The organism is Romboutsia sp. LXY-2, assembly GCF_056171995.1.
In genome coordinates this window covers 1-41,516 of record NZ_JBKFGI010000020.1, presented here as the reverse complement: position 1 = coordinate 41,516, position 41,516 = coordinate 1, and the positions used below count along the sequence as shown (strand labels likewise).

Annotated in this window: 49 protein-coding genes and 2 pseudogenes; 14 read left to right on the top strand and 37 right to left on the bottom strand. The window is 27.7% G+C overall.

What is annotated here, in order from left to right; translation table 11 throughout:
• The 10 genes from ACI48P_RS21090 to ACI48P_RS21045 all read right to left on the bottom strand — a co-directional run.
• Positions 1-284 (bottom strand): recombinase family protein (locus ACI48P_RS21090; protein ID WP_475219324.1); only part of this gene is annotated, 284 nt, incomplete at its 3' end.
• Positions 285-329: 45 nt separating this feature from the next.
• A complete protein-coding gene (locus ACI48P_RS21085; protein WP_475219322.1) occupies positions 330-1,421 on the bottom strand; it encodes a hypothetical protein in 1,092 nt (363 codons plus the stop codon).
• A gap of 264 nt (positions 1,422-1,685) precedes the next feature.
• Positions 1,686-2,387 carry a hypothetical protein gene (locus tag ACI48P_RS21080; protein WP_475219320.1) on the bottom strand — a complete coding sequence of 234 codons (702 nt, stop codon included), beginning with the start codon at positions 2,385-2,387 and terminating at the stop codon, positions 1,686-1,688.
• A gap of 3 nt (positions 2,388-2,390) precedes the next feature.
• Positions 2,391-3,797: an AAA family ATPase gene (locus tag ACI48P_RS21075; protein ID WP_475219318.1), complete on the bottom strand. Its 1,407-nt coding sequence runs from the start codon at positions 3,795-3,797 to the stop codon at positions 2,391-2,393.
• 383 nt (positions 3,798-4,180) lie between these two features.
• Positions 4,181-5,515, bottom strand: a complete 1,335-nt coding sequence (locus tag ACI48P_RS21070) for a hypothetical protein (protein ID WP_475219316.1) — start codon at positions 5,513-5,515, stop codon at positions 4,181-4,183.
• 112 nt (positions 5,516-5,627) lie between these two features.
• Positions 5,628-6,836: a restriction endonuclease subunit S gene (locus ACI48P_RS21065; protein ID WP_475219314.1), complete on the bottom strand. Its 1,209-nt coding sequence runs from the start codon at positions 6,834-6,836 to the stop codon at positions 5,628-5,630.
• Positions 6,837-6,851: 15 nt separating this feature from the next.
• Positions 6,852-8,396 (bottom strand): type I restriction-modification system subunit M, encoded by a 1,545-nt coding sequence (locus tag ACI48P_RS21060; RefSeq protein ID WP_475219312.1) that lies wholly within the window; start codon positions 8,394-8,396, stop codon positions 6,852-6,854.
• Between the two features lie 29 nt (positions 8,397-8,425).
• A complete protein-coding gene (locus ACI48P_RS21055) occupies positions 8,426-11,188 on the bottom strand; it encodes a type I restriction endonuclease subunit R (protein WP_475219310.1) in 2,763 nt (920 codons plus the stop codon).
• 150 nt (positions 11,189-11,338) lie between these two features.
• On the bottom strand, positions 11,339-11,974 hold the full coding sequence (locus ACI48P_RS21050; protein ID WP_475219308.1) for a hypothetical protein: 636 nt from the start codon (positions 11,972-11,974) through the stop codon (positions 11,339-11,341).
• Positions 11,975-12,149: 175 nt separating this feature from the next.
• Positions 12,150-12,509, bottom strand: coding sequence for a hypothetical protein (locus ACI48P_RS21045; protein WP_475219306.1), 360 nt, complete (start codon positions 12,507-12,509; stop codon positions 12,150-12,152).
• Positions 12,510-13,623: 1,114 nt separating this feature from the next.
• Here ACI48P_RS21045 and ACI48P_RS21040 point away from each other — a divergent pair.
• Positions 13,624-13,908, top strand: a complete 285-nt coding sequence (locus ACI48P_RS21040) for a hypothetical protein (protein WP_475219304.1) — start codon at positions 13,624-13,626, stop codon at positions 13,906-13,908.
• A 164-nt stretch (positions 13,909-14,072) separates the two neighbouring features.
• On the opposite strand, the gene ACI48P_RS21035 is transcribed toward ACI48P_RS21040, so the two are convergent.
• A complete protein-coding gene (locus ACI48P_RS21035; RefSeq protein WP_475219303.1) occupies positions 14,073-14,372 on the bottom strand; it encodes a hypothetical protein in 300 nt (99 codons plus the stop codon).
• A gap of 310 nt (positions 14,373-14,682) precedes the next feature.
• Here ACI48P_RS21035 and ACI48P_RS21030 point away from each other — a divergent pair, with 310 nt between their 5' ends.
• Positions 14,683-15,096 carry a hypothetical protein gene (locus ACI48P_RS21030; RefSeq protein ID WP_475219301.1) on the top strand — a complete coding sequence of 138 codons (414 nt, stop codon included), beginning with the start codon at positions 14,683-14,685 and terminating at the stop codon, positions 15,094-15,096.
• Positions 15,097-15,098: 2 nt separating this feature from the next.
• Here ACI48P_RS21030 and ACI48P_RS21025 read toward each other — a convergent pair whose 3' ends face one another.
• From ACI48P_RS21025 to ACI48P_RS21010, 4 genes are all read right to left on the bottom strand, one after another.
• The gene (locus tag ACI48P_RS21025) at positions 15,099-15,227 is read right to left on the bottom strand and encodes a hypothetical protein (protein ID WP_475219299.1); all 129 of its coding nucleotides are present in this window, start codon (positions 15,225-15,227) and stop codon (positions 15,099-15,101) included.
• Positions 15,228-15,247: 20 nt separating this feature from the next.
• Positions 15,248-15,898, bottom strand: coding sequence for a hypothetical protein (locus ACI48P_RS21020; RefSeq protein WP_475219298.1), 651 nt, complete (start codon positions 15,896-15,898; stop codon positions 15,248-15,250).
• Positions 15,899-16,031: 133 nt separating this feature from the next.
• Positions 16,032-16,760 carry a GIY-YIG nuclease family protein gene (locus tag ACI48P_RS21015; RefSeq protein WP_475219296.1) on the bottom strand — a complete coding sequence of 243 codons (729 nt, stop codon included), beginning with the start codon at positions 16,758-16,760 and terminating at the stop codon, positions 16,032-16,034.
• A 137-nt stretch (positions 16,761-16,897) separates the two neighbouring features.
• Complete coding sequence (locus tag ACI48P_RS21010; protein WP_475219295.1) at positions 16,898-17,146, bottom strand: hypothetical protein; 249 nt, start codon at positions 17,144-17,146, stop codon at positions 16,898-16,900.
• Positions 17,147-17,345: 199 nt separating this feature from the next.
• Between ACI48P_RS21010 and ACI48P_RS21005 the strand changes: the two genes are divergently transcribed.
• Positions 17,346-17,645, top strand: a complete 300-nt coding sequence (locus ACI48P_RS21005) for a hypothetical protein (protein WP_475219293.1) — start codon at positions 17,346-17,348, stop codon at positions 17,643-17,645.
• Positions 17,646-18,944: 1,299 nt separating this feature from the next.
• Here ACI48P_RS21005 and ACI48P_RS21000 read toward each other — a convergent pair.
• Positions 18,945-19,658, bottom strand: a complete 714-nt coding sequence (locus ACI48P_RS21000; RefSeq protein ID WP_475219292.1) for a hypothetical protein — start codon at positions 19,656-19,658, stop codon at positions 18,945-18,947.
• Between the two features lie 828 nt (positions 19,659-20,486).
• The gene (locus ACI48P_RS20995; RefSeq protein WP_475219290.1) at positions 20,487-21,659 is read right to left on the bottom strand and encodes a replication initiation protein; all 1,173 of its coding nucleotides are present in this window, start codon (positions 21,657-21,659) and stop codon (positions 20,487-20,489) included.
• 517 nt (positions 21,660-22,176) lie between these two features.
• Between ACI48P_RS20995 and ACI48P_RS20990 the strand changes: the two genes are divergently transcribed.
• The 3 genes from ACI48P_RS20990 (at position 22,177) to ACI48P_RS20980 (ending at position 23,017) form a co-directional block, all read left to right on the top strand.
• Complete coding sequence (locus ACI48P_RS20990; protein ID WP_475219288.1) at positions 22,177-22,401, top strand: DUF1659 domain-containing protein; 225 nt, start codon at positions 22,177-22,179, stop codon at positions 22,399-22,401.
• A gap of 33 nt (positions 22,402-22,434) precedes the next feature.
• Positions 22,435-22,665 carry a DUF2922 domain-containing protein gene (locus ACI48P_RS20985; RefSeq protein ID WP_475219286.1) on the top strand — a complete coding sequence of 77 codons (231 nt, stop codon included), beginning with the start codon at positions 22,435-22,437 and terminating at the stop codon, positions 22,663-22,665.
• Between the two features lie 205 nt (positions 22,666-22,870).
• A complete protein-coding gene (locus ACI48P_RS20980) occupies positions 22,871-23,017 on the top strand; it encodes a YvrJ family protein (RefSeq protein ID WP_475219285.1) in 147 nt (48 codons plus the stop codon).
• A gap of 16 nt (positions 23,018-23,033) precedes the next feature.
• Here the strand turns inward: ACI48P_RS20980 and ACI48P_RS20975 are convergent, their stop codons facing one another.
• Entirely contained in the window at positions 23,034-23,291 is a 258-nt protein-coding gene (locus tag ACI48P_RS20975; protein WP_475219283.1) for a Mor transcription activator family protein, read from the bottom strand.
• Positions 23,292-23,303: 12 nt separating this feature from the next.
• Positions 23,304-24,071 carry an N-acetylmuramoyl-L-alanine amidase gene (locus tag ACI48P_RS20970; RefSeq protein WP_475219281.1) on the bottom strand — a complete coding sequence of 256 codons (768 nt, stop codon included), beginning with the start codon at positions 24,069-24,071 and terminating at the stop codon, positions 23,304-23,306.
• Positions 24,072-24,399: 328 nt separating this feature from the next.
• On the opposite strand from ACI48P_RS20970, the gene ACI48P_RS20965 reads away from it, so the two are divergent.
• A complete protein-coding gene (locus tag ACI48P_RS20965) occupies positions 24,400-24,471 on the top strand; it encodes a YvrJ family protein (RefSeq protein ID WP_475219328.1) in 72 nt (23 codons plus the stop codon).
• Positions 24,472-24,659: 188 nt separating this feature from the next.
• Here ACI48P_RS20965 and ACI48P_RS20960 read toward each other — a convergent pair whose 3' ends face one another.
• The 9 genes from ACI48P_RS20960 to ACI48P_RS20920 all read right to left on the bottom strand — a co-directional run bounded on the left by ACI48P_RS20960 (position 24,660) and on the right by ACI48P_RS20920 (position 30,006).
• On the bottom strand, positions 24,660-24,908 hold the full coding sequence (locus ACI48P_RS20960; RefSeq protein ID WP_475219279.1) for a Mor transcription activator family protein: 249 nt from the start codon (positions 24,906-24,908) through the stop codon (positions 24,660-24,662).
• Positions 24,909-24,990: 82 nt separating this feature from the next.
• Positions 24,991-25,533, bottom strand: a complete 543-nt coding sequence (locus ACI48P_RS20955) for a super-infection exclusion protein B (protein ID WP_475219277.1) — start codon at positions 25,531-25,533, stop codon at positions 24,991-24,993.
• A 62-nt stretch (positions 25,534-25,595) separates the two neighbouring features.
• Positions 25,596-25,994, bottom strand: a complete 399-nt coding sequence (locus tag ACI48P_RS20950) for a hypothetical protein (RefSeq protein ID WP_475219276.1) — start codon at positions 25,992-25,994, stop codon at positions 25,596-25,598.
• Positions 25,995-26,006: 12 nt separating this feature from the next.
• On the bottom strand, positions 26,007-26,330 hold the full coding sequence (locus tag ACI48P_RS20945) for a hypothetical protein (RefSeq protein ID WP_475219274.1): 324 nt from the start codon (positions 26,328-26,330) through the stop codon (positions 26,007-26,009).
• Between the two features lie 90 nt (positions 26,331-26,420).
• Positions 26,421-27,656, bottom strand: a complete 1,236-nt coding sequence (locus tag ACI48P_RS20940) for a hypothetical protein (protein ID WP_475219272.1) — start codon at positions 27,654-27,656, stop codon at positions 26,421-26,423.
• Positions 27,657-28,113: 457 nt separating this feature from the next.
• Positions 28,114-28,389: a sigma factor-like helix-turn-helix DNA-binding protein gene (locus ACI48P_RS20935; protein ID WP_475219270.1), complete on the bottom strand. Its 276-nt coding sequence runs from the start codon at positions 28,387-28,389 to the stop codon at positions 28,114-28,116.
• A gap of 13 nt (positions 28,390-28,402) precedes the next feature.
• Positions 28,403-28,642 carry a hypothetical protein gene (locus tag ACI48P_RS20930; protein ID WP_475219269.1) on the bottom strand — a complete coding sequence of 80 codons (240 nt, stop codon included), beginning with the start codon at positions 28,640-28,642 and terminating at the stop codon, positions 28,403-28,405.
• Positions 28,643-28,759: 117 nt separating this feature from the next.
• Positions 28,760-28,957 carry a BhlA/UviB family holin-like peptide gene (locus ACI48P_RS20925; protein ID WP_475219267.1) on the bottom strand — a complete coding sequence of 66 codons (198 nt, stop codon included), beginning with the start codon at positions 28,955-28,957 and terminating at the stop codon, positions 28,760-28,762.
• A gap of 827 nt (positions 28,958-29,784) precedes the next feature.
• Positions 29,785-30,006 carry a hypothetical protein gene (locus ACI48P_RS20920; protein WP_475219265.1) on the bottom strand — a complete coding sequence of 74 codons (222 nt, stop codon included), beginning with the start codon at positions 30,004-30,006 and terminating at the stop codon, positions 29,785-29,787.
• Between the two features lie 126 nt (positions 30,007-30,132).
• Between ACI48P_RS20920 and ACI48P_RS20915 the strand changes: the two genes are divergently transcribed.
• A complete protein-coding gene (locus ACI48P_RS20915; RefSeq protein ID WP_475219263.1) occupies positions 30,133-30,447 on the top strand; it encodes a hypothetical protein in 315 nt (104 codons plus the stop codon).
• A 175-nt stretch (positions 30,448-30,622) separates the two neighbouring features.
• On the opposite strand, the gene ACI48P_RS20910 is transcribed toward ACI48P_RS20915, so the two are convergent.
• Together ACI48P_RS20910 and ACI48P_RS20905 are read right to left on the bottom strand one after the other, a co-directional pair.
• On the bottom strand, positions 30,623-30,829 hold the full coding sequence (locus tag ACI48P_RS20910; protein ID WP_475219326.1) for a recombinase family protein: 207 nt from the start codon (positions 30,827-30,829) through the stop codon (positions 30,623-30,625).
• Positions 30,830-30,931: 102 nt separating this feature from the next.
• A pseudogene (locus tag ACI48P_RS20905) lies at positions 30,932-31,348 on the bottom strand (recombinase family protein); the annotation flags it as partial.
• 253 nt (positions 31,349-31,601) lie between these two features.
• Between ACI48P_RS20905 and ACI48P_RS20900 the strand changes: the two are divergent.
• Positions 31,602-31,865: pseudogene (locus ACI48P_RS20900) on the top strand (ParA family protein); the annotation flags it as partial.
• A 128-nt stretch (positions 31,866-31,993) separates the two neighbouring features.
• Here the strand turns inward: ACI48P_RS20900 and ACI48P_RS20895 are convergent.
• The gene (locus ACI48P_RS20895; RefSeq protein WP_475219261.1) at positions 31,994-32,365 is read right to left on the bottom strand and encodes a hypothetical protein; all 372 of its coding nucleotides are present in this window, start codon (positions 32,363-32,365) and stop codon (positions 31,994-31,996) included.
• A gap of 157 nt (positions 32,366-32,522) precedes the next feature.
• On the opposite strand from ACI48P_RS20895, the gene ACI48P_RS20890 reads away from it, so the two are divergent.
• Together ACI48P_RS20890 and ACI48P_RS20885 are read left to right on the top strand one after the other, a co-directional pair.
• On the top strand, positions 32,523-32,762 hold the full coding sequence (locus tag ACI48P_RS20890; protein WP_475219259.1) for a hypothetical protein: 240 nt from the start codon (positions 32,523-32,525) through the stop codon (positions 32,760-32,762).
• A gap of 275 nt (positions 32,763-33,037) precedes the next feature.
• The gene (locus ACI48P_RS20885) at positions 33,038-33,493 is read left to right on the top strand and encodes a hypothetical protein (RefSeq protein WP_475219258.1); all 456 of its coding nucleotides are present in this window, start codon (positions 33,038-33,040) and stop codon (positions 33,491-33,493) included.
• 34 nt (positions 33,494-33,527) lie between these two features.
• On the opposite strand, the gene ACI48P_RS20880 is transcribed toward ACI48P_RS20885, so the two are convergent.
• Together ACI48P_RS20880 and ACI48P_RS20875 are read right to left on the bottom strand one after the other, a co-directional pair.
• A complete protein-coding gene (locus tag ACI48P_RS20880; RefSeq protein WP_475219256.1) occupies positions 33,528-34,022 on the bottom strand; it encodes a hypothetical protein in 495 nt (164 codons plus the stop codon).
• A 786-nt stretch (positions 34,023-34,808) separates the two neighbouring features.
• Positions 34,809-35,096, bottom strand: coding sequence for a hypothetical protein (locus tag ACI48P_RS20875; RefSeq protein WP_475219254.1), 288 nt, complete (start codon positions 35,094-35,096; stop codon positions 34,809-34,811).
• 130 nt (positions 35,097-35,226) lie between these two features.
• Between ACI48P_RS20875 and ACI48P_RS20870 the strand changes: the two genes are divergently transcribed.
• The 3 genes from ACI48P_RS20870 (at position 35,227) to ACI48P_RS20860 (ending at position 37,202) form a co-directional block, all read left to right on the top strand.
• On the top strand, positions 35,227-35,547 hold the full coding sequence (locus ACI48P_RS20870; RefSeq protein WP_475219252.1) for a hypothetical protein: 321 nt from the start codon (positions 35,227-35,229) through the stop codon (positions 35,545-35,547).
• A gap of 461 nt (positions 35,548-36,008) precedes the next feature.
• Entirely contained in the window at positions 36,009-36,824 is an 816-nt protein-coding gene (locus ACI48P_RS20865; RefSeq protein WP_475219250.1) for a ParA family protein, read from the top strand.
• Positions 36,825-37,202 carry a hypothetical protein gene (locus ACI48P_RS20860; protein ID WP_475219248.1) on the top strand — a complete coding sequence of 126 codons (378 nt, stop codon included), beginning with the start codon at positions 36,825-36,827 and terminating at the stop codon, positions 37,200-37,202.
• Positions 37,203-37,432: 230 nt separating this feature from the next.
• Here the strand turns inward: ACI48P_RS20860 and ACI48P_RS20855 are convergent, their stop codons facing one another.
• The 4 genes from ACI48P_RS20855 to ACI48P_RS20840 form a co-directional block, all read right to left on the bottom strand.
• Positions 37,433-38,581: a replication initiation protein gene (locus tag ACI48P_RS20855; RefSeq protein ID WP_475219246.1), complete on the bottom strand. Its 1,149-nt coding sequence runs from the start codon at positions 38,579-38,581 to the stop codon at positions 37,433-37,435.
• 646 nt (positions 38,582-39,227) lie between these two features.
• Positions 39,228-40,304, bottom strand: coding sequence for a hypothetical protein (locus ACI48P_RS20850; RefSeq protein ID WP_475219244.1), 1,077 nt, complete (start codon positions 40,302-40,304; stop codon positions 39,228-39,230).
• 497 nt (positions 40,305-40,801) lie between these two features.
• Positions 40,802-41,038, bottom strand: a complete 237-nt coding sequence (locus ACI48P_RS20845; protein WP_475219242.1) for a hypothetical protein — start codon at positions 41,036-41,038, stop codon at positions 40,802-40,804.
• Between the two features lie 7 nt (positions 41,039-41,045).
• On the bottom strand, positions 41,046-41,516 hold a 471-nt coding region (locus ACI48P_RS20840; RefSeq protein WP_475219240.1), incomplete at its 5' end, for a recombinase family protein.

Sequence of the window (41,516 nt, the reverse complement as noted above, 5' to 3'; positions counted from 1 at the left end):
TCATATATCATGGCCAACAAATTATATAAGCTCCTGTGAATTCTATCATTTTTATAAACTATAATCATGTCTATATCAGTTGACTTTACATGATTCATCATCTTATCATACTCTGGTCTATCAGTTGATTTACCTGATACAGCTTTATCTATAAATATTTCATCTATCACGATATCGTGAAGTTTAGCATACATTTTAATTTTCTCTTCCTGGTCCTTAAGTGATGTATTATCAACTTGCATTAAGGTCGATATTCTACAATAACCTACAGCTTTTTTCTTCATTTCATCCTCCAAGTGTTGTCTAATCTAAATTAAAGTATTTGTGCTTTATATTGCTTCAATCCTATACCCAAAGGTTTCTATATGCTTAATATATATTTCTGGACACTCTCTATAGAAACATATATCATTTTTTGTTATTTTAATTTTTCTTAATTTATAATAATCACCATTAGAAGTTATCCATAAATTTTCATCAACCTTCTTTAGCCCAACTCTATGCTCTAGTAGTACCTTTACTCTATTTAATTCATGGTCTACTGCTCGTTCTAATAACCTTATTGTATTATCAATTTCTATACTGAAATCTTCTGTAATATTTTTTATTATTTCTTGTTTTGAACTTACTTTGTTATTTATATATTTCCTATGCTCAATTATATATGCTTCATAAGCTTCTTGTTGCACTCTTGAATATAAACATGTTGTATAAAACTTACTATGTTTATTAAGCTTTGATTCAATTTCTGAGTTTATATATGGCTTATTTTCATTAAATGTAACTACTGTAACATCATGTTTTCCCCAAACATCTTTATAATTATTTCTTATATTTATTTCATTCTCACCCAACATACAAAATAAAGTTTCATACCTATCAGTTTTTAATCTGCATATAAATTCATCTCTGCTGCTTGGGTATATCCCTGTTATTCTATGCTTCTTATATTTGAATTTAATAGACACATCTTCTTCAGTTATTATCTTGTAGTCATATGGTATTGATATTTCAAAGTTGTTAGTTATCTCATTTTTTAACATCAATATTACACTACGAGTTATAAACTCTTTACTTTTATAGAATCCGTCTATCTCTGAGTTATATCCTCCAACTGCTTTATTCTTAAATATACACTCCTCACTCATTTTATTTTTAGATTTATGTTTTACAAAGAATTGTACTATTGTCCCATTTTGCTTTTTATAGGTCCTATTTATAGTTAGCTTTTGCAAACAATATGGGCAAATTAAATTATTTTTTATTGTTACTAAATCTGATCTTGCATCAATAAAATAAAATTTATCGTTTATCTCAGTTAATATGTAATTTAGATGATGTGAGTTGTTGTTTAATATCCTATGCTCTATTAGTAAGTCTAATTTATTATTTATATCAGACTTAATTTCTATTAATTTCATCTACGGTTCCCCCTATTATAGATACCCTTTTTAATATAAATAGTCAAGTTTGTCGGCTCAAACTTGACTGTTTTAATATAATAAATACCGTTAACTTAAGTATTTTAAATGTATTATCCATAAATATAATTAGTTATTTTTTTAATTTTAATATCTAATATTCTAATTTATTTATCAAAGTTTGTCGAATCGATAGAAAATTATATTTTATGTTTTTTATCAAAATAAAAATGGATAACATCAGTCATCCATTTTTACTACATCCTATATATTAAAATATAGATGAAAATTACAATATCTACTCAGTGAATTGTTACCTTCTTTTATAAATGACCATGTTGCTTTGTGGTCTCCTGGTGCCGCAATTTCATCTTTATTCAAAAATTTTATAAAATCTTCTTCATTTCCATCAAACAACTCTACAAAGTCAAAAGCGTAATCTGATTTTAAGTCTTTATCTAAATTTCGTTCATTGTGAAGTACATGATCTAAGTTACAAGAAAAATAATATGCACGATAACTTGTTCCACCAACTTCTGGTAATGATGATATTCTATCCATAATACTAGATTTCTTTTCATTTCTATTTAAAATATTATTTTTACTATTGCCCTCAATGGTTGTATCATTGTAAATAAAGCCTGATTCAATACTTTTATTTTCTATAAAAGCCTCTTGATTTTTTATGTATGCTCCATCTATATCTATTAAGTGTATTATTTTAGAAATATCTTCTCTTTCTATTCCGTTTAGTCTTTTGATAAATTTTTTAACTTCGTTATTTATTCTATTTACAATATTTTGTTGTGTTGAATATCTATCGGCAGTTATATCTCCATGAAATACTTGGAACTCTACTTCTTCTTTATTTATAAGTCTAGAGAGAATTAAACTCAATGCATCTCTATCTGATGTTCCTTCAACGATAAATAAAATTATCTTTTTGGTCTTATTTTTAGAACTCATGTATTACCTCTTCCATGCTTTTCTAAAAGCATATGAAATTTCGAATTTATTACTTGATTCATAAACAGTTTCTTTTTGTCCACCTAGTAATATACTTTTTAAATATACATCCCTTAGATTATTAGTACTCTTAACATTCTCCATTGTTATATATCTATTATTAGGATTAGTTGTTGTAAATACTATACAGTCTTTATCTAGCTTTTCTAGTGCTCTTAGGTTATGAGAAGTGAATATAAATTGTCCCTTAGCATTTTCACTAACAACTTCTAATATTTCACCTAATAAAAATTCATATATTCCTGCATCCAATTCATCTATTGCAAGTAATATTTGTTCATTATTATACATAGCTATTAATGCACTTAATACAGATACTATTTTTTTAATTCCATCTGACTCGTATTTTAATGGTATTTCTATATTTTTTCTTGAAGAAATAAGTTCTACTCTGAACCCTTCTTTTCCTATTTCTGATGTTTCTAGTCCATAATTTTTTAATCTAATATTTAACTCTGGTATTATTGCATTTATAACTACATTTATTTGATTAATTATTCTATTAAGTATTTCAAATTTTTCTTTATCTATGAAAGAAATACTAAACATTTTAATAGCTATATTTCCTGAATACCAGTCTTTACCTTCTTCAATCCTAAAACTAAATGGCATAATTTGATTTGTATTTATTACACCTAGTTCATCATTTTTAATAACAAATAAATTTAATTCAGCAAAAATATATAAACTATTTATGATAGTTATATAATCTTCATTCTTCACAAATCCTTTTTCAAGTATAGATTTAGTTTTTTTATTGAAAATAAATGATGTCCTTAGTTCCTTTGATATTTCTTTAGCCACCTTGAATTGCACATCATTTTCTTTATTTAAAGCTATTATTTCTTGATATCTTGTTTTTGGCTTAAATACATCATCTTTAAAATTTTCTTCATAATCAACAATTGTAATTCTATTTGTCCATTTTCCATTTTCTAACTTTGAATATCTTAACTTCTCACTCTTTACTTGAATGTTAGGTCTATTACCACTTTCAGTGTCATCTTCGTCACTTTTTTCTTGAATTTTTTCTATTTCTACATTATAAAATGCTTTGAATGATTCTTCCTTGTGTGTTATTAAGTACTCAAAATAAAGAGAAGTACTATTTTTATCCGCAGATATGTAATTAATAATATCATCTGTTAACTTTCTGCCCGATGCAATTTCTTTAAAAACATATAAACCATCAATAACTGATGTTTTACCTGATCCATTTTGTCCATATATTCCTAATACATGTTTAAAACTAGATTTATCTGTTGTTTTATTATAGGTAATTGTTCCTTTTTCTACATTTTTAAAATCATTTAGCTCAATCTTTTGTAAACTAACCACTATATCCTTCATTATCCATTACCTCCGTATACACTATATATATATCATTAATATGTCTTTTTTACAATATTTTTAATCAAAACGATATAAAATATTTCATTTTGATTATTTTTTTATTAATATATGCTTTTTTAATGTTATTTATAACTTATCTATAGAGGTGCTTATATTTTTTTAGTATTTCCCTAAGAATGAAACAAATATAAGATTTAGGTATGTGTGTAAAAAAATTGCCGGGTATTGGTATTGGAAGTTTTTTATAGAAAATTTAATTACCTAGAGTAATAATAATGTAAACTATAAAGATAAATTTTATAGTTATTTTCAAATTTGACTTTAAATTTTAAAAATACAATTGCCTTATATAAAAAAGACAGATTTCTCTGCCTTTTTCATTAAAAGTTAGTTTTTCTTCTATATGAATTCATTTCATGTTTATTTTTTACATCCTTACAATTAAAAATATAACCTATAACTTGTTTTTCTAATTTTCGGGAGTCTATTAAAGCTAGTTCTTTAAACCTTTCAATAGTTTCTTTAAAGCTTAAGATTATATATTTATCATTTTTACAATTTCTAATTATAATTTCATCAAATTGCTTGTTAACATCCTCAATTTCAAAGTTTCGCCTTTCTATAATCTCTGAAATTGAATCAAGTATTGTTTTTATAGTTGCTTCATTTCTTATTTTTGAATTTTTAAATATATTATCTATACTTATATCTTCTAGTGACTCTTCTCCAAAGATTAAACTTCCATAGCTAAGTGCAAAGTCTTTATATTTATAATCTACTATAGCAAAGCCCTTATTTCCTATATCTATTTGATAGTATATCTCCCTTGATGATTCGGATATTCCTATTATTTTCATGTTATAGTCCCTTAAGTATTTATTAAAGTCTTCAATAACTGATTTTATAAATTTAATATCTCTTACCCTAAATATTGTTTTATCAGATACAAAACCATCTTCCTCTAAATTAAATCTAGACTTATCATTCTGATCTATACTTCTAAATATCTCTTTAGTGGCAACAAATTTATCATTTTTATTTTTTTCTATGTATTCACTTATGCTATCTTTTTCAACTTTAATTTGTGGTAAAATTTCTTTGATTTTATCTACTATTTCAATTTTTTCATGACTTTCTAAATTAAAATCTATATATTTTTTATGTAAGTTAAATGCTTGATTTTTTAATAATGTGAATTTCTTAATTGCTTTATTTTTTATTATAATTGGGCTTTTTTCAATGAATAGTTCTAGTTCTCGAAATGTCTTTTCTATATTGTTTATTGATTTATTTATTTCTGCTCTTCTTTTTATTACTGCTCTTTCTTTAAGTAGCTTATCAAGTTCAATTTTATCAAGTATACCAAATTGATTTACACATATACTTCCTACAATCATATGTTTTTTGTTAAATTTATTTTTTATATAGTATAAATTCTTAATTGGATGATTGCATATTTGACAATTTTTAATCTCTTCTTCATCTATTTCTAGTGTCTTAGATTTATCAACTTCCCATTCTTTTGGCGCTTTACTACTGATAGCATTGAATATACCTCCATTAAAGAAATTTCTCATTTCTTCATCCAGAGCATTGATTTCTGAATCTTCTAGTCCCGGTGTATCTTCTAAAAATGCTTTAAATTTAGGATAATCTTTTAGAATGTCACTATTTAATATAAGGTTCTTTTCTTTTTCAGTAACTAACCTTGCCATAGCATCATCCCCCCTTTTTAATTATATATAAAATTATACACCATATATTACTTTTCATTGTAAATTTATGGTGTATTTTGGTGATTTTTATATATTATATCATAAATGAATATTAAATAAACATCTGTTGCAATAATCCTTTTTTATATTCATTTAAATAATCTAACTTCTCTTGCTCTTTCTCAATCTTAATATCTATATTTATTAGTAACCTTGATATTTTATCTTGTTCTTTCTTTATTGGTAATTTTATTTTTATATTATAGAAATCTCCATGGTTAAGATCTGGAATAGTAGATGTACCTGCTAATCTAATTATATTCTTTTGTATTTTATGAGAAGTCAAAACATAATATAAAAACATCTTATTATACTTACATCTATCATAATCTATCTTGAAGAAGTTATTATGAAAAGCTCCTCTTACTCCAGTTACTACTTTCCCAGTGTTTCCAGTTCTAGTCATTAAAATATCATCTTCATCACAAATTACAGTTTTAGGAGGATTTTCTATATAGTATTTAGTATCTGAACTAGATTTTAAAAACTCATTTGTTATATAAAAATATCTATTCTCCCCTTCTGATGTATATCTATCTGATATTGGAATTTGTAATCCCTGGTTTATTTTAACAAAATCTTTAAATCTTCTCTCTTCCCACTCAGGATAATCTCTACCATCATCATCTTTAAACCTTAACTCCATGCTAAAAATCTTTTGCATAATACCTGCCTTATAATCTTTAAGCATCTCTAATTTTTCACCTTGAAGAGAAATCTTATCATCAATTAAAGAAAATACAGAAGTTATTTTTTCTTGTTCTTTTGTTGAAGGTACAGAAATATTTATATTGCTAACTAAATCGGTACTTAAATTTTGTTGCTTTGTACCTTGTGCATATTTAAGCCCGATTTTTTCTCCATATTTTATATACCAGTAATACAAGAATTCATTAAATGTATTTGATTTTGGTGTAAAAGCCATACATGCTTGACTTATAGTAGCTTCTGTATTTAGTATAGAGCAACTTCCTCTAGTTCCACTAGCCTCTAGCCCATATATTGCAATTATAAATGTTCCAATAGGATATTTTTTCAAATTACTTTCTTTTAATGCTACATCTGTTATTTTATCAATTGTTGAGTTTATATATTTATTTTTTAATTCCCCACTAGTTACCCAACAGTTGCTACCATTGAAATACTTTTTATTTGATTTACTTGGAGTCGTTCCTGATGATAGATTAAATTCATTTCCTATAGTAGTCTTATTCCAATCTCCACTAAACTCCTTAAATCTAAGTTTTGGTGTCTTATTCATATCATCCACCTCCCCTTATAATCCAAGCTCTTTTAAATACACTGCTAACTCATCATCAATACTAGCCATCTCTTTATCAATATTAGCTATTCTCTCACTAACAGCCTTAAGATCTATTGGAGCTTCCTCTTCAAAAGTATCAACGTATCTTGGTATATTCAAGTTATAATCATTCTCTTTTATCTCATCCATTGAAGCCTTATAGCTGTATTTATCAATCGTTTCTCTATTAACATAAGTCTCCACTATCTTCTCAACGTGAGCATCAGTTAAATTATTTTGATTCTTTCCTTTTTCAAACTCATTTGATGCATCTATAAATAATATATTATCTCCGTTCTCTCTGCACGTCTTAAACACTAATATATTAGTTGGTATACTTGTACCAAAGAATATATTAGCAGGAAGCCCTATAACCGCATCTAATACGTTTCTATCCTCTATCAGATACTTTCTTATTACTCCCTCTGCTGCACCTCTGAAGAGCACCCCATGAGGAAGTACAACTGCCATTGTTCCATTTTCATCTAATTGATGTATCATATGTTGAACAAATGCAAAATCTGCTTTTGACTTTGGAGCTAACTTACCATAAGCACTAAATCTTTCATCATCTAAAAATTTAGCATCAGCACTCCAATTAGCCGAGTACGGTGGATTGGCAACTATCGCTTCAAATTTCATTCCTTCATGCTCTGGATGTTCTAATGTATCATTATTTTTTATATCAAAGTTTTGATATTTAACATCATGTAAAAGCATGTTCATACGAGCTAAGTTGTACGTTGTTGAAGTAAACTCTTGCCCATAGAACTTTCTAACATTTGCTTCTTTTGCTACGCGAAGAAGTAGTGATCCAGACCCACAAGTAGGGTCATAAACATTTCTTAAGTCACTCTTTCCAATAGTTACAACCTTAGCTAATATCTTTGAAACTTGTTGCGGAGTATAAAACTCGCCCGCCTTTTTACCTGCATTTGCAGCAAATTGAGATATTAAATATTCATAAGCATCTCCAAGTACATCTATCTCCGTATCTTCATGTGAGAAATCTATTTGAGATATATTTGCCATTACTTTAGCTATTAGTTTTGAACGAGTTTTTACATCTCTTCCTAGCTTTGTAGAAGCTAAATCCATATCATCAAATAAATGGTCAAAATCTTCTTGGCTCTCATACCCTATTGTAGATTCTGTTATATCATTTATTGCTCCTTGAAGCATTTCTATGTCAAATGTATTATCTTCTATTGCTTTTAAAAGTGTTGAGAATAGGTATTTAGGCTCTATATAGTACCCTAATTCTTCTATTAGCTCTTCTTGTAAATCTTCTCTTAATTCTTCATCTGCAAAAGCTTCTTCATAGCTTACTTCATCTTCTTCTAGTGCATCTAATGCTACTTTTTCTACTTTCTCACTAAGATATCTATAGAAAATAAGTCCCAGTATATAATTTTTAAATTCATTCGCTTCCATATTTCCTCTTAAGTCATTAGCTATAGCCCATAACTTTGAGTGAAGCTCTCTTTGTTGTTCTTGTTGTTTTTCACTTGTTTGCATGGTGTTTCTCCTTATCTTTGGTTAAGTTCTTAAGCAAATTTTCTGACATGGTTATATATAAAGTTTTTAACTGAGTTTACTAATACTTTTCTAGCTGATAACTTAGGTTTTAACTCTACTTTTATACCTTGTTTTATATCTTGAGTATTGATTATTCCTGAGTATTCATACTCTGAAATATACTCTTTTATAGAGTATCTATTTAAACCTATTTCCTTTGAGAAGCTTTCTACATCTTCTTCTTTTTTAACTTCTTCAAATTCTTCATAGGCTATATCTATATCATCATCTGCTCCAAGGTCTGGTACTACCTTGTTTAAAAACTCTTTTAGTAAATCTACTTTAAGCCTTAAATCTTCGTTATCCGCTCTATCAAGCTCTGTTATTACATTTTGAATATCACGAGCTTTCTTTTCATTATCTGATAAATCTATATCTCTAATTAAATTCATAATATAGCCTACATTTATTCTATCTGTATGCATAAGCTCTATACTAAAATCAAGGTCCTGAAGTATTGATTCTTTCTCATTATCACCTTTTTTAGTTTCATCATATATTCTTAAATACTTACTCTTAAAATCTTGATATGTTTGTTCACTCATTCCGATTTTTTCTTCATCAAATTCAAACTTCACAAACGTATTAAGTTTCGTAAGTACCTTAGTTAATTCTCTAAAACTTAATATGAATTTCTTTTTTTCTTCTTCACTCTTTAGATCATCTGTAGCTTCTGGTGTCTTAGCTATTTGATATAGATTTTTTAGTTGTTTATTCCATAGGTCTAGATAATACTCATACTCTTGCATAAGTACTACATCTGTATTATCTGTCTCAGAAAACAGACGTATTGCATCATCAGTATTTTTCTTTAGATTTCTATAACAAACTATATTTCCATATGGTTTGTTATCACTTTCAACTCTATTAGTTCTTGAATATGCTTGAAGTAAATCATGATATTTTAAGTTTTTATCAACGTATAATGCATTTAACTTTTTACTATCAAATCCAGTTAGTAGCATATTTACAACTATTAAAATATCTATCTCTGCCGACTTTACTTTCTTACATACATCTGAGAAATAACTTGAAAATGCATCTGTTGAGTGGTTCGTATTAAACTCTTTATTATAATCTCCAATTATTCTCTCTAATGAGTCTCTTGAATACTCATCTCTACCTTCACTATCTTCATTAGCTCCATAACTGAAAATGCCTGTTATTTTTAGGTCATGGTTAAGCTCTTTAAACTTATCATAATACTTTACAAGCATTGGTATACTTTGAACTGTAAATATAGCTGTATATTGCTTATTTTTAGTTTTAGTATTATGAATATCTATAATATGGTTTGCTATTTCAGATATTCTCTCATCTGCCATAAATGCTTCTTTTGTATCTATTCCTTTTACCTTTTGGTCATCATCTTCATCAAAAGCACCTCTGATAGTACTCATGTACTCTACTGAGAATCCTAATACATTTGCATCATTTATAGCATCTTTAATTAAATAGTGATGTAAGCATGAGCCAAATAAATCTGCTGTTGCTCTACCATCTGAACTTCTATTTTCATCTAATCTTGGAGTACCTGTAAAACCAAAATATTGAGCTTTTGAGAAGAATTTATTTATATCCTTATTCATATCTCCAAACTGAGATCTATGGCACTCATCTATTATAAATACTACCTTTTCATCCTTGTATTCTTCCATTACTTTAGCATATTTATCATTTTTAACTGCATTAGCCATCTTTTGTATTGTTGTAACAACTAATTGTCTAGTAATATCTTGTATTTGCTTAACTAATACATCTGTTTTTTCACTTCTATCAACTGCATCAGCCTCAAATTTATTGAATTCTTCTACGGTTTGCTTATCTAAATCTTTTCTATCAACTAAGAAAAATACTTTCTTTATACCCGGCTCATTAGCAAGTATTTGACTAGCTTTAAAAGATGTTAGAGTCTTTCCACTTCCTGTTGTATGCCATATATATCCATTGTCATTAGTTTGAGAAGCTCTTTTTACTAAGGCTTCTACTGCATATATTTGATATGGCCTCATAACCATTAGTAATTTATCTGTTTCATTAACTATTATATATCTTGCAATAACCTTTGATATGAATGATCTATCTAAGAAAGTTTCTGTAAAATCTGATAGCTTACTGATTCTCTTATTTTCTTCATTACTCCAAAAAAATGCATGAGAGTATAATATTGATTTATCACTATTTGCAAAGTATTTAGTATCTACTCCATTGCTTATAACAAACACTTGAAGGTATCTATATAAACCTTTTAGTGATTCCTTTTTATATCTATTTATTTGATGAAATGCTTCTTTAAAATCAAGCCCTCTACGTTTTAATTCTATTTGGACCATTGGTAGCCCATTTATAAGTATTGTTACATCATAGCGGTTTATTCTCTTTCCTACTACTGTTGTTTGATGAGTTACTTGGAATCTATTTTTGCTCCAATCTGTAGGATTAAATAATTCTATATATACCTGACTATCATCATCTCTATCTAATAAAACTTTTTGCCTTAAAATCTTTGCACTTTGAAATACACTTTTACCTTCAATCTTTGTAAGTATTCTTTCAAATTCTTTATCTGTGAATTGCTCATTATTTAATTTAGCTTTGTTATGTTCAAATAACTCACTTCTAAAGTTATTTTTTAATTGCTCTTCATCAGTTATTGTTACTCTATTAAACCCTTGGTTTACAAGTTGCTTAATTAGATTTTCTTCTAACTGTGCTTCACTTTGATAACTCATATTCCCCTCCAATTTCACCTAAAGTTTTTCTATGCATGGAGTTATTAAAGCTGTATAATTTAAATATGAATTTGATGCCACTAAGGGCAGAATAAACTTTAATAACTTTTTATAAACCACTTTAATTAAGCTGCTATTAATTAAGGTGGTTTATTTTATATCATCATAGAATTTAATGTATTGATTTAATATATAATTTAGTAGTTCTTGTTGAGTCACTCCACTATCTTTTAGATCTTCTGCTATTCTTTCAAATCCTTTTTGAACTTCTACATCTAGTTTTAATGTCTTGGCTCTGTAGTCTCTTTTTGCTTGTTTGAAGTTGTAAATATCTTTTACTATATCTTCTTTTTTCTCAATATTACTATCTGTAATATCTTTGTAATATTCATTTAGACCATCTAGTATTGCCTTTATTCTATCTACGTTGTCCACTAGATATAATAGGCTATTTTTTTGGTTGTTTGATATTTCTAAGTTGGTTGTAATATTTTGTATTACTGGAATATTACTAACTTCCTCCGGGGTAGTTTTTATATTACTTTCTGTAATATTACTGTAATATTTCTTTTGTTCCCCCGCTTGTATATCAGTATTTCCAAGGATGTATTGCTTTTTACTCTGGCTAAACTTGTAACCTGCCTTACTAAAGTTCCTACTTATGGTCTTTCGAGACATCTCCAATTCTTCTGAGAAAGCTGTTAATGTTTGACCTTCTTTTAAGATGTTATTTACATGATCTATTTGAGCTAATATATCTAAGTTTTTGAATTGTTCTTTATTCAATTTTTTCACCTCCCATAAATATTACTACTTGTAATATTATATATTACTTTTATACATTTCTGTGTTTTTAAATATAAAAATAGGAGCAGATGCTCCTATACATTTAGTTCGTACTATATTAATATTATTTTTCAAACCTGATAGATAAATTGAAATTTGTCGCTTTGTTAATCATTCAAATTCTTTTATTTTCCTGATGTTCTTTTGCAACAGCATATAATTTAGCCGGAGTCAGTTTACTTAATTCCGGATTATTGACTAATACCCTTACCACATGTTTATTGATAAACAAATCTGATGTCTCATAGTCATAACCTTTCTCAAGAAGTAAATATTGTTCCAATTCTCTACATGGAGAATTTATGAATTTCTCATTCTGAAATATATTTAATGCTTCTTCTTCGTTAATGTTACAATACTTTTTTATTAAACGAAGAATTTCTTTTGCTTCTATTTTTGCTTCATATAACGCAGCTACTATTGTTTTTTTCTCTCTAAGTTCTATCTGCCGTTCTTCTAATAAGCTATGATACATTTTCTTCTCCTCCAGTCTACAAATTCATATTTATCTATATTATAACATTTATAGAATATATAATGTTTTATCAAGTTATCTTCTATATGTATAGGATAAGAGTTGAAGAAGGAGCAAAAAGCGCTCCTACATCAACTCTTTTTATTTATATGCTAGGGTCAAAAGCTATGGGGTCTAGTCTGACCTCACAGATTGCAGCAAAGAGCGCTGCAAACTGTGATGCCAGACTAAAATCCTTACACTTCTAATATTTTGGTTAACTTTTGCTTATGTATTTTCATTTATTGAATTTATATCACTTATCTTTTCTCACTCTAATTCTTTGCATTTTTTCCATATTACAAGTAGTAATACAGTTATATTACTACTTGTAATATACTATATTACTTTTATATTACTCTACCTGTATATATTGATATATCTAAGTTTTGATGTTTTTGTTATGGAGTTTGGCTATCGCCACCGCGCTTTACGTTCCTATCTTTTGAGCAAAGAGCGCTCAAAAGGATATCCACTACAATCGCTAACTCAAAACCGTCTCTTAATCAAAATTTCCATGTATATTGAAAGGTTATAAGTATCTCGTTAGTTGATAGTTAAAGATAGACCTATCGGTCCTGCCCCTCTGACTAATCCTCAACGCACGAACACGTCTCACGATAAAATACTTCGCAAGCATCATATTGCATATCATGCCTGCTTCGTATATTATCGCTCGCTTGTGTTCATAGCTTTTGAGGATAGCCATTCACTGCCCCGTCGCCCAATGCCCTGTGTGTTGCTTTTTGTTTGGTTCATGGCTCCAAATCAAGATAATCGTCCTCCACGTTTGCTTTAACTTACATTTATAAGTTAATAAGAGTTTAGTCTCTTTTATAGCAGCTATGTAGTTATAGCTACTTGGTGTCGGTATTGTACATACCACTTGGTACACCGCATTGGATAAAACCATTGCTCCGCTATCCAATGCTAGATATGCTTTGACTTTTAAGGCAAATACTAACGAATAAATATAAAAGTCGATACAAGCTAAAATACGGACTTGTTTGATAGATAAAATAGATTTATAAATGTTATAATTTTAATATTATATATATTCTAGGAGGTTTTTTATATGAATTATAAATATAAATATGAACTAAAACTGGCTTCTAATAGAAATTCCGTTAATTTAATTAATCATGCTGTAAATATTACAAATGCAGTTAATAGTGTATTTGCATCTAGTTTGGTAAGCTTAAAGATACATCAACGATATTATGAATATGAAATAGATCATGAGGTAACAAGAAGTGAAATACAAAAGGTTGGCAAAGAATTAGTTCAGCTCGATCCTATATTAAATGATTTGAAAGCAATTTATACAGGCTCAACACAACTATTTGCAGAAAAGAAGTAATATTGCTTCATATCTATTATTTAGATTTCATTAACCAAAAGAGCCCAAATAGCAAATGATTTTAATACAGATTATTTTTTATCAATTCATATCAATACAGCTAGCGGTAGAGCTATAAGATATATAGACATACTAAAAGCTCCTAATCAGGAGCTTTTAACCTTTTAATTTATCTTTATCGCCTCAACTGGTAAATCATTTATATCATATTCAACCCTTAACTTTGAGCCTTTGGCTTGTCTTATTCTATCAATTAAAGTTGTATCTAATTGAATACTTTTTATAAGAGCATTAACGCCTTCAGTATATCCCTCTACTAGATTTTCTCTATACTCTTCTACATCCTCAAACTCCCTTATCCCCTCTATATCCTTGAATTTAACCACATCTTCCTCTGGTCTATATACTCCCTCAATCATTACAACTTCCCCATCAGCTTCCAATATAAATAATAATTCTTTCATGTTATCCCCCTTGAAATATTTTTCTCGATACCGTGTATAAAACTAAAAAAACTACTTAACAATATAGCTATAAAGGTATTAGAAATATTTTATCTAATTAAAATATAAGTCACGATATCGTGAACTTGGAAATATTCACTTTACCGTGAATGTTACACACTATGCTATAGTATCTATTAATATTGATATCCCTATACATAACTAATTGATTATCATTCGTTTCACGATACCGTGAAACAGTTTTATAAGTTTTATACTTAGTTTTACACTTTAAATTATATATTAAAAATTTGCTTGGAGGTGCTTAGAAATGGCCAAAGGTAGTTTCAATGGGTTATATACATTTGACGATATAGCGAGAATTTATAGGATGGATAATTCAACATTAAGGAAGATGGTCCAGAAAGAAAAATTTATAATTGATAAAGATATAAAAAAATTTGGTAAGACATGGATTATCACAGAAGATGCAGTTCGTAGGAATTTTGGGCTTGCTCCTTTGCAGTTATACAACCAGGAATTATCTTTAGAGATACTTAGACAAAAAAGAGAAGATAAAATAAAAAAAGCAGCATTAAAGTCTGCTAATAAAAAAGTTAGAGTTCCAAAATACAAAGAACCTAATAGTATTGATGCTGATGAGTTTGATGGTGCTTTTGAAGAATTAAAAGAAATAGTAGTTGATGATAAACTTGTTATGAGTTCTTTCAACTTCGGTGAATAAATTTACTTTGTAGTAGCTTGGGATTTACTTTTTTCCTCAGCTACTTTTATTTTTATATATTCTAGTATTAACTTTATATTATCTGGTCCTATCTGCTCCTTTAGATCCACTGCTAGTATATCTTTTTTCATTCCCCAAAATATTCCCCTCTCTATTTTTCATTTATTAATTTATGAATTAACCCCACAGAACATTCAAACCTAGTAGCTATCTCTTTTATAGTATTTCCACTTTCCCTAAGACTTTTAATCTCCATAATCTGCTCATCACTAAACCTAGCTCTCCTGCCAGCACCTCTAGCATTATGTATAAAAGAGTTTTTCTTTATCCCATCTAAATCCTCTATAGTTCTCTTAAATTTTTCATCAGCCAACTCAGCCCACTTACCATGATAATATAAATAATCCTTTCTATATCTATCTACATCACTTAAAAGCTTTTTATTCTTATTTTCTAACCTAGCAATAATATCATTTAAGCAAGCTATCTTCTTTTTAAGCTCCTCTACCTCTAACTCAGGGGACTTATTAATAGCTTTATTATCTATTGGTCCTAAAGTAATATAATATTTATTACCACTCGAATACAAATCACTAGCTACTTCTCTAAAGCCTTCTATAAGCTTTTCAAATCTCTTTGCACCTAAATTTACAAACCTATCAGTCTTATGATTAAAAGCCCATATAACAACCTTATTTTCTTCTTGATTAACAGTTATTTCAATATTTCCATCCATATTATACGTATCTCTTAAAGTACATATATTTGTATGCTTATCTAGTATTTCTTTAAATATTTTCATATAATCACCCATTCACAAATTAATTTATGAAAATATTTAAACCACTATAGAATAAATAACTATCTATTAAAAAAGAGATGAAAGCATAGCTCCCACCTCTTCTGTTATCAATATATATTATTTTAAATTTACTCTATAAATTGAAGTATAATGGCATTCTAGCACTTTTTGTATATTTCTGTGTTTCTAAAAATACCCCTGTTGTCCCTCTGCCTGGACCATTAAAACTTTCTGGAACAATACGATTTTCAACAAAATCAATTTTAATCTCTTTCATTAATTCAGGAAGTTTATATATCTCAACCATTAAGTTATACTTCCAATAATTACAATTGTATTTTTCAGCATAGTGCTTTGTTATAGATAACTGTTTCTTTGTATAAAAGCTAACAATTATAGAATTATCTATTGCAATCATTTTAATATCATTAGAATTATTACTAGTAGGTCTCCACTCATCACCTTTTTCATATATTCTTAATCCGTACATTTGTGCTTTCATAATTGTGTCATGAATGTTTTGGACCGTTGAATCATAAAGTAGCTTAGAAATTGTTTTTATTTCCTGTTCTGTGCATCCTACAACAATCTGTTCTCCACCTTTAGCTAAATTATAGCCAATTGATGGGTTTCGTGATTGATAAAACTCTATCCAATATACTTCTCTTTCATTTAGTAATTCGAGAGTATCACATTCTTCTAAAATCTCACACTTAAAGTTTTCTTTTCCATCTCTTTTCATAATATATTTAAACCAAGATCCAGAACCGTAATAATATGGGTCAAACATATTCCCTTTATGTTGTCCTATATATATTTTATCGTTAAGTAAATTTGTTGTTTTATAAACATAGCCATACAAATCAACTTCTCCCCCTCCAAAGTTACAATTAAATTTATTTATTATATATATTTTAATTCTAATTAATTTTACTAACTTTTAAATATACAAGCGTGTTTCTATTGTAACACAACAATTTAAAAAGAAGCCTAAAAGTCTTAGGCTTCCAAAAGATGTACATAATCGTCATTTAATTCCTCTCTAGAACCGTTCAAACCAGTAACCTTATATGAAATACTATTACACTTACAAATCCCGTTAAACATCTTATATTCCATCTCACTATTAAATCTAAAATTTATATTTCCATCTACAACCTCATACTCACCGAAAAAATGACCATTCTCACTTCTACTACTAAAATCCGATAAATACATTAAACTGCATTGAGCCTTTGATATATACACTTGATTTTCCTCCGATTTTTTAATTAATTTCATATCTATATTGTTCACTATATAGACAGAGTTTATACCTTATAAACGTTTAAATACCAACATAATACAAGAAAAAAAGATACAGAAAACTGTATGGAAAGTTCACGATATGGAGATAATAAAAGTATAGAAATAAATAAAAAAACACATAAAAATGGAGGCTAAAAAGATGAAAAAAGAAAAAAGAGTAGTAACACTAAAAAACAAATACATATCAACTAGAGCCGAAGCTGAGAAAGTACAAAAGATACTAACTAAACTAGAACTAAATACACAAATCAGAAAAGTAACATCAGGAAGCTACTTAATAGAAATAACTAACTATGAAACTAAAATGGACCAAATGCAAGACCTAAGAAACACCGTAATGCAAGGTACAAACTACGCTATATATAAGACACAAGATACCTGGTCTGAGCTAAAGAGAAGACAACTCGAAAGAGATACAAGAGTGCTAATACAAGCTTAAAACAAAGGCTATGATTATAATAACAAGTAAACCAAGAAATCGAAAAAATATAAATAAAACTATCAAAAGTACCTTTTAAAAAAAGGGTACTTTTTTACCTTTAACAATAACTGACCAACCCACGGAAATCTGACAAATCTCAAAGACAATCCCCCTCCGAGCAATTCTTCTTAAAAGCTATTATCTGTAATGCTTTAGAAATCATATTTCGATAAGTCTGCAATATAAATAAAAATATTTTGCCATAATATGAGCATATAGAATATACTTCGATACAGTATCTCAAATCCTAAGACTTAATACAGCTATAAAACTAGGCAAAATATATCCTCTGGTAGAAGGTCGAACTCCACTCGACCTGTTCGCAGACTACCCACCAACTATCTTTCATTGCCTATTTAAAGAGCAACCCCAGGGCATCGGGCTTGGGGCGGTGAATAGTCCTCACCTCTTCGATTAAGTGACTTTGAATAGTGTAAGATATTCTTATCATTAGCTTACTCTATGAAAAGGTACTATAAATAAAAGGACTAGAGGGGCAGGCGATTAGCCATGTTTATACCAAGAAACTAAATCCAAAGGTCCAAAGAAAATAAATATCGTCACCGTGAATGCAGCAATAGGCAAAGCCTTGTCCCATTTGTGACATCTTTTTCGTCACATGGGACACGACACGGTGATGATGAAGACGACCAACTAACAAAAGCTAATGATTTTGCTTTAAATTTCCAAAAATAAAAATGCTCTTAAAAGATCTTAAAGGTCTTAAAGGACAGTAGAGTATATACAGTATAGATAATATATATTCTAGAGTATCTGTGCTAAAAAGATACTTTAATAGTAGTACTATCACTCAAAAATAAAATAATACAAGAAGCTAAAAAAGGAAAAAATATATATTGATAAGCGTTTCGTTCTACCCATAAAACTAACTACACCAAGGCGAACTTTGCAAAATGAAACTGGCCTGAACCAACTAGGGTGGCGAGGGTGGGCTATAGCCAAGAGAAGCTAATGCTCACATAGGTTTTTGGTTTTAGCGGAGCGTAACAGTCTAGTCAAAAGCGTCTCATCTTTGACTAGTCTGTGGAGCGTAGCCTGACCTCGTAAGCTTTGACCCTAGAATAAAATAAAGATAGGTAGTGTAGCCAAAACGCTTCACCTTGACTACTCTACCTATCAACCTCTCGTAAAAAAGAATTAATGGAATTAATTATAACTAACGTAAATGACAAGTTTTTTCCCCCCAGGGGTTCTTGAGGGAAACTTTGTTTCCCTCTCGCTAAAAACTAATCTTATTTAAACTGCTCTAAAGCTAGTAAACATTTTTTTCATATGTTGCATTGCAGAATCTTTATATATTCTAGTTACAGCCTTAATTTGTAGATTCATCGGTGCATCTTTAGAATATAATTGATTAATACGTATACCTGCATTTCTTACTATTTCATCTAAGTTAAATAATTTTACAGCTTCTTGTGCAACTGTGTGAGCAATACCAGCAGTAAGAGCCACTGATGCTACTGCAAGTATAGATGATGCTACTGACAGTATTGATTTAGTAAGATCAGGATTTATCGTAAATGTATTGATCAATTTATAATCATAATTTCCTTTGGCAGCAATCATACGTTCTCTTAATTCACTAGAATCTGTATCATTAATATTACCTGTTGAAACTTCCCCTGTTGCTGTAATCTCTCCATCTATTTTCACTGTTAAACTTTTAATACCGCTGTTTTCATCATAATATTCATCTATTGTAAGATGTGACTTTTTACCCTTTTCATCTATTATTACTGCTGACTTCATATCTTCGCTTGCTGTGTATACAAAACTAGCTTCCTTTTCTAAATCTTCAATTAGATAATTGTTTTCACTAAGCAAAGTTATTGATACTTTTTCATTTGGACTAATAGTATTTGTTTGGGCACTAGCTACACCACTCATTACCATCATCATTGCCATAGATGTTGACACAATTTTTAATACATTCCCCTTTAGTTTTCTCATATCTTTTCCCCCTCGATTAAATTAATTAACAAATAATACTAATTATATCGATATTTAGTATTATTTGTTAAAATCTACCTTTTTAACTTTATCACTTAGTTTAATTGGTGTAAATGATTTTTGTACTTATAATTTAATTTTTATTAAAAATGTTTTCATTGCATATATGAATTGATATAATAGGATTATATTTAATAATAAAAACATTGGGGGGGAAATAAGATTTGCTAAAGAGTATAATTATATCGATTTATATATCATCATCAATATTATATTTTATTTATAATTTCTGGTGTTATAAGAAAAAAGAAGTTGTATATTTTATAAGTGGGATCAGAATAAGTGGTATAAAAAGAAAAAATGTTACCGTGCTAAATGATAAATATTATAATACTCAATTTTTATTTGCTATATTTAACTGCTTGTTAATAATAATAGAAAGTATACTGATAGTTCCGATATCCCTAAGTCAAGATTCAACTATTCATAATACTGTACCTGTATTGACATTTGTAGCTATTAATTATTGTTTAAAATGGATATCATTAAAAAAAAAATATGTAAAGTTAACCTAATATAGCTGTATTTATTACATATTATAGTATTTACTTTTGCTATTTCTTCTAATTAGGATAGAATGCAAAAATCGTATATTAAGCAAAATAAGCATTTAAATTTAATACTTTAAGGTTTTTCCAAGAAAATAACTGTACAATTTTAGAATATATATATTTCATTCTATTTTGAATAGTTATTTTGTATTTCAAAACATTACGAAATCTTATTTATACATTTAATGGTCTTAGCATTTCACTTTGTCGTGAATTACTACCAAAACATCTCAATATTTCTTTGATGTTCAATATCTTCTTTTTCCTCTATCTTATACTCCACAATTTTATTATCCAAAGTCCCCTTAAAGAACTTGTACGAAGTCGCTTTAATAGTCTCTACGTCATCCCTATCAAGAACCACCATTACAGCATCATCAAAGGCTTTTTCCATGTATTTATTCTTAAAGTCAACACCTCTAAAGTCCTTTTTAAAACTTCTTAAAGTACCTTTAGTAAACAACTCTTCATCAGGTACAAAGGGCTCAAAGTCACATTCTTTTGGCTCCATTATACCATCTATATCAGCACTAAACTTAGGTTTAAAAATCGGCTCTTCTTTATCGTCACTAATACAACTCTCAATAGTAACAGAAACCTCTTCAATTACTTCACTTGGTGTATCTATTAAAACCTCTTCCTTAGTAAAATACTTTCTTTTATCCAAGTCTTTTACTATAAAATCTATAGAATCAACTTTTCTACCAACTTTATTTTCTTTTATATCTATCTCAAAGTATCCTGTTTCATTAAGCTCTTTTATAGCTGGTAGTATAACTCTTCTCTTAAAGTCTCCATATAGGTTATACTTTTCCTCTATTTGTAACAACTCTTTTAACTCTTCAACTTCATAATTTATAACTTGCTTAGTTCCACTCCAAACTCTTAACAAATCATATAACCTTTGAGCATAATAATTATTCATTCCCAATTTAACTATTAAATTAATCGGTGTGTGTCCTTCCCTTTTGTCATAATAATTCTGAATTAAAGCATATATCTCTTCTGTAGCTTTTACAGTAAACACATCTTTATCTTCATCATAGATAGATCCATTTATAAGTCCAAACCTATGCCACTTATACTTATCCTTACCTTTTATCTTTTCAGCTATTAAAATCTCCTTAACTCTAAGAGATTCCAGTAAATCACTTACTCCTTTTATAGTTTTATCCTTTTCTTTTCCTATTAAATTTCTAAATTCATCTCTATGAATATCACAACTTAAAATACCATCTTTTTCTTTTTGAAATTTATATAATAAAAGCTCAAATACCCTATTTTGAACTAATGTCAAATTATATTTAGCTTTAACTAATGCATTATGCTTCATCAATACCTTTATATCTTCATCTGTTCCAAATTGCTTCCTAAGCTCATCTTTATCCATTTTTCACCTCTAATATTTTGTACATTTTATATATAATACTATAAAAAAAATACTATGACAATCAATTTCCTAAATGTCATAGTTACACTTCCTAAATGTCATATTAGATTTCCCAAACGTCATATTAAATTTCCTAAGTGTCATAGTTAGGCTTCCCATATGTCATAATATACTTCCTAAATGTCATAGTTAGCTTCCCATATGTCATAATTAAAGAGCTTAACCCAAGTAATACCAATACTTACAGATATGTCTAAATACTATTAAATACTATTAAATACTTTTTTAAATACTAGTAAAGACTAGTAAAGGTCATTTTTAGTAACAGACTTTGTCGTTACCAATATGACCAAAGGAAATTTTTCTGTTCTTTTCTGTCCTATTTTCACACATCTAAAATAATCACAATACAGTGAAATATTTCGTTTAAATATTTTATTTTTCATAATCAATATAACTCACTAAAATTAAGTTAATCTATAGATTTCAAAAAATATAAATTAGGAGGTAAACTACTATGGCAGTTACTGAAGTAAAAAACCCAAGTTCATTAAGATTAAGTTACGACTTTGGAAAAGATCCAGAAACACAAAAGGCAATTAGAAAGAATAAATCGTATGGATCATTAAAACCTACTGCATCAGCTCAAGATGTATATGATGTTGGTGTAATGCTAGCCTCATTACAAGATGGTATTTTAATAAATATAGCAAAATTAGATAATACAACTATAGCTCAGTAGTTATAAAAATTTTAATATAGGGGGAACTTAAAAATGGCGAGTATAATGAAAACTAGACTATTAATGACTTTCAAAGACGAAGATGCGAAAAGAGTATCATTAACAGTTGATGAACCTAGAACAGATATAACAGAAGTAGAAATAAAAGATGCTATGGATTTAGTAGTTTCTAAAAATATATTTGCTCCAAATGGACTAAGTATAGTAGGTGCAGTTGAGGCTAAAATAATAGTAACAGACACAACAGAATACGACCTAGTATAAGCTTACTACTCACAAAAATAGGGCTTCTCATGAAGTCCTATTTTTTATAATTCCAACCGCTAATGATTTAAGCAACGGGATGTGAAATGATTCGCCGACGCAGTCGCTCAAAGCTTGCCGAGCAGACGTTGGCGATATGAAATAGTTCGCAGACGTAGTCGCTCAAGCGAAGCGAATTTCAAATTACAAAGGAGGATAAATCACTATGGAAGAGATATATAATAGCGTTGCTAACCTTGGATTTCCAATTGCAATCACATTCTACCTATTGATTAGAGTTGAAGGTAAATTAGATAAATTAAGCTCATGTATTTCAGATTTAAAAATATCTATAGATAAAATGAATAATTAACTTTAATCCTTGTTTCCTAACGAGGATTTTTTATTATTTGCCTAATTGAACTGGTAGTTAGATTATATTTCTTTGATAGTTGCTTTATAGAATAGCCCTCACTGTAATAACTTAATATTTCTTTATTCCTGATAGTATTTTCAAGTGTTTTGACTGTTGGAATGTATATGTTTTGTCCTCCACTAAACTCACAAATTTCAATAAATTTATCTAGACCCATGACCTCCACAATGTCACTATATTGTGAAGGTATATCTTTAAGTTCAATTCCCAATATTATCCCCCCTTATAGTAATTTAACATATGGACCATTAATATATCCTATATGGCCTAAATCGTATGTGGAAAACCAATTATGTAGGCAGTAATTAACTGTAATGACTTGACCTTCTTTGAATTTACCAATAATACCTCCATATACACCTCTTTCACTTCTAACATTAAGTCCTGATCCATTAGTATTAACTACTATAGCTTTTCTGTTATAATTTCCATTAGAATATTCAAAACCTGTCCCACTACTTACTGGTGGCTTAACTGGGCTATTATTTAATAATCCATTTATAACTGCAGCTGCAAGCTTTTGGGGATTATATTTGGATACATCAGATTTATTGCTGATAAACAGATACTCGATTAATATTGCCTTAGCCTTTGTTTTACTTAGCCAATATAGATTTTTTCTCTCCTTAACACCACGGTTTTTAAGTCCTAATTTAGTTAATTCATTAAGAATATTATTAGCTATCTGAACTGTTTTCTTATCATTCAAATCATATACTAATATCTCCACTCCATTAGCATCTTCATCATGAAAACAATTCATATGGTGGCTAATTGCTAGGTCCAAATTATAGCTATTTGCCATCTTAACTACGTCATAAAGATAGTCATTGCTCTTATCTGTGGTACAGTTATATACCGTAAGATACTTATTAGCTTGATTAATAAAGTGGCTGTTTACTTGCCTATTACATTCAGATTCTTTTAAAAGTCCTACAGCTCCGCTACCTTGACCTGTTAAAGTATGCCCTGCATTAGTTCCAATTCTCATGAAAATCCCCCCTAGTTTTATATGGTTATACTTTTTACTATTATATTATGTAAACAAAATTCCTTCTTTTTAAATGTGGATATTTTGTTAATAAGTTAGATTTTTTCTCTATTTGGACATGATTTTAGTGTTTTTTTAAAATATAGCATTTTCAACGGTTGTACACTTTCTTCTACATACTATATATGTATTACTTTAGAGGAACCTGAATTTAACCTTATTGTTACGTAACACATGAAACAATAGGAATACTTCTCTAAGTGCCTAAGGGGCTTTCTTAGCAGTTTAAAAGATTATTTGGAATAATATATCAATAGAACTAGATTTAATGCAATTAGGAGCTAATTTCGGCTTTCCTGTAATCGTGACAATGTATCTACTTGTCAGAATAGAAGGGTAACTAGAGAACCTGAGCATTGGAATTAATTCTTTGAACTCAAACATAAATGAGTTGAATAATAAAATGTAAAAAAGCAATACACCCAATATAAAAATTAGGTGTATTGCTTTTTTGATCTAAAAATCTAGAATTTTAATTCTATAAGGTCCTATAATACTGTGTTCATCAACGTTTTGTCAATGGTAGTATTAAGCACTTTTCTTATTTCTGTTTATAATAGCTCTGATGTAGCTTTCAGACATATTATATTTAGCTGCTAATTCTTTATATTCTGATACTATTTCTCTATCTCTAGCTTCTTTATATATCATCTTTTCAGTAGGAAAGTACACAGATGTTCCCCAAAATTCTTCAAATAGCATTTTAGTTATATCTATCCCTATTTTCATTGCTATATTTTCAAATTGTAGAGGTAGGTCACTTATTTTTAAATCCATAAAATATCCTCCTATAAAATTATTTATAAGGGATATTCTACAGATACTTCTATTTTCCTACTAAAAACTCATTTCTTTAAATCTATTCTAAAGAATACGTAAGGTTATTGTTGTCTATTCTTATATTACCTTTTTTTAGATTTTTATTTAAAAATTTTCTAGCATAAGGTTGTAGACTATATGCAAATTCGTCAAAACGACTAACATGCGCAGATAAATAAATTACTTTTTTGCTTTCAAGAGCTGCTTTTCTACCTTCTGAAATATTAATATATCCAGTAGATCTAAATATATTATTAGAGCTATCATAAAATGTTTCTATGATTAAAAACATCTCATCTTCACTCATGTAGTTTTTCATATATTTTATAGCTTTTTTATCATCAGGGAACATTTTATTTAAAATAATAATTTTTAAAATTCTTATAAAATTGAATATGTAATAAGAACTTGTAACTATTAACACTAAACTTATTGTTGTTTTATGAGTGTCCCTAAATTCAAGTACAGCTAATTTTTTTAAAATACCTGTAGGCAATAATATTAAGATTAAAGATGAAAAAAAACAAATTGCAGCTAACTCTTTAATTTTAAACTTACCTATAATCGTATCTATAAAGTTCATATTGCATTTTCTCCCTCAAATATATAGTGTAGATAACAACACAAAATATATTAAAATTTAAATTATCTAACTATATATATCTTTGCTCTCTTATTAGGCTTTTTATCATAATAATTTGTAAAAACTTCTAATTTATCATATAGTTTATCAGCTTTCTCCCTATCAAGGCTATCAACAGAATCAAATAATCCTGATAATATTGGTTGTGTTACAGTTCCACACATATAGCCACTTTCACGACTTGTTCCTTTTCTATAATTATCAGATGTATTTCCTTTATAACCAATAAATTTACTTGGTCCAAATAAATCTAATTTTTCACTATAATACCAATGTGTAAAAAAACTCAACTTAGATATTAATGATTCACTAGTATCTAAATCTTCATTAAATACCTTGATATTTAAAATAACATCTTCAACACTTTCAATTAATGGAAGTTGATTGCTGCTTGAATTCATATATTTCACCTCTTATAAACTTTTCTTATATTTAAAAAAATCCATTACCTCTGCTAATACTTTCTTTTCTTCTTTAATTGGCTTTGCATTAGCTCTTCTCTTTTCAAGTCTTTCCATAAATGCTATTTTAGCTTTAACCATCATTTTTTCATCTATAACAATTCTATCTAAACTCTGCTTGTCCAAATAAGTATGAACTCCATCTCCATCCACATCAGGTAATACATACTCTACATAATCTAACCAAAGTTCTTCATTAGTTAAAGTTCTATTGTAACACTTAAAATAATAAGTAATACTCCCACTAATCTTTAACCAAATATTCTTCTCATCCATAAGAACCTCCTAGCAAAACACTGACTATCTAAATAAAAGCATATCAGGGCTAAAGCCCCCCAATACAAAGAGGACGTTTCAGTTGACATATTAATTAGTTAAAGATTTAAGTAATTTGCTTACTGCTTGTCTACTTATTCCGATTTGGCTTGCTATTTGATTTTGATTTAATCCCTGTTGTTGAAGCTCCTTTATCTTATTTAATCTATCTTGTTTTTCCTGTTCTCTTTTAGTTAATCCATTTTCATTTCTTCTCTTAGCTTTTTTCTTTGCTTTTTGTTCTTCTGCACTTCTTCTATATTTTTCTTTACCAGATATAATTGTTATCAGGTGCTGCTGCTCATCTAATGTTATATCTAGTATTTCAATTAGCTTCGTATTTGTATATTTGTATATTCTATTCTCATAGGCTTTCGTAGCAGATTTAGTATCTTGAATAACCTCATTCTCAGGTAATGGATTTTTGAACATAGCATTTAATTCTAGAGCTCTACTTAAAGCTTCGTCTGCGTCCTCTGTAAAACAAGCAGAGAAATATCTATATAAAAATAAAATAATTTCTCTATGACCTTCTACATCATAATCCCTAAGCTCACAAACCTTTGCTATATCAATAACTCTTGCATGATAAAGACTATATTCAGTAAAAAGGCTAACCATTTTTTTAGGTCTACCCTTTGACCTCTTTTTCACTGAAATCTCTGGTAAATATTCTTCTTGAATTTCTCTTAGTGAATATTCATAATCATGTGCATCGAGTACCTCAACGCATGTACCACTCTTTGAATTTAACGTCCCAACTATTCTTAATACTCTTGTTGGATCAAGTGCATTTGCATCTGCTCCGAATTTTTTTAAAGTATTAAATAGATATCTTTGTACCGCATACCATAAAGGTAATGCCATACTCGGAACCGGCTTTATTAAAATTATATAGTAAAGTCCACGACCACTATCTATTAAATAATTAGGTGCTGGTATTTTACTACCATATAAATCATTTTCTAAAAAATATTTAACAGCTTCTTTTGTATATTTTGAATTATAACAATCTATATCAATATAAATAGCTCTAAGCTCTTTTATATTCTCAATTCTTCTTTGTGGTCTATAAAACGTGTTTTGAGATACATATGCATTGATATCATTTATGATATCTTCTGTTCTCTCAAGTAAATCTTCCCTTTTGTAATGCCATTGACTATAATCTGGAGATTTACTAGCAACAGTTATATATCCTTCACTACTCTTATGTAAATTTGTTAAATGTTTCCTTGATTCATCTATATTAATTTCATAAAGTTCTTGTAATTTAATTGCTTGCATTAAAAAAACTCCCCTCGTTTTTCCGATAATGCACCTTAGAAAGATAAGAGAAGTTATTATATATATATTGTCACTTCTGTAGCCATGTGATAAAATGACTATAGAAAACAAAACTACCTGCATAGATTTTCTATGTTAGTAGAATTATAAATTATATATAAAATCTCTATTAAGATTCTCTTATCTTTTTAGGGTTATTGTTAAAAGTTAGGATTTCTGTTTGGCGACGGGTCTCCTAACTTTTTTATTATCCGATTGGTATAGATAAATTGTAACATAAAATTACTTTTTAGTACATAAAAAGCAATATAGGTCTAAATCCACCAATACCAAAGCGAATATTTTTTGATACACCTACTTTTTAGTGTTAACTCTATCCCATATATACACCACAATAAAATAAAAAAACTATGCTTCTTTACCATCTTTATTCACTTACTTAAATATAAATTGTTTATCACTTAGTCTTAAGGTACTTTTTCTGAATTTTAGATAAGGCTCTTTTATGAGTTTTATTTATAGCCTGTCGCGATACGTTATAATATCTTGCTATTTCGGCTTCATAGTATCCAAGATTATATATTTTATTTATAATATCTTTTTCTAATTCGGTTAAAATATCAATCATATCTTCAAATAAAATAGTACTCCAATTATCATTGTAACCTGCCTCTATATAATTATTGTCTATTTTTATCTCTCTATTAATTCTATCTTTATTTTTCTTATTCAAATAAATATACCTGTTATTCAAAGAAGATAAGTATATAAGATACTATATACTTATCTTCTTTGAAAATATCCTTTTCTATAGGAAGTTTTAGTAATAATAAAAACATAAATTCTATTAGATCATTTTTTATATCTTCATAGCATCCATTTCTTTGATATTTATTTAACAAAGGGTCAAATGCTTCTATAATGTCCACAAACACATTTGGATTATTATTTTTATAGCTATATATCATATTGTAAAACTTACTCATAGGAAATCCCCCTTTTTCTTTATAAAAAAGGTATTCCCATTCAAATGTAAACTAATTATTTTGTAATATTATTTATATTTTTGTATACTTGTGTTGATTTTTATATATACTAGATGTTTATTGTTTCTTTAGAGAATCCTTTATACTAGATATATCTTGCTTTATCTCAGGCAAAAGATTAGTTAAATCTTGCAGTAATTCTTGGTATCTAGCCTCTCTATTACTATTTTCTTTTAATACATATAATAATAAGTATCCAAATAAAACTGCGAATACACCTTGAGAGATAAAAAAATTTACTATCTCTGTATCCATCTGCATCCCCCCCTATACTTATAATAAATAATAATTATGTGTGAGAGTAAACTAATTAATTTAATTCTTATATTTGAAACATATATAAATTATTTTTTGTATATGCTCCTAGGTATGATTTAGTCTAACTACATCTTTTATTTTTAGAGGCAGTATAAATTTAACCTAATTGTATATCATCAGAACAACAATTAAGATTAAATAATTATACATAGTATAAATTCGATAAACTTGATAAATAGCGAATAGCTTAATGGACATAATCTAATAGCGAGGCTACTTGAAGGTTACATGACAAGATATAAATAGATATGTTAAATGCTTAGAGTACTGTATTAAGGATAGGTATACTAATACTTGGATAACTATTTCTATATATGATAAAAAATCCAACTATTGTATCGATGAAATTTTTGATTAATATCACTATATTTTTCCATAAAATTCATTTCTATCATAAGCTCTTCAGCTCAAATATGATAGTTTTTATAATTACTTTATTTTTGAGATTACGTATGTGCTTTAATCTCTATTGGAGAACCAACTTTTTTCTATAATATTGTATCAAATTTTGCTCAATACCAATAAATTAATGTAGGATATGGTTCACCACTCTAGCTCCTTTATTTCTAGTTTTTTTAATCCCTATCTAGTTATAATTTTTAAATCTTCAAATATATATCTACTTAAAAAATTAACATGATCAGTTCATAATGGACTAATAAGTTTAAACTCTTCTCCATTGAACTAATATTCATACTAAGCCTCTTTATAAATTTTCTATACGTATATATAGTTCAAATTAATCAATATCCTTAATAATATATTTAAATATAGATCTCATTATTGTACATATCTATATTAGTTTGTATCTTACTCAACGCTGTTCTATGTATGCTATTTATATTTTTAATTGATAGAGATCTTGTCCTCGAGATGTAGATCATATTATTTTTCTTAATATAAATCTCGTTTACTATATCTTGCTCTAAAGCTGTCAATCCATTTAAGAAACTCATTAATAAATTTAAATCAACCTCATACTCCATTTTTTATACCCTCCCTTTTTATTCATTAAAAGTCCATCGTTGATTATCTTTTATGAACCTTATAAATGAAAATTGACTATTTTTTTTATTTAAAATACCATTTAATTAACAGAAGGAGGTGGGGCTATGTTTAAAGATATAATTACTAGTGGTGGTGCAGCGGGGATAATGCTTATAATAGCAGCGTTTTTGATAAATAATGGTACCTTAAAATTAGGTTATGACAATAGCAAATATGACCTTGTTAAAGTTAAAAAAGTGTCTTTTCTTCATACATTGATACTTGGGTTAATCTTGATCATGGTATCGCTTATAGGAGCTTTAAATACCGACTTACAACGACTAATGACTAATATAAAATATATTTCAATAGGAATAGCACTTATTAGTTATATAGTTAGTATAAAAAAACAAACAAAACTTAATGAAAGTGGTGACTAGTTATTAAATTTTACTTTAGGGACTAAGTTACATATTTAAATAACATTTAAACCCTTAGAATCCAGATAATGTATTCTAAGGGCATTTTCACTAGACACCTTTAAAAGTTATTTTAGTAGTACTTTATTTAATATGAATCCTTATTTACATCTAATATAGACTTATAACATACTAACTACATCTTATTAATTTTATTCCACATATACTTTGATACTATTAGATCTATTTCTATTACAATATTATTCTTTTCTTTTTTACATTGGTACTCAAATGCTCCTATGTAATTTTTATTTTTTAATATATAGTCTACCTTCTGCTTTGAAAATCCATACTTAGCACCTATTTTAGCTAATGGAATCCCCTTATACCTTAATTTAAATATATCTTTAACTATTTTAGATTCTTCTCCATCTATTTCAAATTTACCATCTTTATTTACTTTATCTCCAAACGTAGTCTTTCCACCTACCCACTTATTTTCATTAAGTCTTGCTATTCTTCCATTACGAGTTCTTTTATTTATAATTGCTCTTTCAAACTCTGCAAAGCTACCTTGCATCTGTAGGAACAACATCCCTTGGGGTGTTGACGTGTCAAACATCTCCGTTGCACTTACTAGAGCTACCTCATGCTCCTGTAGCTCATATATCATAGCCAATAAATTATATAAACTTCTATGTATTCTATCATTTTTATAAACCATAATCATATCTATATTATTTTCTTTAATATAGTCCATCATATTGTCATACTCTGGTCTATCAGTTGATTTACCTGATACTGCTTTATCTATAAACATTTTATTTATCACTATATCGTGAAGCTTAGCATACATTCTAATCTTGTCTTCTTGGTACTTAAGCGAAGTATTATCTACTTGCATTACAGTTGATATTCTACAATACCCTACAACTCTTTTTCATAGTATCCTCCAGATGTCAATTTTTGTATTATGCTTTAATAAATAATATCTAAAAATATAGACATATAAATTATTTTTAATTTTTTATTAGAATTATATAATAATTTTTATTTTAAATCTAGTAATAATTTATAATACAATTTATTTTATAAATTATATTATAAAGGGTGTTAATACATTGAAAATAGTAAGTTTTTTCAATATTAAGGGTTGTGTATGAAAAACCACTTTAACAATATTAACAGCTATAAAACTAAGCAAGCAAGGAAAAAAAGTATTAATTATAGACGCTGATACTCAAACAAATTTAACTCAATTTATGTATAAAATAGTACATGATAAGAAAACACTGTTTGAGGCTCTTACTGATGGATCTGGTGCCAAAGAAGTTATAATAACCTCTCCAATGGGTGACTATCCTAACATGGATTTAATTCCTAGTGATTTAAGTTTATCAGTGTTGTCTGAGTTTTTAACAACTAAAACTAATCGTTAAAAAGCTGTATGGAGATGGTTTAAAGGTAACGTAGATGAACTTAAAAATTATGATTATATCTGGGCACACACAAAAAAAGAAGTAACAGATGCTACTTCTTTTTTATTAAAATGACTTTAATTTGAGTTTTAGTATGTTGTTATTCTTATACCTTCATTAAGAGTCCAATCATTGTAGTAGTAGCAAGCACCTTGTTGGCAAGCTTCTATTCTTTTATATTTGAACCCCATAGTTATTTCCACTCCTTTTCTATTTAAAGCTTGTAATATATATCCGTAGAAACCTATCGCTTCACAAGCTATAAAGATTGGAGTGAAAAATTTAGATGCAGTACTTCCTAATGCTGCACTTACTTTTTTTTGTAATAAAGGTTTTATTTTTCCTGCGATTACTCCATGAGCCATACCTGTTACTATACCAACATCTTTTAATTCTTGATTAGATATTCTTATTCTCGCTGTATATGTTTGTCCTATTGATGGATTTGCTGGGAATGCCATATTTATATCTCCTTTTAATAAAAAATTTATGTAAAATATAACTTGATGGCCATCTTGTTTTGTTTTACACTGTATATATAGTCTTTTTTTTTTATAAATGTAAACCATATAAATTAAATAAATAGTATAATTAAACAACTTAAAGGTGGGATGTATTTTGAAAAAGTTTATTCTTAACTTAGTTACGCTATTAGTTATAGTTTGCTTATTATGTGGGATTTATTTTAGTAAGATGGATGTTATATATTTAGGTGTATATCTACACTTTGCACAAGAAGCATATATTTCTTTAGATGAGTACTATGATTCAAAAAAAGTTATAGCTAGGACTATCTATTATCCAGTAATATTTTTAATACTTACAGGTGTTTCAGTATACAGTGCTCTGTTTCTTTAGGTAGGGTAGCGTCGTTTTTGTCTGGAATACGCAATTGCTCAGTCGATAGATGCAAAAACAAGTAAAAGTATGGCATGTAAATATGTCCTTTTTTTATTAAATCCAACTATACTTTAAAAGTTGATTAGTGACTTATCTTATGTATACGAAACTATCTGTTATTGCTCATTTTTTAAGGATTTATATTCTATATATATTTACAATTTATAGCGTATTCGCCTATTTATTTAGTGTAAGATAAAATCTTATAATAAATAATAGATGAATGTTTTTAAATGGCAAAAAATTATACAAAAGTAATAGAGGTAGCTCCAACGGATATAGTCAAAATGATTGACTATCAAAGGTCTCTATATGACAACATATTCAAGAAGAAAGAGACTAATTCTGCAACTATCGAAAATTATATTAAAACATATTCAACTATAACATCAATTGTATCTCTATTGATGATACCAGGATTAGGTGCTACAGCTCTTGGTATTTCAAGTCTTATAACATCATTATTACCAACTGATCCAATGAAAGTAGGTAGTCTTGTTAATGATGGATGTGCCGGTTTGGCTGAAACTAGACTTTTCTTTGATAGATACACACAATTTGATAAGATAAAAGTTAATGTAGGTATACTTGAATACCCAGAACATAGGGGTATATGCTTTGTAACTAGTAAAGTTAATAGTATAATTGCAGCTAAGTATAAAGGTTCTAGTAATTGGACAAATATGTAACTTTGATATATAAAATGAGGAAAGAAGGAGTTTATTAATTCCTTCTTTCCTCATTTTCAATTAATCTATTAATATATTCGTAATCAAATGTATCATTTGTTATTTTATAGTATCCTTCCCTAAAACCATATCTGGTAGATAAAATTTGAATTATGGATAAATCATCTGAAAAAATATTTATAACTATGTCATGCTTAACTGGTGAATTAAATCCTAATAAATATTCACCTTTTATTATATAATGAGACTTTTCTTCTTTTGAAGGTTTTAATTCTAACCCCGATATATATTCATAAATAGAGGTATTTGTAGTTTTACTTCTTGTAACTCCACTAAGTTTACTTCCCTGTTTATTATAAAAGCTTGAATAATCAGGATTATATTCTGTATAAGTTGAATCACTTAATTCTGAAGACTGTCTAGCAATTGGATTATATGACATTTGATAATAAAAGTAGTTCTTATATAAAAGTATACTGAAAAATATTAATGTCAATATACAAACAATTAAATATTTCTTTTTTATCATTTTTAATCTCCTTTCCATGTTATGCACATCATCAGAATAATCTAAAAGTATATTCTTTAATCACTAAAAAATAAAAAGCTACTTTGTGCTGAGAGAATTTTAATTAAATATATTAATATGACGAGATCTTAGATTATAATTTTATACAATTATATAAATTTAATATAATTGTAGTCTACTTTTAGTATATATGAACACTTATTTAAATAAAATTTGACTATTTTTTTATTTTGGCCAACTATTCTTTACATAATCCATCATCTTATCATACCCTGGTATATCAGTTAATTTACCTTATATTGCTTTGTATATAAATATTTTATCTAGCACGATATCGTGAAATTTAGCATACATTCTAATCTTGTCTTCTTGATCCTTAAGCGAAGTATTATCTACTTGCATTACAGTTAATATTCTACAATAGCATGCTACTTTTTTTCGTAGTATCCTCCAGATGTCAATTTTTTTATTATACTTTAGTACCTAATATCTAAAAATACAGACATATAAATTATTTTTAATTTTTTATTAGAATCTTATCATGATTTATATTTTAAATTTAATAATATTTTTTTATATAATTCTTTTTAAAAATCATTTAGAAATTGATATAAGTATATTGAAAATAGCAGATTTCTTCAATATTAAAGGCAGGACTATGAAAAACTACTTTAATAATATTAGTAAACGTAATACTAATAAAGAAATTACATTTTACTTATCATACTTATACTTTACATTACTCTACTATCTGAATTTATAACCTTTTTAATCAACTTATCTGTTCTAATCTTTTTTACATCTATTTAATGATATTGCAAGAATAAAAACAAGTATTATTAAACTAATAGTATACAATGTATTAAGTACTTCTTTTAAATTTGGGTTAATAATAGATATGAAGAAAAATAATACTTTAATTAATCCAAGCACAATTAGATTTAATGAAATAGTATTATTTAATTTCTCAACATCGTATTTTCTAGCATCAGAAGAGCTATTAAATACTTTTTTTTGTTTTATATAAATCCCTCCAATTACAAACATAAAGCCAATTACAAACTCAAATGCCATAAAAATCCCTCCCTTTTAATTAAATAATATTAAATTATAATAAATAAAACAATATTTTTATAGCAGGTTTACAAAATAGACTGAAAAATATCTTTAACTTATAAATAGAAAACTAGGAGGAAATTAAAAAATGCCAAAAATAGGTGAAACTAGAACAAGAGTTGTTTATGGAGAAGCTACCGATATGTATAACCTTGCAAGGTTAGGTTGGTATTCATTGCTAGGCTCATTGGGGGTTGCAGGACTTATACTACCTACTGTAGGAGGTAAATTTGCAGCACTTGTATCCGAAATAATTTCACAAGCTGCTGGATATAAATTATCTGATTATAAAATCAAGTTCACTATACATGAATTGTATGGAGAACATAGAGCCTATGATACAGATCAATGGGTAACGTATAACGGATGGGCACCTACAAGCATACAAAAATCATTTGTAAAAAAATAATATTGTACTATTAATAAAACAGAGGATATTTAAAATTCACTTATCCTCTGTTTTTAAATTTTAAAAAGATAAAAACAGAGAATTCTATCATTTCTATAAACTGTAATCATGTCTATCTTATTTTCTTTTACATCGTCCATTCTCTCCTACACTAGTATCTATGTATTTTTCCTATACTGCTCCATCTATAAATATTCTATATATCACTATATCGTAAAGTTTAGCGTATATTCTAATTTTATCTATCTGCATTACAGTTGATATTCTACAATAGCCTATTGCTCTTTTTTCATAGAACTCTCTATATGTCAATTTTTGTATTATATTTTAGTAGATATTGTCTAAAAATATAGACATATAATTTATATTAGATTTTTTATTAGAATTATATCATAATTTTCATTTTGAATCTAATAATAATTTGTGATATAATTTATTTTATAAATTATATTATAAAGGATGTGAATACATTGAAAATAGTAAGTTTTTTCAATGTTAAAGGTGGTGTAGGAAAAACCACTTTAACAATATTAACAGCCATAAAACTAAGCAAGCAAGGAAAAAAAGTATTAATTATAGACGCTGACACTCAAGCAAATTTAACTCAATTTATGTATAAAATAGTACATGATAAGAAAACAATGTTTGAGGCTCTTACTGATGGATCTAGTGCCAAAGAAGTTATAATCACCTCTCCAATGGGTGACTATCCTAACATGGATTTAATTCCTAGTGATTTGAGTTTATCAGTATTATCTGAGTTTTTAACAACTAAAACTAATCGTGAGAAAGCTGTATGGAGATGGTTTAAAGGTAACATAGATGAGCTTAAAAATTATGATTACATATTTATAGATTTATCACCTTCATATGATCTTATTGCTAGAAACTTTATGCTAGTCTCAGATTCAATAATTACCCCTCTTGAATATCAAGATATTGCAAGTATAAGAGGTTGTGAATTATTCTATCAAAAGTTCAATCAAGATCTTGAAGAGATGGAAATGACAAATGAATCTAAAAGAGCAGTTGTTATAAATTCATATACAAGTAGGAAATTATCTTCAGGAGATATATTTAGTGAGTATTTAGATTCGTTCGATAATATAAAACAAGACTTACTAGAAACTAAAATTAGTGATACTACAATAATAAAAAATGCTATTTTAAGTAAAATGGATATAGATGATTATTTAAGAAAAATAAAAAAAGCTCACAAAATTAGGGACGAGTTTAATGATTTTATAGAAGAGTTAACAAGAAGGGATGTGTTATAAATGGGCTTAGAAAAATTTATAGATGATGCTAATGAAGTAAAAATAACTAAAAAAAGTTATAAAGATAAGGTTGATAATGTAGTAAAAGATACATTTGAAAAAGATATAATAGTATCTTCTGGATTAAATTTATTTGAAATGGAAGAAGAAAAATCTGTAAAGAAAACTCCTATATCTGTCTACTTTAAAGAAGAAGATTTAAATCTTTTAAAGGCCATTTCTCAAGCTAAAAATACTACTGTAAATAAAACTATTATGAATATTTTAGAGACTACGATAGAGACTACTAGGGGTAACTTACCTACTAATTTTGATATAAATAAGAATGCTAAAGAGTATGACAAAAAGAATAAGAACAAAGGTAATAGAAGGAAATAATCAAGAATCAATTTATAAATCTAATTAAGATTTATAAATTGATTCTTTTTTACTTTTTTTCTAAATCATAAATAAATCATAAAACAATTTATCTTATAGTTTATTTATGATTTTCAATATAATTCATTTTGTAATTTTAACTATGATTTTTGTATCAATTTTTAATATAATTTATTTTATAAATTTTAATATAAATAAACACTAATTTATAATTCACTTAAACGTGAATCCTACCAAAACATCTCAATATTTCTTTGATGCTCTATATCCTCTTTTTCTTCAATTTTATACTCCACAATCTTATTATCCAAAGTACCCTTGAAGAACTTGTATGAAGTCGCTTTAATAGTCTCTACATCATCTCTATCAAGAGTTACCATAACAGCATCATCAAAAGCTTTTTCCATATATTTATTCTTAAAATCAACGCCTCTAAAGTCCTTTTTAAAACTTCTTAAAGTTCCTTTAGTAAATAATGTTTCATCATGAACAAAAGGCTCAAAGTCACATTCTATTGATTCATTTATATTCTCACAATCAACACTAAAGTTAGGTATAAAAATAGCCTCTTTTTTATCATCACAAGTAACATCCTCTGTGATAGCAGCAACCTCTTCAATTACTTCACTTGGTGCCTGAATCAAACTATCTTCCTTATTAAAATATTTTCGCTTGTCCAAATCTTTTACAATAAAGTCAATTGAGTCTACTTTTCTACCTACTTTATTTTCTTTTATATTTATCTCAAAATATCCTGTTTCATTAAGCTCTTTTATAGCTGGAAGTATAACACGTCTTTTGAAATCATTGTATTTTCCATATTTATCGTCTAACATCAATAATTCCTTGATATCATCTATCTTATAGCTTATAGTATCTTTTGTTCCACTCCAAAGCCTTAATAAATCATAAAAACGCTGTGCATATGAGTTATTAAGAGATAACCAAATCTGAACATTAATAGGTGTATACCCCATTTTTAAATACTCTTTTAATAAATTATGTATCTTTTCAGATGCTTCAATATTAAACATCCCTAATTCGTCGTCGTACTCATACCCATTTATAAATCCATATGCTCCCCAAATGCTACCTTTTTTATTTTTCTTCTCTTCTCTAAAATATATAGGCTTTTTTCTTAGCTCTTCTAAAACATCTAAAATACCTTTGATAGTATTTTTCCCCTTAAATTTAACTATCTCTTTAAATTCCGAATGACTAATTGAACAAGTTAATATACCATCTGATTTTTTTTGAAGTTTGTATAAAATAGATAAAAATATTCTATTTTCAACTAGACTTAGGCTATATCTAGCTTTTACTAGCATATTATTTTTCATTAATATACGATTATTCTCTAGTTCTTCTATAAGGTTCATATTTACTCTCCCACCCATTACTTAATTATATTTATAGATTACCAAAGGATATTAATTGCGTCAACTTTTTAATCTTTGTCGCTTTTTCTTTCCCTAATCTGTCGTAGTTATTCCCTAATACGTCGCTTTTATTCCCTAATACGTCGTAGTTAAGTCCCTAATTTGTCGTCTTTACTCCCTAATAAGTCGTAATAAATACCTAATTTGTCGCTTTTAAACGTCTTAACATTAGTATTTTCAAGGGGTTAGGGTATGCCTAAATACTATTAAATACTATTAAATACTTTTTTAAATACTAGTAAAGACTAGTAAAGGTATTTTTTCGTTTCTTTTCTGTTCTATTTTTAGACATAAAAAGTAACAACATATCTTTTTATATGTTGCAGGCATGATATGAAATTTAAAAAATGGACTATAAGTAAAACTAATAAGAACACTCATGACTGAATATGGAAAAAGCAAGCTTATTCGTAACATATCCAGTAGAGTACATAACTTACGAAACATTTAAGAATGTCTATATAAGCTTATGAGGGGCTTTTTTAGAAGTTTCAAAGATTATTTTGATTATTGTATTCAAATAGCACTTTAGTTATATCTATCCCCATTTTCATTGCTATATTTTCAAATTGTAGAATCAAGTCATTTATTTTAAATTTAAATAATCTCTTGTTGCTCTATCTAACTCTATTTTATCAAAAATTATGATATCTCCTATTAAAAATCTTTCTATATCATATTTTGCTATTATCTTTTTAATATGTACTAAGTTTATTTTATATAATTCTTTGAATATTCTTTTTACACTTGTCATTGATATATATTTTCTATTTGTATTTTTAACAGTCCCTCCTATAGCAACATCAAACTCTATAAGAGCCTTAATATAAATATCATCTATATAGTCATTATCTACCGGATAAAAAGCCACTCTATCAGCGCCATGCTCCTTACTCTTTGTACCTATATAATTTAATAAATTTGTAGTTCTACCAACAAAACAAACTTTATCATTCTTTCTTAAAAATACTATAAATGTCTTATTATCATCTAAGTTTACATTGATATTAATAACCTCATCTAATATATAAATATTTTTTCCCATATCCATATCCTGGATACATTCTTTGAAAATCATATTAAACTTGTTATTATCAAAATCCTCAAAATTGTAATAACTATTTCTCATTTTATCAAAAGATGTCTCCTCCTTTACTTTTCTCTTTTCAAGTTCTTCAATTCGCCATTCATTTAATTCAGTTTCAGCTCTATTATAATGCTCAATATATTGATTTACACTTGTATCATATAAGTTTTCTATACCAAAAAATTGCATAAGTTTTATAGTATTTGATACTTCCTCTAAATAATTGTTTAAAAAATTTCTATCAAATATATCTCTACTACTATCCCATGATCTACTATATCCTTTAATTCCTTTATCTAATGTTTTATATTGAAAGTTTAATCTTAAATCAGAAAAATCATAGAAATAATTTACTCCTGTATTATTGTATATTTCCATACATCCTACAAATACTTCATAATCTACATCTGATGCTCCCATGCAATTATATAAAATCACTTCATTATCTTTAAAAAACTCTATCATTTTTCCCCTCTCATTTTCTCTGTCAGGGTCTAATAATTCATGGTAAGGAATAGTATAATCTCTTTCCCTATTCCTTTTTTCAATCTTTTCTTTATCTATTGTAAATCTCATATTTTTCTCCTTTACGTATCTATACTAAATATTCCTTAAAATCTTTAAAGCTTAAAAATACTATTCTTTTCCCATGCTTTTGCCTTTGGGAATAAGAACATCCTAAGGAAATCTATCTCTATAACTAAAAACAAAACAGTCCTAAAGTGCCTATAATACTAAGAGAACACTTTTCGGTACACTCATTTTTTAAACCAATTTGTATTTTCTCGAAATTTTACGTTCTAAATCCGAAAGTATCACTTTAAAGTGATATAATATTAGAATAAATTATATACTTACATATATGAATTGTACTCGATTCCCAATGAAAAATGCTGGTGCGCCCACAAATGTTAGCAATAGAAACTCTATTGATTCATTAATAACTTTTGCTTTGTTTAATACAGTATTTTTTTCTTATGCTTGCCAATTAGGGGGGACTGATAATATGATAGCGTGCTTAATCGTAAACTTAATAACAAACTCTATTGCTAACATTGGGGCTTGGGTAGAGTTCATATATATTGAATGTATAACTTTCCTTTGTAGTATGTATTCCCTAACATTGTCTCATTCTTAATCTTAGGTTCTTCTACGTTTATTACTTTACCAGTTCTACCGCTAAAATTAATCATCTCTCCTATTTTAATTACACTTCTTGTTGTATATACTATATCACTTCTCTTAAAATTACAGCTATCAGCAATATCAGAGTATGTATAGTGAATCTCATATATTTTTCTATCATTCATAGCTTAATCAACTCCCTTTATTATTAACTTTATTCCACATATATCTTGATATTATAGGCTCTATATCAATAGATAACTCATTTTTTTCTTTTTTTCCATGATACTCAAATATACCAATATAGTTTTTATTTTTTAATATATAATCTACCTTCTGCTTTGAAAATCCATACTTAGCTCCTATCTTAGCTAATGAAAGCCCCTTAGACCTTAGCTTGAATATATCCTTAACTATTTTAGATTCTTCATCATCCACTTCAAATTGACCATGTTTATTTACTTTATATCCAAATGAAGGCTTACCACCAACCCATTTATTTTCATTTAACCTTGCTATTCTTCCATTTCTAGTTCTTTCATTAATAATGGCTCTTTCAAACTCTGCAAAACTTCCTAGCATCTGTAAGAACAGCATCCCTTGAGGTGTTGATGTATCAAACATTTCTGTAACACTAACTAAAGCTACTTCATATTCCTGCAG

What these genes read in the sequence shown, in the direction of transcription:
- ACI48P_RS20880 (WP_475219256.1), bottom strand. Translation starts at nt 34,022, where the DNA reads ATGATAAAAAAGAAATATTTAATTGTTTGTATATTGACATTAATATTT.
- ACI48P_RS20920 (WP_475219265.1), bottom strand. Translation starts at nt 30,006, where the DNA reads ATGGAGTATGAGGTTGATTTAAATTTATTAATGAGTTTCTTAAATGGA.
- ACI48P_RS20940 (WP_475219272.1), bottom strand. Translation starts at nt 27,656, where the DNA reads ATGCAAGCAATTAAATTACAAGAACTTTATGAAATTAATATAGATGAA.
- ACI48P_RS20895 (WP_475219261.1), bottom strand. Translation starts at nt 32,365, where the DNA reads ATGGCATTCCCAGCAAATCCATCAATAGGACAAACATATACAGCGAGA.
- ACI48P_RS20915 (WP_475219263.1), top strand. Translation starts at nt 30,133, where the DNA reads ATGTTTAAAGATATAATTACTAGTGGTGGTGCAGCGGGGATAATGCTT.
- ACI48P_RS21020 (WP_475219298.1), bottom strand. Translation starts at nt 15,898, where the DNA reads ATGAAAATATTTAAAGAAATACTAGATAAGCATACAAATATATGTACT.
- ACI48P_RS20960 (WP_475219279.1), bottom strand. Translation starts at nt 24,908, where the DNA reads ATGGATTTAAAAATAAGTGACCTACCTCTACAATTTGAAAATATAGCA.
- ACI48P_RS20855 (WP_475219246.1), bottom strand. Translation starts at nt 38,581, where the DNA reads ATGAACCTTATAGAAGAACTAGAGAATAATCGTATATTAATGAAAAAT.
- ACI48P_RS21055 (WP_475219310.1), bottom strand. Translation starts at nt 11,188, where the DNA reads ATGAGTTATCAAAGTGAAGCACAGTTAGAAGAAAATCTAATTAAGCAA.
- ACI48P_RS21085 (WP_475219322.1), bottom strand. Translation starts at nt 1,421, where the DNA reads ATGAAATTAATAGAAATTAAGTCTGATATAAATAATAAATTAGACTTA.
- ACI48P_RS20995 (WP_475219290.1), bottom strand. Translation starts at nt 21,659, where the DNA reads ATGGATAAAGATGAGCTTAGGAAGCAATTTGGAACAGATGAAGATATA.
- ACI48P_RS21075 (WP_475219318.1), bottom strand. Translation starts at nt 3,797, where the DNA reads ATGAAGGATATAGTGGTTAGTTTACAAAAGATTGAGCTAAATGATTTT.
- ACI48P_RS21060 (WP_475219312.1), bottom strand. Translation starts at nt 8,396, where the DNA reads ATGCAAACAAGTGAAAAACAACAAGAACAACAAAGAGAGCTTCACTCA.
- ACI48P_RS21030 (WP_475219301.1), top strand. Translation starts at nt 14,683, where the DNA reads ATGGCCAAAGGTAGTTTCAATGGGTTATATACATTTGACGATATAGCG.
- ACI48P_RS20950 (WP_475219276.1), bottom strand. Translation starts at nt 25,994, where the DNA reads ATGAATTCAAGCAGCAATCAACTTCCATTAATTGAAAGTGTTGAAGAT.
- ACI48P_RS20930 (WP_475219269.1), bottom strand. Translation starts at nt 28,642, where the DNA reads ATGAGTAAGTTTTACAATATGATATATAGCTATAAAAATAATAATCCA.
- ACI48P_RS20985 (WP_475219286.1), top strand. Translation starts at nt 22,435, where the DNA reads ATGGCGAGTATAATGAAAACTAGACTATTAATGACTTTCAAAGACGAA.
- ACI48P_RS20980 (WP_475219285.1), top strand. Translation starts at nt 22,871, where the DNA reads ATGGAAGAGATATATAATAGCGTTGCTAACCTTGGATTTCCAATTGCA.
- ACI48P_RS20925 (WP_475219267.1), bottom strand. Translation starts at nt 28,957, where the DNA reads ATGGATACAGAGATAGTAAATTTTTTTATCTCTCAAGGTGTATTCGCA.
- ACI48P_RS20845 (WP_475219242.1), bottom strand. Translation starts at nt 41,038, where the DNA reads ATGAATGATAGAAAAATATATGAGATTCACTATACATACTCTGATATT.
- ACI48P_RS21070 (WP_475219316.1), bottom strand. Translation starts at nt 5,515, where the DNA reads ATGGCAAGGTTAGTTACTGAAAAAGAAAAGAACCTTATATTAAATAGT.
- ACI48P_RS21045 (WP_475219306.1), bottom strand. Translation starts at nt 12,509, where the DNA reads ATGTATCATAGCTTATTAGAAGAACGGCAGATAGAACTTAGAGAGAAA.
- ACI48P_RS21000 (WP_475219292.1), bottom strand. Translation starts at nt 19,658, where the DNA reads ATGAGAAAACTAAAGGGGAATGTATTAAAAATTGTGTCAACATCTATG.
- ACI48P_RS21035 (WP_475219303.1), bottom strand. Translation starts at nt 14,372, where the DNA reads ATGAAAGAATTATTATTTATATTGGAAGCTGATGGGGAAGTTGTAATG.
- ACI48P_RS20870 (WP_475219252.1), top strand. Translation starts at nt 35,227, where the DNA reads ATGCCAAAAATAGGTGAAACTAGAACAAGAGTTGTTTATGGAGAAGCT.
- ACI48P_RS20990 (WP_475219288.1), top strand. Translation starts at nt 22,177, where the DNA reads ATGGCAGTTACTGAAGTAAAAAACCCAAGTTCATTAAGATTAAGTTAC.
- ACI48P_RS21005 (WP_475219293.1), top strand. Translation starts at nt 17,346, where the DNA reads ATGAAAAAAGAAAAAAGAGTAGTAACACTAAAAAACAAATACATATCA.
- ACI48P_RS20970 (WP_475219281.1), bottom strand. Translation starts at nt 24,071, where the DNA reads ATGAGAATTGGAACTAATGCAGGGCATACTTTAACAGGTCAAGGTAGC.
- ACI48P_RS20945 (WP_475219274.1), bottom strand. Translation starts at nt 26,330, where the DNA reads ATGGATGAGAAGAATATTTGGTTAAAGATTAGTGGGAGTATTACTTAT.
- ACI48P_RS20850 (WP_475219244.1), bottom strand. Translation starts at nt 40,304, where the DNA reads ATGAGATTTACAATAGATAAAGAAAAGATTGAAAAAAGGAATAGGGAA.
- ACI48P_RS20875 (WP_475219254.1), bottom strand. Translation starts at nt 35,096, where the DNA reads ATGGCATTTGAGTTTGTAATTGGCTTTATGTTTGTAATTGGAGGGATT.
- ACI48P_RS21065 (WP_475219314.1), bottom strand. Translation starts at nt 6,836, where the DNA reads ATGAATAAGACACCAAAACTTAGATTTAAGGAGTTTAGTGGAGATTGG.
- ACI48P_RS21080 (WP_475219320.1), bottom strand. Translation starts at nt 2,387, where the DNA reads ATGAGTTCTAAAAATAAGACCAAAAAGATAATTTTATTTATCGTTGAA.
- ACI48P_RS20860 (WP_475219248.1), top strand. Translation starts at nt 36,825, where the DNA reads ATGGGCTTAGAAAAATTTATAGATGATGCTAATGAAGTAAAAATAACT.
- ACI48P_RS21025 (WP_475219299.1), bottom strand. Translation starts at nt 15,227, where the DNA reads ATGAAAAAAGATATACTAGCAGTGGATCTAAAGGAGCAGATAGGACCA.
- ACI48P_RS20955 (WP_475219277.1), bottom strand. Translation starts at nt 25,533, where the DNA reads ATGAACTTTATAGATACGATTATAGGTAAGTTTAAAATTAAAGAGTTA.
- ACI48P_RS21040 (WP_475219304.1), top strand. Translation starts at nt 13,624, where the DNA reads ATGAATTATAAATATAAATATGAACTAAAACTGGCTTCTAATAGAAAT.
- ACI48P_RS20885 (WP_475219258.1), top strand. Translation starts at nt 33,038, where the DNA reads ATGGCAAAAAATTATACAAAAGTAATAGAGGTAGCTCCAACGGATATA.